The sequence below is a fragment of the Flavobacterium sp. Root901 genome, assembly GCF_001429765.1.
Classification (GTDB): Bacteria; Bacteroidota; Bacteroidia; order Flavobacteriales; family Flavobacteriaceae; genus Flavobacterium.
Map to the genome: position 1 here is coordinate 1 of NZ_LMJB01000010.1, position 57,671 is coordinate 57,671.

The 57,671-nt window shown below is 33.2% G+C and carries 48 protein-coding genes, 2 tRNA genes and 2 pseudogenes (1 of these 52 running past the window's edge); 7 read left to right on the plus strand and 45 right to left on the minus strand.

What is annotated here, in order from left to right; all coding sequences use genetic code 11:
- The 3 genes and pseudogenes from ASE21_RS19500 to ASE21_RS19515 form a co-directional block, all read left to right on the plus strand.
- Window positions 1-235 (plus strand): annotated as a pseudogene (locus ASE21_RS19500) (hypothetical protein); the annotation flags it as partial.
- 3 nt (window positions 236-238) lie between these two features.
- Window positions 239-736 (plus strand): annotated as a pseudogene (locus tag ASE21_RS19505) (hypothetical protein); the annotation flags it as partial.
- 815 nt (window positions 737-1,551) lie between these two features.
- A complete protein-coding gene (locus ASE21_RS19515) occupies window positions 1,552-2,352 on the plus strand; it encodes a tail fiber protein (RefSeq protein WP_057124380.1) in 801 nt (266 codons plus the stop codon).
- Window positions 2,353-2,507: 155 nt separating this feature from the next.
- Here the strand turns inward: ASE21_RS19515 and ASE21_RS19520 are convergent, their stop codons facing one another.
- The 27 genes from ASE21_RS19520 to ASE21_RS21885 form a co-directional block, all read right to left on the minus strand.
- Window positions 2,508-4,853, minus strand: coding sequence for a mechanosensitive ion channel family protein (locus tag ASE21_RS19520; protein ID WP_057124381.1), 2,346 nt, complete (start codon window positions 4,851-4,853; stop codon window positions 2,508-2,510).
- Window positions 4,854-5,014: 161 nt separating this feature from the next.
- Window positions 5,015-6,658, minus strand: coding sequence for a hypothetical protein (locus tag ASE21_RS19525; protein WP_057124382.1), 1,644 nt, complete (start codon window positions 6,656-6,658; stop codon window positions 5,015-5,017).
- A gap of 87 nt (window positions 6,659-6,745) precedes the next feature.
- Entirely contained in the window at window positions 6,746-7,255 is a 510-nt protein-coding gene (locus ASE21_RS19530; protein WP_057124383.1) for a WD40/YVTN/BNR-like repeat-containing protein, read from the minus strand.
- A 33-nt stretch (window positions 7,256-7,288) separates the two neighbouring features.
- Window positions 7,289-7,618, minus strand: a complete 330-nt coding sequence (locus tag ASE21_RS19535; RefSeq protein WP_057124384.1) for a hypothetical protein — start codon at window positions 7,616-7,618, stop codon at window positions 7,289-7,291.
- Window positions 7,619-7,685: 67 nt separating this feature from the next.
- Window positions 7,686-8,435: a LamG-like jellyroll fold domain-containing protein gene (locus ASE21_RS19540; protein WP_057124385.1), complete on the minus strand. Its 750-nt coding sequence runs from the start codon at window positions 8,433-8,435 to the stop codon at window positions 7,686-7,688.
- Window positions 8,436-8,437: 2 nt separating this feature from the next.
- Window positions 8,438-9,718 (minus strand): hypothetical protein, encoded by a 1,281-nt coding sequence (locus tag ASE21_RS19545; protein ID WP_057124386.1) that lies wholly within the window; start codon window positions 9,716-9,718, stop codon window positions 8,438-8,440.
- A 59-nt stretch (window positions 9,719-9,777) separates the two neighbouring features.
- On the minus strand, window positions 9,778-11,577 hold the full coding sequence (locus ASE21_RS19550; protein WP_057124387.1) for a BspA family leucine-rich repeat surface protein: 1,800 nt from the start codon (window positions 11,575-11,577) through the stop codon (window positions 9,778-9,780).
- 180 nt (window positions 11,578-11,757) lie between these two features.
- On the minus strand, window positions 11,758-13,467 hold the full coding sequence (locus ASE21_RS19555; RefSeq protein ID WP_057124388.1) for a hypothetical protein: 1,710 nt from the start codon (window positions 13,465-13,467) through the stop codon (window positions 11,758-11,760).
- 64 nt (window positions 13,468-13,531) lie between these two features.
- Complete coding sequence (locus tag ASE21_RS19560) at window positions 13,532-14,170, minus strand: DUF5977 domain-containing protein (RefSeq protein ID WP_057124389.1); 639 nt, start codon at window positions 14,168-14,170, stop codon at window positions 13,532-13,534.
- A 5-nt stretch (window positions 14,171-14,175) separates the two neighbouring features.
- A complete protein-coding gene (locus tag ASE21_RS19565; protein WP_057124390.1) occupies window positions 14,176-15,042 on the minus strand; it encodes a DUF5977 domain-containing protein in 867 nt (288 codons plus the stop codon).
- 77 nt (window positions 15,043-15,119) lie between these two features.
- Window positions 15,120-15,488 carry a tail fiber assembly protein gene (locus tag ASE21_RS21665; protein ID WP_082603516.1) on the minus strand — a complete coding sequence of 123 codons (369 nt, stop codon included), beginning with the start codon at window positions 15,486-15,488 and terminating at the stop codon, window positions 15,120-15,122.
- Window positions 15,489-15,511: 23 nt separating this feature from the next.
- Entirely contained in the window at window positions 15,512-16,657 is a 1,146-nt protein-coding gene (locus tag ASE21_RS19575) for a hypothetical protein (protein WP_057124391.1), read from the minus strand.
- Between the two features lie 89 nt (window positions 16,658-16,746).
- On the minus strand, window positions 16,747-22,512 hold the full coding sequence (locus ASE21_RS19580; RefSeq protein ID WP_057124392.1) for a hypothetical protein: 5,766 nt from the start codon (window positions 22,510-22,512) through the stop codon (window positions 16,747-16,749).
- Window positions 22,513-22,526: 14 nt separating this feature from the next.
- Complete coding sequence (locus tag ASE21_RS19585) at window positions 22,527-29,903, minus strand: hypothetical protein (RefSeq protein ID WP_057124393.1); 7,377 nt, start codon at window positions 29,901-29,903, stop codon at window positions 22,527-22,529.
- 415 nt (window positions 29,904-30,318) lie between these two features.
- Entirely contained in the window at window positions 30,319-31,467 is a 1,149-nt protein-coding gene (locus ASE21_RS19590; RefSeq protein ID WP_057124394.1) for a hypothetical protein, read from the minus strand.
- A 551-nt stretch (window positions 31,468-32,018) separates the two neighbouring features.
- Entirely contained in the window at window positions 32,019-32,537 is a 519-nt protein-coding gene (locus ASE21_RS19595; RefSeq protein ID WP_057124395.1) for a hypothetical protein, read from the minus strand.
- A gap of 23 nt (window positions 32,538-32,560) precedes the next feature.
- The gene (locus ASE21_RS19600) at window positions 32,561-36,085 is read right to left on the minus strand and encodes a hypothetical protein (protein WP_057124396.1); all 3,525 of its coding nucleotides are present in this window, start codon (window positions 36,083-36,085) and stop codon (window positions 32,561-32,563) included.
- Window positions 36,085-38,247, minus strand: a complete 2,163-nt coding sequence (locus ASE21_RS19605) for a hypothetical protein (RefSeq protein WP_057124397.1) — start codon at window positions 38,245-38,247, stop codon at window positions 36,085-36,087. Before ASE21_RS19605 ends, ASE21_RS19600 begins: the two co-directional genes overlap by 1 nt.
- A gap of 30 nt (window positions 38,248-38,277) precedes the next feature.
- A complete protein-coding gene (locus ASE21_RS19610; protein WP_057124398.1) occupies window positions 38,278-38,775 on the minus strand; it encodes a hypothetical protein in 498 nt (165 codons plus the stop codon).
- A 25-nt stretch (window positions 38,776-38,800) separates the two neighbouring features.
- Entirely contained in the window at window positions 38,801-39,253 is a 453-nt protein-coding gene (locus tag ASE21_RS19615; RefSeq protein ID WP_057124399.1) for a CHAP domain-containing protein, read from the minus strand.
- Complete coding sequence (locus ASE21_RS19620) at window positions 39,250-39,537, minus strand: methyl-accepting chemotaxis protein (RefSeq protein WP_128414731.1); 288 nt, start codon at window positions 39,535-39,537, stop codon at window positions 39,250-39,252. The genes ASE21_RS19615 and ASE21_RS19620 overlap by 4 nt, the downstream gene beginning before the upstream one ends.
- Window positions 39,538-39,844: 307 nt before the next feature.
- Window positions 39,845-40,096, minus strand: a complete 252-nt coding sequence (locus tag ASE21_RS19625) for a hypothetical protein (protein ID WP_057124401.1) — start codon at window positions 40,094-40,096, stop codon at window positions 39,845-39,847.
- Between the two features lie 207 nt (window positions 40,097-40,303).
- Window positions 40,304-40,495, minus strand: a complete 192-nt coding sequence (locus ASE21_RS19630; RefSeq protein ID WP_057124402.1) for a hypothetical protein — start codon at window positions 40,493-40,495, stop codon at window positions 40,304-40,306.
- A 3-nt stretch (window positions 40,496-40,498) separates the two neighbouring features.
- Complete coding sequence (locus ASE21_RS19635; protein ID WP_057124403.1) at window positions 40,499-40,699, minus strand: hypothetical protein; 201 nt, start codon at window positions 40,697-40,699, stop codon at window positions 40,499-40,501.
- A gap of 122 nt (window positions 40,700-40,821) precedes the next feature.
- Window positions 40,822-41,535 carry a DUF3164 family protein gene (locus ASE21_RS19640; RefSeq protein ID WP_057124404.1) on the minus strand — a complete coding sequence of 238 codons (714 nt, stop codon included), beginning with the start codon at window positions 41,533-41,535 and terminating at the stop codon, window positions 40,822-40,824.
- 28 nt (window positions 41,536-41,563) lie between these two features.
- Entirely contained in the window at window positions 41,564-41,842 is a 279-nt protein-coding gene (locus ASE21_RS19645) for a hypothetical protein (RefSeq protein ID WP_057124405.1), read from the minus strand.
- Window positions 41,835-41,972, minus strand: a complete 138-nt coding sequence (locus ASE21_RS21885) for a hypothetical protein (RefSeq protein WP_157848790.1) — start codon at window positions 41,970-41,972, stop codon at window positions 41,835-41,837. Before ASE21_RS21885 ends, ASE21_RS19645 begins: the two co-directional genes overlap by 8 nt.
- A 304-nt stretch (window positions 41,973-42,276) precedes the next feature.
- On the opposite strand from ASE21_RS21885, the gene ASE21_RS19650 reads away from it, so the two are divergent.
- Entirely contained in the window at window positions 42,277-42,960 is a 684-nt protein-coding gene (locus ASE21_RS19650) for a helix-turn-helix transcriptional regulator (RefSeq protein WP_242410308.1), read from the plus strand.
- 133 nt (window positions 42,961-43,093) lie between these two features.
- Here ASE21_RS19650 and ASE21_RS19655 read toward each other — a convergent pair whose 3' ends face one another.
- Window positions 43,094-43,435 (minus strand): winged helix-turn-helix transcriptional regulator, encoded by a 342-nt coding sequence (locus ASE21_RS19655; RefSeq protein WP_242410309.1) that lies wholly within the window; start codon window positions 43,433-43,435, stop codon window positions 43,094-43,096.
- Window positions 43,436-43,554: 119 nt separating this feature from the next.
- Between ASE21_RS19655 and ASE21_RS19660 the strand changes: the two genes are divergently transcribed.
- Window positions 43,555-44,310: an SDR family NAD(P)-dependent oxidoreductase gene (locus ASE21_RS19660; RefSeq protein ID WP_057124408.1), complete on the plus strand. Its 756-nt coding sequence runs from the start codon at window positions 43,555-43,557 to the stop codon at window positions 44,308-44,310.
- Window positions 44,311-44,476: 166 nt separating this feature from the next.
- The gene (locus tag ASE21_RS19665) at window positions 44,477-44,794 is read left to right on the plus strand and encodes a hypothetical protein (RefSeq protein WP_057124409.1); all 318 of its coding nucleotides are present in this window, start codon (window positions 44,477-44,479) and stop codon (window positions 44,792-44,794) included.
- A 271-nt stretch (window positions 44,795-45,065) separates the two neighbouring features.
- On the opposite strand, the gene ASE21_RS19670 is transcribed toward ASE21_RS19665, so the two are convergent.
- Window positions 45,066-45,389 carry a hypothetical protein gene (locus ASE21_RS19670; RefSeq protein WP_057124410.1) on the minus strand — a complete coding sequence of 108 codons (324 nt, stop codon included), beginning with the start codon at window positions 45,387-45,389 and terminating at the stop codon, window positions 45,066-45,068.
- Between the two features lie 19 nt (window positions 45,390-45,408).
- On the minus strand, window positions 45,409-46,191 hold the full coding sequence (locus ASE21_RS19675; RefSeq protein ID WP_057124411.1) for an SDR family oxidoreductase: 783 nt from the start codon (window positions 46,189-46,191) through the stop codon (window positions 45,409-45,411).
- A 133-nt stretch (window positions 46,192-46,324) separates the two neighbouring features.
- Here ASE21_RS19675 and ASE21_RS19680 point away from each other — a divergent pair, with 133 nt between their 5' ends.
- Window positions 46,325-46,678, plus strand: a complete 354-nt coding sequence (locus ASE21_RS19680) for a winged helix-turn-helix transcriptional regulator (RefSeq protein ID WP_057124412.1) — start codon at window positions 46,325-46,327, stop codon at window positions 46,676-46,678.
- A 159-nt stretch (window positions 46,679-46,837) separates the two neighbouring features.
- Here ASE21_RS19680 and ASE21_RS19685 read toward each other — a convergent pair whose 3' ends face one another.
- From ASE21_RS19685 to ASE21_RS19745, 15 genes are all read right to left on the minus strand, one after another.
- The gene (locus ASE21_RS19685) at window positions 46,838-47,674 is read right to left on the minus strand and encodes a restriction endonuclease subunit S (protein ID WP_057124413.1); all 837 of its coding nucleotides are present in this window, start codon (window positions 47,672-47,674) and stop codon (window positions 46,838-46,840) included.
- Window positions 47,671-47,814 carry a hypothetical protein gene (locus tag ASE21_RS22410; RefSeq protein WP_317039168.1) on the minus strand — a complete coding sequence of 48 codons (144 nt, stop codon included), beginning with the start codon at window positions 47,812-47,814 and terminating at the stop codon, window positions 47,671-47,673. The genes ASE21_RS19685 and ASE21_RS22410 overlap by 4 nt, the downstream gene beginning before the upstream one ends.
- Window positions 47,815-47,906: 92 nt before the next feature.
- Entirely contained in the window at window positions 47,907-48,464 is a 558-nt protein-coding gene (locus tag ASE21_RS19690) for a nucleotidyl transferase AbiEii/AbiGii toxin family protein (RefSeq protein ID WP_317039169.1), read from the minus strand.
- Window positions 48,461-49,270, minus strand: coding sequence for a type IV toxin-antitoxin system AbiEi family antitoxin (locus ASE21_RS19695; protein ID WP_057124414.1), 810 nt, complete (start codon window positions 49,268-49,270; stop codon window positions 48,461-48,463). Before ASE21_RS19695 ends, ASE21_RS19690 begins: the two co-directional genes overlap by 4 nt.
- A gap of 256 nt (window positions 49,271-49,526) precedes the next feature.
- Window positions 49,527-50,966 (minus strand): caspase domain-containing protein, encoded by a 1,440-nt coding sequence (locus ASE21_RS19700; protein ID WP_057124415.1) that lies wholly within the window; start codon window positions 50,964-50,966, stop codon window positions 49,527-49,529.
- 106 nt (window positions 50,967-51,072) lie between these two features.
- The gene (locus ASE21_RS19705; RefSeq protein WP_057124416.1) at window positions 51,073-51,396 is read right to left on the minus strand and encodes a hypothetical protein; all 324 of its coding nucleotides are present in this window, start codon (window positions 51,394-51,396) and stop codon (window positions 51,073-51,075) included.
- Window positions 51,397-51,430: 34 nt separating this feature from the next.
- Complete coding sequence (locus ASE21_RS19710) at window positions 51,431-52,723, minus strand: phospholipase D-like domain-containing protein (RefSeq protein ID WP_057124417.1); 1,293 nt, start codon at window positions 52,721-52,723, stop codon at window positions 51,431-51,433.
- A 145-nt stretch (window positions 52,724-52,868) separates the two neighbouring features.
- Window positions 52,869-53,033, minus strand: coding sequence for a hypothetical protein (locus tag ASE21_RS21890; RefSeq protein WP_157848791.1), 165 nt, complete (start codon window positions 53,031-53,033; stop codon window positions 52,869-52,871).
- A 60-nt stretch (window positions 53,034-53,093) separates the two neighbouring features.
- Window positions 53,094-53,369 (minus strand): hypothetical protein, encoded by a 276-nt coding sequence (locus ASE21_RS19715; protein ID WP_128414732.1) that lies wholly within the window; start codon window positions 53,367-53,369, stop codon window positions 53,094-53,096.
- 297 nt (window positions 53,370-53,666) lie between these two features.
- A tRNA-Ser gene (locus ASE21_RS19720) sits at window positions 53,667-53,751 on the minus strand.
- A 145-nt stretch (window positions 53,752-53,896) separates the two neighbouring features.
- Window positions 53,897-53,981, minus strand: a tRNA-Ser gene (locus tag ASE21_RS19725).
- Between the two features lie 140 nt (window positions 53,982-54,121).
- Window positions 54,122-54,520, minus strand: a complete 399-nt coding sequence (locus ASE21_RS19730) for an acyl-CoA thioesterase (RefSeq protein WP_057124419.1) — start codon at window positions 54,518-54,520, stop codon at window positions 54,122-54,124.
- A 5-nt stretch (window positions 54,521-54,525) separates the two neighbouring features.
- Window positions 54,526-55,656, minus strand: a complete 1,131-nt coding sequence (gene ribB / locus ASE21_RS19735; RefSeq protein ID WP_057124420.1) for a 3,4-dihydroxy-2-butanone-4-phosphate synthase — start codon at window positions 55,654-55,656, stop codon at window positions 54,526-54,528.
- Between the two features lie 2 nt (window positions 55,657-55,658).
- The gene (locus ASE21_RS19740) at window positions 55,659-57,116 is read right to left on the minus strand and encodes an LptF/LptG family permease (protein ID WP_057124421.1); all 1,458 of its coding nucleotides are present in this window, start codon (window positions 57,114-57,116) and stop codon (window positions 55,659-55,661) included.
- Between the two features lie 8 nt (window positions 57,117-57,124).
- Window positions 57,125-57,671, minus strand: the 3' portion of a protein-coding gene (locus tag ASE21_RS19745) for a LolA family protein (protein WP_082603525.1). The gene runs 146 nt beyond the window's last position; 547 of the gene's 693 nt are visible here — the last part of the coding sequence; the start codon falls outside the window, past its right edge; its stop codon occupies window positions 57,125-57,127.

Below are 57,671 nucleotides of genomic sequence, written 5' to 3' on the forward strand. Positions count from 1 at the left end.
AAAGCATATTAAAGAAAAAGGGCATTTAGAGAATATCCCAAGTGAGGAAGAAGTCTTGAAAAATGGAATTAATTTAGGAGAAATGAATTCTAAACTTTTGGAGAAAATAGAAGAGTTGACTCTTTACATGATTGAAATGAAAAAAGAGAATGAAAAAGTAAAAGATGAAAATCTTTTGTTAAAAAATAGCCAGAAAGAATTAGAAAAGAGAATTGGTAAACTTGAAAATAAATAAGGAATGAAAAAATATATCGTTTTAATTTTAATTTCTCAAATAAATTTTGCACAAAGTATTTTTCCAACAGATGGTTCTAACGTAGGAATTGGAACAACAAATCCATCTCAAAAATTGGAGGTTAACGGAAATGCTATTTTTAAAGGAGGTATTATTTCTGATGTTTCAGCAGCAATTGGAGGTTATGTGAAAATCATAAATTCTTCTAAAACAACAAATGGTTCTGCTAAAGATTGGACAATTTTTAATATGGGAGGAGTTTATGGAAATAGTTTACAATTTTGGGCATACGATAATTTAGGATGTGGTACTGGGCTATGTAGTAATCGGTTTACGATTATGGATAATGGCAATATTGGAATTGGTACAAATCTTCCTGCTGCTAGTTTAGAAATTAAAACCCCAGCAATAACGGGTTCAGAGACATTATTAAAATTGGGCGTAAGTGATGCTGCACAAGATTATATAAGAATTGCTAATGGCACAAATGCGGATAATCAGNCCAGCAATAACGGGTTCAGAGACATTATTAAAATTGGGCGTAAGTGATGCTGCACAAGATTATATAAGAATTGCTAATGGCACAAATGCGGATAATCAGTTTATTCCAAGTTTGCAAGGATATCGAGTAAGTGATAACAGGGCATCACTTTATATATCAGCTATTACTGAACCTAATATTGATAGCGGAGTAGATCCTCTTATGACATTTGATTCTCGAACCAGTGCTGCTGCTATTATTACAAGACCATTATTTGCATGGGATTCCTATGGTAATAGGAAAATGACTTTAACAGCGAATGGAGGCTTAGGAATTGGGACCCTAACTACAGGAACACACAAATTGGCAGTTGAAGGGTCAATTGGAGCAAGAGAGATAAAAGTTATGGCCACAGGCTGGTCTGATTTTGTGTTTAAAAAAGATTATCAATTACCAACTCTTGAAGAAGTTGAAAAGCATATTAAAGAAAAAGGGCATTTAGAGAATATCCCAAGTGAGGAAGAAGTCTTGAAAAATGGAATTAATTTAGGAGAAATGAATTCTAAACTTTTNAAAGCATATTAAAGAAAAAGGGCATTTAGAGAATATCCCAAGTGAGGAAGAAGTCTTGAAAAATGGAATTAATTTAGGAGAAATGAATTCTAAACTTTTACAAAAGATAGAAGAACTAACACTTTACACTATTGAACAGCAAAAAGAATTGAATAGTGTAAAAGCTAAATTGGAAAGGATTGAAAATCTGCTTAGCGAAAAGTTGGAAAATAAATAAAATAAATAATGAAAAGAAACTTTTTATTTATAGTCGTATTGCTAATTGCACAAAATATTTTTTCACAAACCGGAGGAAGAAGATTTTTTTAATAAAAGCTTCTATGTTAACAATGTTACTCTTTTAGAATTAACAGATGATTTAGGACAATCTTTAAATGCAAATAATATTTATAAAGTACAATTGGTAGTGACAGGAACGGGAACAAAAACAGGTGCCGAATATTTAGTATGGAATGATATAACTACCACTTCATGGAAGATAAGAGGAGTTACTTTGTCTGGAAATTCTTCAAATCATCCATTGCTTATTGTAGAGAATAATGTGGTAAAAGTCTATACAAAACATACTAGCAAATATACAGTTTATGCATTTGTTGAGGAAATAATTTCTAATGAAGATGATGTACAGCCTTCGATCTTTGGAGCAAGCTTTCATTGGCAGAAAGACGGAACAACTTTATATAATGTTGACGGAAATGTTGGTATCGGAACATCAGTTCCAGATGAAAGATTAACTGTAAGAGGAAAAATTCATGCACAGGAAATAAAGGTAGATATGTTAGGGGCATTGGTTCCTGATTATGTTTTTGAAAATAATTATAAATTAAGAAGCCTTAATGAAGTTGAAAATTATATTCAAGAAAATAGCCATTTACCAGAAATCCCTTCTGCAAAAGAATTTGAGAAAAATGGAGTTCATTTAGCCGAAATGAACATGGCACTTTTAAAAAAAGTAGAGGAGTTAACATTATATGCTATTGAACAGCAAAAAAGCACCGAAAAATTAATGAAAATTATTGAAGACCAGAATAAAAGATTAAAGATTTTGGAAGGTAAAAAATAAAATTAGTTAGATAGTATAAAAAGGCATTTTGGTATGTATCTCCTAATAATTTGTTGGTATTACCTAATGCCAATCGCTGTTGCGATTAAGTTTTGTAATTAATATCGGTATTAAAATGATTTGAATAACATTACGTTTTCAAACCATTTTGATATTTAAGTCGAAAAAGTCAATCGTTTAGCTTTAAAATTGCTAAATAAAACTTGTTTTGCAATACTGATTGTTTCTTCGGTTTTATAAATACTGCACCAGAATTTAATTTGTATTTTAAATTTATTGTCGGAAATTGAGTTGTAGTAAATCTGTGGTGTTCTGGTATAGTTTACCAAAGGCATATTTTCGAGCGTTTTCAGAATAGTTGCATTGATATCTTCGGGCGATGCGTCTCCGCTGATTTCTATAGAAATATCTACTAATTTAAAATTATCCGTATAAGTCCAGTTGGTAATATTTTGTGATAATAAGTTACCATTTGGAATAATGATTTCGGCGCCGTTTGGAGCATTGATTTTCGTAGTACGTAATCCCATCGATTTTACACGTCCGGATTCTGAACTGATATCAATTACATCTCCAATTTGAATAGGTTTGTCAAAAATCAAAATAATACCTGAAACGAAATTATTAACCACATTTTGAAGTCCGAGTCCAACACCAACACCTAAAGCTCCTAACAAAATGCTTAGTTTGTCTAAAGGCATTCCCGAAGCTGCAACGGCAAGAAGATATCCCACAATAAGTACAACAAGTCTTGTTATCAGTAATTTAGAATGCTGTCTTTTGTTGACGTTTTCTTCGTTTTCATCTTCGATTTCTCCAAAAAAATACGCCACATATTTTTGCAGTAAATGCGCAATCCAGACAATAATGAAAAACAAAACAATATTACCTAAAGTAAAGGTGATGCTTCCAATTGTATTCGGACGGCTTAACAAAGTCCTAAGAGAAGCACGCAATGATTCCCAAATATTTAAATTGGATGCAATAACAACCAGCCACATGTAACTGATTACGATAATAAAAGGCCTTTTTAGTGTATCTGATAAACTTTCATAATCAAATATTTTTTCGATACCACGTTTTATTCGGGTTGTATATATCTGTAAAAGAATTATTTCTAAAATGATTTTTAGCAAAACACTCAACGCAACAATCTGAGTAAGAGAAATAAAGGCAGTTAAAGTTAGCATATTTGAAAGAGATACTCTTCCAAAAAGATTATATAAAATCGATAAACCATTTAGTCCGATAAAAATAATACTGGCCCATTTAAAGAAAGCTTTGATATACAATTGATCTTTTAAGCTTTTGATCTGAACAAGTCCGTATCGTATTCCGAGAATATTGATGATGATAAAAGAGCAGCGCTGAATTAATCCAACTCCAATAAATAAATCAAGGAAGCAAAGTGCAAAAAATAAACCGCAAAGAAGGAGCCAGTTTCGCATTGAAACCCCAGACCAATCTTTTTTGAATAATATGGTCAGAACACCCAGTAAAGATAATTGCAGCAATTCGAGAAAAAGGGCAGGAGCATATAAATTACTCACAACAGCAATGTTAAATCCTACCGCAGCAACTGGCAGTATTATACCTCTGTTTAAATATTTAAAGTTAAAAAGTGAAAGATTTTCAGCATGTCCATTGCTTTTTAAATATTTGAGATTGCGGAAAATATACCAGCCCAACAATCCCATAAAAAAGCAAAGTGTAATCAATCCGCCTGCTTTGTAACTTAAATAATAAGCTGCAACATTTTCTTCAATTATAATTTTTGATTTGATGGTTTGTGCAACGATTTTTTTAGCTGTAGAATCACTGCTCCATAATGAAGGATATTCTTTTTTAAGAATGCTGATCCCGGATTTTTCCAGTTCGGTTTCAACTGTCGAAAGCGCATTTGATACAGCAATTTTATGTTCAACCGTCAGTCTTTTTTTATCATTTAAGATTCCCTGATTTTTAGTCATCAGACTGTCTGTCTGGAGATATGTTTTTTTAAGATTCGCTAATTCGATTTTAAACTGTTTTCTGCGAATTGTATCCTTTATAAGTGTAAACAGGGTTTTGTCTTTACGGAGATCAATTATCCTGTTTTTGATTTTTTCTAAATTTTGATTTCTGGAATTAATTGCATTATTCTGCTCGTTTAATTCCTGTTCAATTTCCTTTAAAACAATGCGATACATCTGCTGGTTTCGCACATTTGGATTCGCGCCTTTTAAACTTGCTAATATAAGATCGAGTTTGCTTTCGGTTCTTTTAATTTCTCCAAAAAGATGAAAAGTACTTCCTTCAAAGTCAGCATCAGTGGCTGCAGATTTCAGGACTTCTCCGGCTTTTTCAATAGACATTAAGTAATCACTGTCAGTGGCAGTTTCTTCAAATAGTTTTGATTTGTTTTCTGTTCTTGAAGCAGCATTTTGAGAATACGAAACTGATGTAAAAAACAGCATCAGCAATAAGGCGGATAAATAGAACGAATTTCTTTTTGAAAACATAATTAATTTGGTGATTTAAGGTCTCCAAATTTAATTGTTTTTTGGATAGGATTAGCTTCTATAGTTTGTATATTCTTTATTTAATTAAGTATTTTAAATAAAAAATCCCAACTTCTTATTTGAAGTTGGGATTTTGATCTTTTGGAATAAGATGAATTTTATTACCAGGTTTTTCGACCTGCAATAGATTCTGATATATTTATTATTTCATGTAATTTTGTTACTTGAGAATCTGATAAACCATTGTGTATTATCGCCATTTGTAAGCGTTGATTAGAATATGATCTGGGACCATTTCCGTAATTCTCACATCCTATGTAAATATTTCCATTATAAAAGCTGTTGAGAGCATTTGCGACAACATCCGTCCCAATTAAGTTTCCATTCCTAAAAGCGGCAGTTTTATTAGTTGAAGTTTTTGATCCTGTAAGTATTCCCTTTGCATCCAAAAATGTATTACTACAGGTATTACCTGTAATTGAAATATTAGTGTATGCAGGTGATAGGGTAGAATTTCTTAGAGCTAATCGTGTTATATTGATGCTATTATTGGAAACTCCAATTTCTACTGCGTCATTAGAAGTTGGGACATTAGAAGTTCCCGAAACGACGGTAAGCCCAAAATTTATATTACTCACTAATGAAATTGGATTAAAATAAGTATTCGCATAAGCATTGGTTCCGTTTAACTGAAATCCTAAACTCGAATATGATCCTGTACCGCTAAATGTAAGCCTAAATGCATTATTTGTGTCTATTGGTTTTTTTGCATTCCATTTGTGCTGTGTAGAAGATGAACCTTTAAATAAATATAATGCATGAATTTCATTCCAAAGGGAATTATTAATTAATTGGAATATAATATATTTACTCGATTCTAAATCAGATGTAGTATTTAAACCCGAAACATTTATATAGGTTGTGGCCTCATCAGTATTTTCATAATAGCTGTCTGAATAGTCAGCGGTAGTGACATTAATGATATTACTTAAAAATGATTTATTATAAAAAATATCGACAGCGATCAATTGTATTTTATAGTGAGTGTCTTTTGATAATCCACTAATAAGATCACCGCTTTTTTTTAAGTCATGACTATAAATACCATTTACATAAACTTCATAATAATCAATAGAATTTGTACTATTTGGTTGAGTAAGATTTAATTGCAATGCTGTATTGTAAATCTTTCCGATTGATAGATCTGTGATTTCATCCGGTTTTGTGAAATTAGTAACATACATAACTGTATTATTTGTAGCTAAGTAGGCAAGATCTCCCTCAGTATTACCTGAATTTATAGTCTGTAATATTGGATTTGCATATATTTTACCTAAATTCAGGTTTCCTGATCTAAAAATTCCTTCATTTAATGGAGTGCTTCCAATACTAGTAACGGAAGGGATATATAGCTTTTTTAAACGGTTTTTTGGTCTTCCATTTGGATATAAATTTTGATCAAAAGCTTGACCAGAAATATAAGTCGCGTTGGGAAAATAACCTTCTATTAAACCACTATTATAAAATCCCTGATATCCTATTCCAGAAACAATTCCGGTAGGATCTTTGTAGTAGGTGACCTGATTTAAGTCACTTCCATAGAATCCCTTAACTTCATAATTCCCGCCTATTATAGCACATTCAATATCATCGTTAATTACCCGAAAAAGCTTGATTCGATTGACAGCAATTCCTAATTTTGCAGCAAGTAGAGCAGGTGTATTAACAGTTGGACCAATACCACCAATGTATGTGTTTATCTTGTAATTTAATTTTCCAAAAACAGTATTTTGTAATAGGCTCATAATTAATTTTTTTAGTCTGTTAATGAATCAAGCAGAAAGATATGGTTGATCCTATTGTTGATCCTATTGTTATTTATAAATTAAACTTTATCCAGAAATTGCTATGGCCTGATAATTTAAAATATCACCTTTTAGATTCCATGTCGATCCATAATCAGACGATACATAAATATAACCGGTTGATACCGCTGTAACTTGTGTTTTTCCATCTTTACTTATGTCTAAACATGTATAATAAACATTATTTAAAGTATTTGTGTTTACAGTCCATGTAGCTCCATAATCTGAAGAGATGTGAATAAACTTATTTGAACCTATTACAGTCTGATATTTCCCGTCAAAACTCATAGCAGCTTTTGGGGTTGTGAAATTACCCAATGCAGCTTTATTTGTCCATGTTAAACCTCCATCAGCAGATACTTTTATCGTATTTCCAAGTCCAACAGCAGTTATATATTGTCCGTCATCAGAACAGCATACAGCAGAAATAATCCCCAAACCAGTTATCGTACTCCAATTTGCGCCATAATTTGTTGATCTGGTAATATTAGCGGCATCTATATTTGTTGTAAGCTGATATTGTCCGGTTCTGCTCACAAAGCAATCTCGTCTTCCTCCTGTTACAGCTAATTACCAAGTACTACCATAATCAATTGATTTATAAGTGTCACCAGAAGATTGTGTTACTAACTGATACTTTCCATTCTGACTCATTGATGCACAATAATAAACAGCGCTAGGTAATGGTGCGGCAATAAAAGTCTGGCCAAAATCCGAAGATAACATAACGTTCGAATTCGTTGCGATAGTGATGTATTTTGTTGTTTCGGATATTGAAATGCCCCTTGTTGATGTGGAAAGACTTCCATTTGAAAAACTCAAACCATCATTGACGGATCTCTGATAAAAAGATGCATAAGCACCTGCAATTACATTATCTGCCAACCATAAAGTAATCATTTCTGAATATTTTTAATATTCAGAAATGATTACTTTAAGAATTATAAGAAACTTATTGTGCTTTATTTTAAAAAGGAAAAGATATTGCATTTCCTGAATTATACAGTTTATTTACAGCATTTTGAGTTAATTCGCGATTTTTCCAAATCCCAACTTCATCCACATATCCAATATGTCTTAAAGTTGAGGATAAATCCCAGCCAGCAGCACCGATTCTAATTTTACTGCTTCCTATGTTCATTCCTAAGTACTGACCAATACTTGTATCACTTATCGGTTGACTTATTGAATTAATGTATATTTTAGTACCAGAAACTGTTTTTGAACCATTCTCTGTAACTACTATATGATACCAATTATTTAAAGTTATAATTCCATTTGGAGTTAGGGCACTTTGATAAATGGTATTTGATCCAGCTGAAAATTTAGTTAAAGTTGCGGCACCGTAAGGAGTTAAACGGATTTGCCATTCAACATCTGTAGAATCATTTCTTTTATTAATAATCCAATTTCCAGTTGATGAAAAATTAGTTGCGTAAAGCCATAAAGAAATTGAAAAAGGAATGTCAACTCCATTTCCTGATGTAAAGCTAAAGTTTAGATTGTTTGGGATATCAACATAGACAATATTTGAAGATGGAAAATTTATAGCATTCCCTATTTTTCCGCTTACATAATTTGTATTGGTAACGATTCCATTTGGGGATAGACCAGTTGATTCCTTAACATCTCCATTAAATTTGTAATAAGCAACTAAATTATCTTCTAGTTTTAATCTTTTTTTTCCAAAAACAGTATTCTGTAATAAGCTTCCCATAATTATACACCTAATAATAAAATACTATTTGTATTTCCTCTTTTCGTAAAAGTGAAAATTTGTTTTTCCCCAGTAGGCGAAGGCGTTCCGAATAGCCATGTATGTGGTGTAGTAATTGCCCAAGTAACATTTACACCAGGTAATGTAATGCCATTAAAGATAAAGTTTTCTGGTAATGAGGCAGGTACTGTAATGGTACAGCTAGTTGTGAATAATATTGTTTTACCAAGCCATTCAGAAGAAATATTTTGGCTTGAACTAATTTCTAGCTGATCATAATTATTTTTTAATTTATCCAAAAGATATTCTTTCGTAACAATTGCTTTTCCTGAAGTGTTAGCGTCAATTAGAGTATTTGTTTGAGATGGTAAAGATGCCAGGTTATCTGCATTGCTTACAAATTTATTCCCAATATTTACAATACCGCTGGCTGCTGCATCGGCTGCTGATCCTTCAGATCCAATGTATATGTTAAAATTTCCTGTAGTAACGTAATGGCCGGCAAATTTACCCATGGCAACATTACCATATCCTGTTGTTAGAGATATTAAAGAATAATTACCAAATGCATTATTCGAATGTCCAGCCGTATTTGCTGTCAACGAACTGTGTCCTAGTGCGGTATTAGAAAAACCACTAGTGTTATAACGAAGTGAATATGTTCCAACTGCTACATTCTTATCAGTTCCAGTTGCATCATACATGCAATATGCACCAACTGCAACTGATTCTCCCAAACCGCTTATTAATTTGGCTAATGATGAATTACCAACAGCAACATTATAAGGCGAGGTTAAATTTGTTCCTAAAGATTTATAACCCAAAGCTGTATTGTAACTTCCAGTTGTATTATTGGCTAATGAATTTTCGCCAAAGGCATTATTATAAGTCCCTGTAGTATTTGCTCTTAGTGCCCAGTTTCCTAATGCAGTATTATCTTTTCCTGTTGTATTAGAAGCCAGAGCCTCTTCACCAATCGCAGTATTATTGGAACCAGTTGTACTGTTAGATAACGAACCCATACCTAAAACTGTGTTTCCAGTTCCAGTTCCGGACCCAATACCAATTCTAACATTGTTTATAAGTTTATCTTCTCCACCTAATTCCTGTAAAGAAGTATTGTCAACAATCCCTGATTGTGTTGCTGAGACAGGATCTGCAGGAGGAATTAAAGTATTAACATCTTTAAATTCTAATTCACCATCAACATTGGTAACTAAAGTCTTATTTTCGAGATTTTTTTCTAAATCGGCTACTTTTATTCTGTTATATTTCGTGCTCATTTGTTTTTAATTATTGTTGTTTAAATAGATTTTGAAATTTATATGAAGGATATTAGTATTTAACTTCCTCCATCAGTTATTGTCCAGTTATTTGGACTTCCGGTTAAAATCGCTTTACCTGAAACTGCTGATGAAGTATATTTTGCTGTTCCAAAGGCAATTGTCAAAGAAGGTTTTACAGACCTGGAACTCCAGCCATTATAAATTGCATTTAAATTTGATGTTGAAAAAGTAGCTGGATTTTTCCCTGTCATAAATCCGATAAAATTTGAAACATTTGAGACATTCCAACTGCCAATATTTTGATTAAATGCTGTCGCACCAAAAAAAGTATTTTGCATTGTGGTAATATTTGTTGTATTCCAATTACTTAAATCCTGATTAAAAGCTACTGCACCATTAAACATTGAAGCAATGTTGTTGACTGTACTCATATTCCAGTTACCAATGGGTTGATTAAATGCCAATGCAGTAGAAAACATCAAACCAAGATTAACTGTATCAGTACTTTTTAAGGCCCAATTATTAATGTCTGAACTTCCTCCGTTATTAAATGATGTAGCATTTTGAAACATCGAACTTAAATTTCCATTGCTGGACATGTTCCAGTTTCCTAAGTTCTGATTAAATATTGAAGCACCTGAAAACATCCCATCTGTTCTTGTTAGTTTTATTATGTTCCAATTGCCGATTGGCTGATTAAAATTTTTAGCATTTGCAAACATCGAATTCATAACTATGTTTGATGTCGAATTCAATACCCAATTATTAATTTCAGGACTGCCTCCATTGTTAAACAAAGATGCATTTTGAAACATCAGTGAAAAATTAGTCACTTTGCTGACATTCCATGATCCAATATTTTGATTAAAAGAATTTGCAACTAAAAACATATTGGTCATGTTTGTATTATTGCTCATATTCCAATTCCCAACAGGCTGATTAAAAGAAGTGGCATTGGAGAATAAATCATTAGTGGTCGTGACTGCAATTGTGTTCCAATTTCCTATTGGCTGGTTAAAAGATGATGCCGCAGTGAACATTCCTCCTAAATTTAAAGATCCGCTAGTTTTTAGATTCCAGTTATTAATATCTGGACTTCCACCGTTATTAAATGCAGTATTAAAATTGAACATCTGATAAAAAGAACTACAGTTTGAAACATTCCAATTACCAATATTTTGATTAAATTGATTTTGAAACATATTTGCAAATGTCGTAGCCGAAATCGTGTTCCATGTATTTAAAGGCTGATTGAAAGCAGAACTCATAAACATGCCGCTAAAATCTGTAACTTTTGAAACGTCCCAGTTAGAAATATCTGAATTGAATGCTGATAAATTAAAACAACTAGCCATTGTAGTTATGGCTGAAGTATTCCATTCATTAATTCTGGCAATAGATGATAGTGAAGAACAGCCTTTGAATGAATTTAAAAATGTTTTTACATTCGATAAATCTAAAACATCATTGACAGAATCTAGTGTTAAGTTGGCACATCCATAAAAGTGGGCAACTACATTTCCAGGATTAAATTTCCCCCAATGAGAAACAGATAATATTTTTAATCTATCTCCTGTATTATTAAATTGCCATCCTGTGCAAACTCCGGTTATTTTGATTGTATAATCACCAGAAATGGAATAAGTATGTGTTGTTTGGACTTGATTCCAAGCTGTTATCGTATCACTTGTTCCATCACCCCAATCGACCATGAAGTTATAAGTTCCAACTGCTAATAAAGGCAGTTTTACCTGATTTGAAGCACTTGAACCTGCCGACGTATTTGAAGTCCTCCAAATTGAAATGAAAGAATTTTTAGTTCTTCCAAAAATTGTGTTTTGTAATAAAGATCCCATGATGAAATAGTAAGTATAGAATTTATGATGCTGGCTGTGTAGTGAAAATTTGTTTCAATTGTAGAAGAAAGAATTTCTACTAAACAATTGTTTTGTAACGCATGCTGCATTTATAACTGCTATCTCATCATTTTTGATAAGGATGGAAAATTATTTTGCATCAAACGTTAAATTTGCATTTCAGTAAACAATTTTACGATCTCCAGTTGCCGTTTTATATTCGCATCCCACAGGAAGACCAGCAGCAATTGCAGTAGAGTTGTCTGAATAAGTTGGCATGTTTATCCAAACTAAATATCCATTTTCATCAATATAACATCTTAATGTTTCGGTTTGCAAATTGTTTCCTGTTGTTGTTTTTTGTCCGGTTATAAATTGAATTCTTGATTGACCAGCGCCTTTTCCAATTCCTGCTTTTTGTTTTAAAACACCGCCATTTAAATCTGGAAGACCAGCAGAATTGGTATAGAAGCAGTAAATATCTTGTGAGCCTGTTGAGGCATTTATGAACGTAGAAAATAAGATTGTTTTAGAAATTGCTAGAGTTGCAGAAGCAAACCCAAAAGAAACACCTAGGTTTATTGCAGTACCTGAGCCTCCTGTAAATTTATAAACACCAGTTCCAGATGAGCAATATAATTCTCCTGCAATTCTATCCCAAACAATTCCGTTCCAAGACAGAAAATTACTATCCATTTGAGTAAAAGAGCCATTACTATTATTTTGTTTGTATATATATCCATTGCCACCGCCCATAGAGTTATTTCCACCTTCTGCGGTATAAACATTATTATTTAAATCTGAAGTTAATGACATATAATTACGAGTAGGTTCGCCAACATCAACGAAAGAACCAGTACTATTTGTCTGCTTAAAGATTTTACCATTAAAAGTACATGCGTAAATATCTTTATTTGGTGTTATAGTGATTCCGGTTCCATAAAGTCCGGCAGGTATGCCTGCATATAAAACAAATGCACCAGTTCCGTTTGTTTGTTTATAAATATTTCTTATCTGATTTATATAATAAACATCGCCGGTAGGAGATTCACACCCTCCCCATATATTGCCCCCTGTAGTTAAACCACTAGCATAAGTTGAAAATGAACCAGTAACTTTATCAAATTTATACATTACAGTTCCTGCACACGCATAGACGTTATCTGAATAATTTGAAGAAAAAACACAGGTAGGAGTACTTGGAAGTCCAGCTCCCATTTTTCTAATAATTAATTGTGATTGAGAATTGCTTGTGTTTCCTGCTTTTATGGTGAAATCTGTTCCATTAAAACCTGTACTGGATGTTTCAGAACCTATCACATTGGAATTTTTAATTGAATTAAATTGAAGATCAAATTCAGCTATATTATAACTATCGACCACAACTTTTGAACCTGTATCAAGAATTCTACTGTTAGTTAAAGACCCACTAGAATTGAATTTAGGAATAGAATTAGGGTTTCCTACAAATATGTCAGATGTTAGAGCTACTGTACCATTTCTATCCGGAAAAGTATAAGTTCTTGATGCTGTATTAGCATTTGTAAAAAATGATGTAAAAGTATTGGCCGCATTCCTCAAACCTAATTTACCAGCAAGAAATGTTTTGATGCCCGATACATTTTGATCGTTTGATATGCCTAAATATAAAGTATCAAAATAGGTTTTGAGAGTATCTTTAATATTATCAATTAAATCTTTTAAAACTTTACCTTGTCTCGCATCCAATGATTTACCTTCTTGGGTATAATCTAATGCATTATAGCTGTCAGCTTTAATAGTGCTAACATCAGTAAATTCCAATTCACCATTAGAATTTGTGGTTAAAATTTTGTCCCGCTCATTTTTCTCTAAATCGGCTACTTTTATTCTGTTGTGATTTGTACTCATTTTTTTGTGATATTTTAAATTGTTTTTTAGATAAGATTCTTTGGGGCTTTAAGGTTCTACGGGATTATGTAAAATTGCCTGTAACTGTAACAGTATTACTATAGTTAGAAGTGTATCCATTAGAGTTAATTCTAATTTGATATGAATATATTACTCCATTTGATAATTTATCGTAATAAAAGGTATCGGTTGATCTTTGTAAAAGTGTATAACCCCCACCATCTACACTACGATATAATTCATAAGTTATAGGCCCTGCATCGATAAAATTAGGCCATTGAAGCGTCATGTTCTCGCCTCCATAATAAGCGTAATTTAATGTTGGTACTGTTGGATTTGGATTTGGAGTGGTATCAACACACGTTCCTAAATTATTCGCATAAACCTGTGCATTTTCTGCCAGCCAGGCAATGGCTTGGTTATTTGCATCGGTAACACTAATATCAGATACAAACTGGTTTGTATAAGCTGTCAGCGTAACTTCTGTACCTGCTTGTCCGGCAGAACAGTTGTTTTTTGTCACCGTTTTAGTCTGCTGTGTATTATAATATCGTGCACTTGGAGCACAGTTTATTGTGTCTAAAACAGGTGCGATATAATCCGGATCAGTTACCACATTTGGTTTAGTATCTCCGGTAGAAGAGCCGTCATCTTTATAGTATTTCTCTAATAAAGTAAAAGATTTATATCCTGTATTTGCCATGGTGTTTAATAATTTATTACGACTTTTGCGGTCAAAGAGTCTACATTATATGTTATATATCCAATGTTTTTGATCTGATTTACATCATTTACCCAGGAAGGCGGATAAGGAATGTTTTTAGAAAAATTGAGCTGCTGTACTTGAGACCCGTCTACATTTATAAAATCATATCCTGATTTCTCCATAGTTCCTCCGGAAAAAGTTGTTATCTCAATATCAATATTTCCTGTTCCAATCTGGCCATACCATGCACCAGCCATTCTAACCGGAATCGATTTTAAAGAAATATTATCAGAATATAATTTGCTGAAATTAACTAAACAGGCTTCAACGCCGTTATTTTGTTGATTATCTCCGGCAAACATAATGTATGACGTATCTGCTGTACTATTATTTGGCAATTCAGTTCCATAACCATGACCATATCCCATATACTTATTATCCCAAGTTGTTCCCGTACTGATAAATCCGGTAAAGGTGTCAAAGTCATGACCGGCGCCTAAAGCCCATTTATATCTTATAACCATGTAATCAAAAGGCTGTAATGTAAGCGGCGGCTCGATAACACATGAAGGATTTGCTCCGCGCCATGCCGTTTCTCTAATAGTGCAAATTCCAGTATTATTAGCATAAGCCTGAGCATTTGCAGTAAGCCATGATTCAGCTTGCTCATTAGCATCAGCTGCACTTTCTGTTGATACAAATTTATTGGCAGGTGCAGTTAAAGTGACGAGATTTCCCGTTGTTGCTTTAGAACAATCATTCTTTTTAACCGCTAATGTTTTTTCTGTATTATAATAAACCTGTACACCATCTTCAGGAGTATAATTTTCTAAATAATTAAAAGGTTTATATGTTGTATTTTCTTCCATACATTATGTTTTAATAAATAATAATGTTGTCTTTTGTTTTCTAAAAACCATTAGAAAGTCATTGAACAATTGTTTTATTAAGATGGCTGTGTTGGCCAAAAAATAGAGGTTAAGTCATCCAGATTAGTTAAATCCCTTAGTTTCTGTCTGTAATTTTTCCATTCGGTTTTTTTCTCTTCAGAAAGAGGCGAATCTTCCAATTGGGTCCAGTCACTATCAGTCAGCAATGTATTTCTCGTTGTCCTTAGATTTTCTAAAATAGTATCCTGAGTTTCAACAAAAGCAGAGTAGGCGTGTTTACCGTTTATTACTTTATAATTTTTGGATAATGCCTGCTGCCATTCTGCTTCAGTTAAGTCAATATTTGGCTGTGGAATATTTTCGTGAATTCCTTCCACATAAAAGCCTGTGTATTCTCCGTTTTCGTTGTATGTTCCTTTGTACATGATTATTTATTTTAAATTTTAGATTAACGCCCAATTGCAAACATGAAACCGTAGGTGCCGTCGATAATAGCCAGATAGGAAGTTTTCGAAAGGTTAGCGACATGATTGAAACCTTTATTTCCGGAAGAATCTCTTATAGTTGATAAAACCACACTGAAAGCTCCTGTTGGCCAAGTAAGAGGGAAACTATAAGTTGTGCTGCCGGATGACAGATAGGCCCATTGTAATATCAATCCGTTGCTGAGTTTTTGAAATCCGCTTGTTGCTAACATATCAAAACTGGAATGTCCTGAGTCATAATCAGATGCTGTTGAGGTAGATACAGAGCCATCTGCCATAAGATACTGATTAGAAGTTCCGCCAGTTTTTACGAAGCTTTGCCCTTTAGTTATTCCGGTAAAAGTTTTATTTCCGTCAATGATTTGATCTGTTTTTAAATCAACATATTTTGAAGTTAATTGACGATCAACTAATGAAATTGAGCTTGCAAACCAATAATCAACTTCAATATTACGATTGCTGACAGGTTCAGAAAATGTAATGGTGCCCGTTTCATAATTAATGATATAATCTTTATCTTCTCGAAGCAACTGTCCGTTTTTATATATTTTGGCACTATATTTTAAAGGCACTTTTTCTAAAGTAATCGTGTCATCATTAAAAGTGTCTGCACTAAAATTTTCTTTAAACGGAACAGACGATTTTCCGAAATCTGAATCAGAATCTCCAGTTTCCGGATTCAAATTCTGATACCAATAATTTATTTCTATATTTCTGTTTGTAATTTCTCCATCAAAAGTGATTAGACCATTATTGTAATTTATGGTATAATCTTCCTCTTCTTCTAAGAGCTGACCGTTTTTAAATATTTTAACGCTGTTTTCAATTGGCAAAAATTCTAGTTGTATCTCTGAGTCATTAAAATCATCTTCAAAGTGTTTATATGGAGCGTAACAGTTTCCTGAAATTATTCCTGAATTTTGAAAAACACTTCTTAAAAGAGCCGGAGTAATATAATGTTCATTAGATGTACCCGTTTCAACCATTTGAAAATCGGCTTTGTCATCTTCTTTATGAACGAAATTGTCAAAAATTTCGACGAAGTCAGTGTGTGACGGAATATCTCCATTGTTGAACTTGCCGTGAAAGTCATTTCTGCTTGTTGCCATGTTATTTAATTTTATTTTTTGCTTTAAATTTTTGTTTAATAAGACCTGATTTTAATACCAATGAGGTTTAATCATTGGTATTAAAAGGATTAAAGTGTTAAGATTTTTTCTTCACTGCTGAACATACCCGAAGAGTTTTCAGAAATTACTTTGAAGTGATGGTAAATTCTTTCGCCATCTTGATTTTTAATAACTAATTCGTCTGTTGCCAGTTTAGTTTCCTGCAGAGGTAAATTCACAATAATTGCATTAGATGCTTTCTCCTGAATTTTTTCCCAGTTACCCTGATTGTTCATTTTGTACAAATGATATTTACCATTGTGAACTGTTTTTTCCCAGCTAAAAATTACCGGTTTTAAAATCTCTCCGTTTGTTCCGGTTTCAGTTCCCGAAGCTTCAAGTACTGGAGATTCTGGCGAAACATTATCCGGAATGATAACTGCCGTAATTTTGGATGGCTGCGAAGGCACATAATCAATATTAACGATTGGGTTTAATGTAGTCGAACTAGGATCTGCATATTCTATTTCTCTCGAAACCGTAATTCGGTAAAAAAGGCCATCTCCAAAAGGAACAGATTCAAGATCTTCAAATTCATCATAAACCGTCCAGGCATTATCAAATTCATTAGACAAAGTTTCTTCATCAATTAAAATTTCTTTAACCGGAGTCATTGTTCTCACTGATTGTGCTTCTTGCATTGATGCAGCACGATAGATGTTAATTTTTTTGATTTTATTTTCCAGATAAGCATTTAATTCAAATTGAATAGCAGGCTTAATTCCTAAAACCCTGTTTTCCAGAATTGGCATAATTCGTTTAATTTCCGGCATTTTAGGCGGAGTTGAAGAAACTAATTTCACCGGCCCCAAAAGAGCACTAAATTCACTAAAATTCATTTTAATGTCCATTTCGCGAACAGCATAGAAATAAATACTCTGAGAATTTCCGTCAAGATTAAAATCTGTAAACTGTGTAATGTTTAAATCTTCATCAACAATTTTCATCATTGGCGCAATGTCAAAATCGGCGTCAGATGGTTTTAAAGCGTGTCCATTTTTATCTTTAATGGTTTGCTTTTTATTAGTTGGAGTATATGCTCCACCTTTAATATATTCGTAAATAACTGGCACTTCGGTTAAAGGAACAAAGGCAGACTGAATAGCTTGTTCAATAAAATAAACAGCTTTCATATCATTTGCCAGCTCATCACCTTTATAAATTAGGATTTGATTTAAAGAGATTAATTCTTGAATTTTTAAAGCTTTAACCAAAGGCTTTTGCGTTTCATTATGCCAATCAATAAAATCATTAATTAATGCTATAAATTGCTCATTATCCGGTAACGGAAAACCAAAACCTGTTTCAGGATCATTTTCAGGAAAAACTTTATAATGACCATCAGCTTCAAGCTGATTAAAATCTAAAAAGTTCTGCCATCTTTGTTTAAAATTAACTTCATCGTTTCCGCCCAGTTTTTTAAGTTCTTCACGAATTCTATTTATTGTTTCTCTTTCATATAAAACATTTAAGAAACCTTCTTCATTAGCTCTGTAATGCAATGCCCCATAAGGTTTACGTTCTTCTTCGTATTGTGTATTAAAAGTGAATGTCGAACGATTGTAAAAATCCGGTCTTGTCGCATAATAACTGTCACATTTTATTTCCTTAGGTTTTATTGGTTTTTCAATTTTAACAGCATACATCGGACTTGGAACACTAATCTTTGATTTGTATTTGAAAGTTGGACGAACAGCACATGTACTGATTCCGAAAATGGAGTAGTGCGTACTTTCATCCGCTCTTGGCTGAATGTTTTGTGCTGTAATTCCAGAAGCCGAATCTGCATACAAATAGACTCTGTAACTCGGATAATAATTTACCTTTTTAGTTCCAACAAGAATTTCATCATGTGCAGGATCCATAGTTTGATTAATGAAATTACCAAGTTTAAAATCAGTATCATTAATAGTTAAAACCAAATCTCCCGTTAAATCCTGTTTTTCGACACGAACAACTTTAAATTCTTTTCTTGATTTTACCGGAATTGTGCTTCCTGCTTTTTCTGAGCTTTTTGTAAACAATCGAACAATTCCGTTAAACCACTCAACAGAATTTTCATTTCCATTTTTAAACTGAGGATGTTGAGGTAAATTAAAGCCAGGAAAAGTAATTGTATATAATCCGAGATATTTTTTACCTGTTGTCAGTGGAATTAAATCTTCGTTTTCATCAAGTTTATATGAACCATCTGCATTCATTTCATAACTGTCTTCCAAAACTCTTTCAATTACCGCATCTTCCCAGATTCCTCTTGTTTTTTCTAATTGTAAATCGTTTGTATTATTGCTTTCAGGTTGAATAACTTCACGATTAATATTATTTAAGAAAGCCGGATATTCAATTTTAAAATCAATTCCCGGTGTATGCCAGTTATCGCGAGTCTGCATGTTTTGCACCAGTGTACACAAATTGTTTTCCGGAGCTTTTATTCGTTTAAGCTGATCAGAATCTATTGTGGCATCTCCATCTGCGTGAATGCTGTCGCTAACTTCTTTTTTCAGAACCTCAATTAATGCGTAATCAAATACTTGAGTACCACCTTCTGTTTTTGTAGAAACTTCAATATTTTTAACAACATAATTTTGATCTCCAATAGTCAGGATTCCGCCTTCATATCTTTTTTTGTTATCTTCTGTTAATGATATTTTGATTTGTTCGCCACTGCTGAGAACTTTATATTCTTTTATTTTAATAAAAGAAGTCAGATTGTCCGGTGTTTCATTTTCAATATCATCAATGGCAGCATATTCAACATCAGGAAGTCCGTCTTTGTAATACAGTTTAAAATGATCCGCAAAAATTTCTTCGCTATCAGGAAAAATACTGGTTTTTAGTTTCGCTTCTTCAATCGACATATCGGCAGGAATTGTATAATTTACTAATTCCTGTGCAGAGTAATAATCAAATAAAATTCTAACCAGTGTTTTATCATTTCCTGTAATTTGGTTAAGAAGCTGCTGCTCAGAAGCCGAAGTAAACATTAAAGGACTTTCTTCGGTAATTAAAAGTGAATTGATATTACTTGGAGGCATTAAATTATTTGCCGGTTTAATATCTGATTCAATACTTATTTGTCTTCCCGCGGTTGCTCTCGAAAAAATATTAATTCCGTATCCCTGATAGACATAAGTCTTTTTACCAACTTCTTCCTGACGGACATTTAAAATTGATTTTCCAGATTCAGGAATTATAATTGGTACAGTTTCATAACTTGGTTCTTCTGGATTTTTAGTAATGTTGTGATATTCTGAATCATGCGACAATTCTGGTTTTACCCAATTGTTATGCAGTTCCTGAATTTTGTAATCGACTCCTAAATAAACAGGAAATGTAAATGTGCTTCCGTCATATTCTTCAGAAGATTTAAAGAAATCCCTGTAGTTTTCACTAGTAGCATAATCCATCACATCATCCATAAAAAGACTGATGTATCTTTTCTTTCCATCAAAACTATATCCGTCAGGATCTGTAATTTTTGCAGTCTGACTTTCATCAGAATCCATATTTAAACCCGGGACAATTTTGTTCAATTGGACAGGAAGAGACTGGCGTTCTGTGTTTAAAGATGTTGGAATACTCATCGAAAGATGCTGCTTTTCTACAGCTCCGGCACCATCTCCTAAATCGCCCAAAGTGGTGTATTCTGTTAAATAAACAAATTCTCCGGACAGCACTTCATCATCCATATCAATGCATCCTAAACCTAACATACGTGCAATATGATAATCGTTTGCAGCAATGTTTAAGAGTTCCAGATAAGATATTTTTGTGAATTTTTCATCATCCAATAATTCTTCTTCTGTTGGCGTTTTTCCTTCATCAAGATCTCCAAAATTGATTATTTCAGATGCCGTTGGATTATTAGCTAAACTGCTTAAGTCAAGATATTTATTGACAATCTGCTTAATGTTTTGGTCTCCTTCATTTGTTTCCGTCGGCCTGTTCCATTTGTTTTTATAATTGGCAATGTTTACATAATCGTCATCATTATAGCGAAGCCATTTTCCGTGAACTGCATTTAGTTTAGGTTCTAATTGTTCAAAAACTTTAGTATCGCTGTCGCTTAACGCATATTTTCCTTTTAAAGTCCAGTCTCCGTTTGTATTGGCCTGCTTGATAAAATCAGCATAGAACTCAAAATTTATTGAATTTAAAAGACATTTATTAGCTTTAAACCTGATGCTTCTTCCGTTTTCAGAAACTAAACGAATATTGTTGATTTGAGAAGAAGAATAGGTTTTACGATTAGAAACTCTTTTAGGAGAAATAAAACTATTTTCAGCAACAGATAAAGTTTCTAATTTTACATTAGCTGAATTATCTGAAGATGAAAAGTTTAATTCAGCAGCAAAAAACAACTCACTTTTGTTTTCAATTTCGATTAGATTATTTCCGTAAGCTTGTAAAAATGCAACAGGATTTACTAATGGATCTATAGTAAGTTTGACTGCTTTATATTTTGTTTTATTGTGAAAAGTAACATAAATAGCTCTTGTTGAATTTGCTTTATAAATCCATAATCCTTTTTGATTATCAACAACATTTGGTTTTTGGCTTAAATCTAACTGATGGCTTTTTTTGATATAAGGTGCTCTGTAAACTTTTACGAAATCATCTGGTTTATTAAGATTTGAAATCGCGCCAGTATATAAATCCCCTTTTGGAAGATGTTTTTCGCCTAATTTCCCGGCAAGCATCCAGCGAAGATGAATTCCTTTTGTACTGTCAACTCCTCTTGAACCTGCAGCCGCAATTTGTAAGTAAGCAGACTGAAGGTTTTTTTTTGATGAACTAATATCAATTACAGAAGATGCTTTTCCGACATTCAATTGAATATTAAATCCTAATGTGTTTTTGACATTTTTTAAGGCAATAAGACCAGAAAAATTTCCAGGATTTACAGGTCTGCCTTCAATGCGGACAGCGGCTTCAATTTGTTGAGAACCCGGAATTATAACTGTATTTTGAAGCCTGAAAATCAAACCATTCAAACTACTTTGACTATGAATTCTTGTTCCCGCGGCTAAGATAAGCGGAATGCGGCTTTTGTTTTTTAAAACCAAACTTCCTGCGGCTTCTTTTACTTTTACACCTTTCTTTAAAACCGGATAAACAATTTTATTTTCAACTATACTTACATTCGAAATACAGCCAGTCTGGGCATCAGATAAATCACGGATTACATTATTCAATTCGTTTCCTAAAGTACTGAAATCAGAAACTCTGATATAATCTGATTCTAAGGCCGAAGTTCTGCTGTCTTTTAATCTTGGCGTTCTGCCTAAAAAAGTATTTAAAGGTGTCTTTAATTCGCTGGAATTGTCTGCTTCATTTGTAACTCCATATACAAAGACTTGTGATTTCAGATTCAAATCGGTAAACAAATCTTTTAATAATTGGGAATTATTGACCTGAAGACCATCTGTTACAACAAAAACAAAATCAGGAGTAACAGTCAGATTCTTAACCGCATTTAAACCAGAAGCCCAATAATCACATTGAATACAAACGTTACCAGTACCATATAAAGTAATCCAGTCTTCAAAATCATGTTTATAATCTGAGATTTTTTTCTGGATCACATTATCGGTTCTAACAGCGGTATCGCTGCTAGACATTCCGATTAATGAAAGTGTAATGTTGTTTTGAGCCTGAGCATTGATAAACGAAGTCAGCCCATCTCTAATTTGCTGTGCTTCATTGGTGTCAATCGAACCCGATTCGTCAACAACGATTGCTATATATTTTTCGCAGCCAGAGAGTTGGCTTTCCTGAAGATTTATAGAACTCATTTTTTTCTTATTTTTTAAAGATTTGTATTTTCTAATTGTGATAGTTGAACTTCTATGTTTTGCTTGTCAACTGAATCTGTTATTGCTGTTTCGCTATTGGCCCACATTCTGTAATCAAACTGGATTTTTAATTTTTCAGCAGTAATTATTTTACTGTCATGCATTATTAAAGCCTGTGAATAATCTTTGGAATGCAGTATTTTATAGTCAGTTATAGTATGCAGAGAGTCATCAACTACTACAATTGAATTTTTGATTTCCTCTAAAGGCATTTTCGGAATATTAAATGGCTCCGGGTTGCGAACTAAAAGCGCAATGACATGGCCGGTATTGGTGTCAATAATTTTATTAACCTCGGTATTTTGTGGCGGATCAAGAGGAGACATTTTTAAAATTCCTTCAATGGCTCGGTCAAATGAATGCTGGTATTTAGTTATTAATGCATCTGCCAGTGTGTTAGGCTGCTTGTTAAGAACATCATATAAAGCATCAACCTGATTTTGGGCTAAATTCAGTTTGAGGTCATAAACAGCTCTTTGTGATTGATCTTCATTCAGATAATAACTTTGAATTTGTTCTTCAAAATCTTTGTAACGAGATGTTTGGAAACCAAATTGATGTACCAGTATATTTTTGCTTTCGCTGATAGTTCCATGCTGCGCATCATCAAAAAAGTTATTTACTAAAACCGTATAAAGTTTAGACGGTTTTAAATTGGTTAATTCTACTTCATAACCGTATGATTTAGGTTTTATCAGTTCTCCCCAATCGAAAGTACATCTCATCGCTGATTTATCACTAAGAATGTTGTTTATCAATTGAATACCTAATGGAATTCTTGGGTCATTATCATCAATTGGTTTAGCCGCTCCTGCTGTTGGATAAGTTATAGTCGTTGTTACTTCCGGCAGCGGATATGGAATTAAAACATCTGTTAAAGGATCTTTTATGGTAAGGTTTAATGCTCCTTTTATTTCCGGTCTGGTTTCTTCATATTCTGCCCAGTCCTTAACCATGTGATACGCATACGGATTGGTAAAAAACAAATTCACTTTACATTGTTGATGTCCATAAAAAGAAGGTTTTGACTGCAGTAAACTTCCATCAGCATTAGGATAAGAACGGTTATAATCTAAATATTGTCTTAATGAAGCCAGCGGCGATAGTGACAAATCTGTTAATTCATTTTTAACTTCGGGTTTTTGATCTTTTGAAGGTTCAGGAATCGGATAATGTCCGATTGGCCCTAAAGTTTTAAATCCGTAGAAATAATTAAAAGGCGTTGTGTCTTTATCATCAACTTTATCTGTTAAAGTAAACTTCAGACAATACGTTGTATTCGGTCTCCAAATTGGCTGAACCGTATTTTGTACTGCTGCTTTCATTGCTTCGCGATCATCCTCAACAGCTTCAATAGTTGGAATAGTTGTATTGTGGAAATAACTTTCTTTGCTTAACCATTCAATACTTTGAATAGAAGTTGAATACTCTAATTCCGGATCTTCTTCAGCATTTCCGTTAGAACAAATGGTATCTGTCACCGAAATTAATTTTGAATTTTTAGGCGCTCTTGTATACTTTACATTTTCAACCGATGCAGCTGTTGTCAAACTTGTCGTTCCAGCAGCTAAAGCCGATGTTGAAGAAGTTATCGTGACAGTTTGTTCAGGATATAAAGAACAATTATCAAACTGATCTGTAAACAATGAGAAATAAATTCCTTTTTCTTTTGGTTTAGAAGAAAGCATCACTATTTCATTTTCAGAAGGTTCATTTTGGATATGAAGAATTGATGCGTTTTCTGTGAGACTTGTCCTTTTTATTAATCTTGTAAGTGCTAATTCTGAGCTAAATACAAACAAATACTTTGTGTTATAAGCTATAATTGAATTATCAGCCAGCGTCTTGTTTGATAAATAAATTGCAGAATCAAAAACGGTATCTTGTTTTACAATAGTTAATGAATTGGCTGTAATCTGCGCTAAACCAAATTTTTCATCTGAGAATTTAACTGTCACTAAAATTTTTCCGTTTGTGATAACAGCATCGATAATTTCAGTTATTGAACTATCAGAAAGTATTTTTGTCTCTACTACAGAAATTGCATTTGTACTGGTATTCAGATTGAAACGGATAATTTTTTTGTCTTTCGTCACCAGACTAAATTCAGTATCAGAATGTTGTAAAACGTTAAGAGCAGTTCCATTGATTTCTGCACGCTTAATAAGAGCACGATTGGTTCCGTTAACCCAGTTAATCTGTGTTTTGGTTTCTAATGCATTTACCCAAAGCAATTCGTTATTTGCAAGAGGTATTACTTTGTTAAATCCTAAAGAATAACTGTTTAAATATTGCACTCCGGAATTTAAATTCAGTTCATCATCCATTTCCGTAATTGTCATTGCATCAATAGCAGATTCACAGCCAATAATAAGATCAGAATCAATAATGGCATCTCCAATTCCTTTGCATTGTTTAGCATTCAAAGCTTGTGTTACCAATAAATTATTATGGACAACCTGCATTGAAGTAACAACTCCTTTTAACAAACGTTCTTTTAAAATAGCTCCTTTTGAGTCGACTTGAAGCAGAACCGTTGTATCAGCTTTTGGATGGAAAGCAATGATATACGTGTCATTGAATTTAATTACTTTATCAAATACATAAATGTCTTTTCCCTTATATCCATAATAATTTGTAAAAGTCAATTTGCCTGGTAATTCAGCAGATGGATTATTATTTCCGGCAGCAATTTTTAAATTTTCTAATTCTGCAACTAATGAATTGTATTCAGAGATTGAACCTGGAACAGAAATAGACACTTCGCCCGTTTCGCTTGTATAGGTTTCTGTAAATAAAGCCGCGATTTCATTTCTAATTTCGTAAATGCGTTTTGCATTTGGAGACAAAGGAATGATTACAATCTTGCTGATTTTAGTTTTTGAAATTGGATCAGTTTCTTCACTAAACAATTTTATCGTGCTTAACAATTCGGCTTTAGTGTATGTTAAATCAAATTCGGCTGTATCAATTTCTGTTTTTCGTATTTTAATTGGCTTGTATGAAACTTCTTTTTTGCCATCTTCAGTAACTGCTGTAAAAGCTTTTATTAGTACTTCTTTAGCCTGCGTTGTGATTTGTAAAGCAGGTTCAATTGCAGAATCTGGGAAAATAATTTCTATCTGATTATCATTTCTGAAAGACAAAGATCTGGCGTAACCATGAGGATTTGTTTCTCCTGTAATGGTCATAAAGTCCTTCTCCTGAATTGCATTGTTTTCGATAATTTCTGAAGTTTCTCCAATTAGTTTAAAAAACAAACCGTTGATTTTATCGGCTTCATGCTGAGTTGGAATATAATAGCTTAAACCAATTTGTTTATTAAGGAAATCGGTATGTTCTTCTTCAATTCCGAGAGATTCACAGAATAACTTAGAAGATGTGATCCCATATTGTTCCGGAACATGCCATCCCGGTTCACCCGCACTTAAAAATGAAAACGGATTGGTTGCTAATACACGAATACTGTCGTATTGATCAATTGCTTTCTGCCATTGTGCCCAAGGAAGTTCTTTTAAGTCTTTGGTTCTTTCATTATCTTTTACCACAGCTTCAAATGGATGGTAATCTTCCCATGATGAACCATTCCATGATTTAATTTCAATAGATTCAATAGCATATTGATGTTTAACCTGACGTAGTTTTCTTCCAGCCTGAGTACTTACTGGCGGCATCATATCGGTGTAGTTTTTAGCATCGCCGGTATAACCTCCAATTTTTTGAAACAATTGAGGATTTGGCAATAAACCTTTCGCCATTTTAATATCAATGTAGGTATCTAAAGGAATTACTTGTGTAATAAGGTTTGCTTTAGGCATTCCAAACTGATCAAATTCTGCGATGTTATAATTTGGTTCATCTGACGATTTGAAGTAATCAAGTGCAAAAGCCTGATTAGTAAGCATGTGAACACCTTTTACATTTTCTAAAGTTCTGTTGTCTAATCCGTCTCCAACTGTTCCTTTAGGCAGCGGACTATAGGGCGTACGATCAACAATTCGGTTAATATCCCATTGAAGTTCTACGACAAAGTTTTTACGGACTCTTACAAAAGCAATTTTTACACGAACACTTAGTTCCAGTTTAGCATAAATCAAGAATGGTTTGAATGATTCTACAGAGAAAATAGTATCTAAAACAATCTCGACATTAATAATCCAAAGTTTAATTTGAATACCTCCGCCGGCTGTAATATATCCGCCCATTTGCGGACGTTTGAATGAAATTTTACCTCCAAGTTCCAGATAAGCCCATAATTTTACTTTAGCAGGACCAAAACTTTTTTCCAGATTAAAATCTAATCGGGCACCGGCTTCAATTCCCTGAGCCGAAAGCATAATAAAGGCCTTAGCCGTAAATAAGGTCAAAATCTCTGCAGTAATTGGATCTTTTCTGGATCCGATATTTACATACCATGGTTTTTGATTCTTAAAGAAAAACCCGGCTTCCAGTAAAGCATGAAGTTTAAAAATTTGACCACTGTCTTTTGGAATACTAAAATCTGCTCCGGCTGCCAGTTCTAATGAATCGTCGCCAAAAGCAACAAAGGCAAAGAATGGAGGATTACTCGGATCATCTTCAATAAGTCCTAATCGTCCGGCAATAACATTTAATCCTGCTTCAATATAAAACAGAGTAGGCAGAGATAATAAAAGCATCGCTCTTAAAGACAATACATGTCCGCCATCTGCAACGGTTCCAAAAGTAGCTCCGGCTCCAATCGAGAACGGAGAATTGTATTGCATAGAATCTGGTGGTCCGCTGAATTTTCTAATATTAATACCCGGTTTTGGAGTTTTGTAAAACTCATACCAGGAATTGTCTTTTTTCAATCCTGCAGCTTCTTTGGTTGCAACATATCTAAAACCTATCAATCCCCTAAATGCCGAAATAGCAAGGAACCCAAGTGGAATAGGAGTAGGCAGTTCGATATGAGCATCCATTAAGAATGCCGGATATTTTGGCATAAATCTCATTTCAACTCCACCGGAAATTTTGGCACTTGGAATTTTTAAAGAAACTTCTCCCATAAACTCCTGAGATTTTCCAGGTTCAGGAAGAGAAAGCATTCCGTTAATAATTGCCAATACACTTTCATCTGAAGTTGATGCTGGAATAACTAAGTCAACTTCAATAGTTTGAATTCTTAGAAAAGAATCTAAATGACCATTTTCGGTACAGTAATAAAATTTCACACCTTCTCCACGAGCATCAACTCCAAGTGGATTAATACTAATAGCTCCATCAAAGCCCCAGAAATTATATTTACGTCCATTAATTTGGGTTGATCCAAAACTGATGTTGGTAACCGCCATTTGAACCGGACCAAGATTTATACCAAGACTGATAGGAATAGGAATTGAACCTCCTTCAACTTCAATATTTCCATCGCTGTAAATACGAAGTTTTTCAACATCAAAGCCCTGACCTTTCATTAGGTTTCCAATTAAAGAACCTTTTGGAAATGAAATGTGACATGAAGTGCCGATATAAAAATCATCGTCTTGTTTTCCTAATTCGAAACTGTTGAAATCAAAATCTACTAAATCGAATAAATTTGCTTTTGGTTTATTTTCTGTCGGGAAAGATGCAGTTAGGTTGAAGTCGCCGTTATCTTGCAAGTGACCTTCGACTATTGCAGTAAATGGTAAATCCGGCTGATTTTCTCGCTTAATTTTGAATTTTTCAATTTCTAATTGTCCCTTAATGTTAGAACCAATTACTTTGTTTTGTTTGAAAGAAATATCAAATTTATTGAAGCCAATTTTGAAACCTTTATTAGAAGATCCAATTTTCTTCCAAAGTGTATTATCGTATAACTCTAACAAAAAGTTTTGATAATCTTTAGCTTCCGTAAAAATATAAGTTGTTGAAGGTTCGATACTTGAAGAACTGACAGAAGAAAGCGTTGTTAACGATAAAGGATAATCAAAAGCATGAGGAATTCCTTTGCTGTTTAATTCCTGTAGAAAGATAAGTAAAGAAGCATAATCAGCGATTTCTTTTTTATTCACCACACCACTTTCGTCTTTTTCGAACATTGTGATTGGATAATTAAAATTGAACTTTTCACTGAAATAGTTAAAAGCACCATTTACACTGGGAACAGTTTCTAAATAAATATTTCCCGATAGACCTCCGGAACCGACTAATAAATCTGAAGCACCAAATTTTAATGTTGGAGTTGTGCTTCCTGGAACTTCTGGAATATCATTAAACCAATTCGAAGGCATTGTAACCGAAACGGCACGTGCATAGACACCAACAAAATCATTTGGACGCCCATCGGCATCAGCTTCCGGAATATTGGTTTTCTTGCTTAAATCTACTTTTAAAGTATCCAGCTGAAGGATTAAACCAGTATTTCCAATCATGGCAAATTCAGGCTTTAATGAGCCGCCAAGTTCTAACTGATAACCAATACCTTCTTCAGTATCGGCATACATTTGCGCTTTGCCAAATAAAAATATTGATTTTTCTGTTCCATTACCATAATTAGAACCATCACAATTAATTGGTTTTAGGATATTTCGGGGGAACTCAATTCCGGCACTTAATTCTAAAGTTGCTTTGGCCTTTGGAGTAATAATTCTTTTAATATGTGCTTCGATACCATCAGGAACCATAATGTTATAAAATTCCTGTAGTTTTTGTTTTGTATCGCTTAAATCTCCTTTTAAGATATAAGTGGCAAATAACAATAATGAAATAGATTCTGCAATTGCCTGATTGTTTTTAATAAGCGTAATTACAGTATCAATTGATGCTTCAACTCCTTGAGGAAGTTCTAATTTTTCTTCATCAGTTAGTCCTTTAAGGTCATTAATATCTTCTAAAAGCTGCTCGTATTTTGTTTTTCCTTCTTCGGCTTCCACAAAAATGTTCATCATGTGGGCTATAACCTGCTCTTCGCTAATGCGGAAAACCTGTAAGCCGACAGAATAAAAATCTTCTATCGAAAAAGAGAAATTACTAGAACTGAAAGTTTTTAAGAAAGCTAAAATTTCCCATTGGTATTCTAAAGTAATAGGGAATGATGAAATAGAAGAATCTCCGTCAAGATCTGGATTAAGGACAAGTCCCAGACCAAAAGGCAGAGGAATGGCGAGTTTTTCGCTCGTTACAATATCAAGACTGTAAAAAGCCGAATCGCCGCGATATCCTTTTGAATATTGTAAGTTTTTATAATGAATTTTTTCAAAAATGGAATTCAGGCCATCTTCGACGAAAGATAGGAATTCGGGTAAATCATCTACAGTAATTACCTCCGATAAACGAGGATAATATCTTGCCATAGGAATTGGAGTCGCTGGAATTGGATTAGTTGGCATATTCTAATTTGTTTTTGACTTTAATTAAGGGTGGTCGTATTCTAAATGGTTAAGTTGCAGCAGCATTAACCATGTGTTGGTTTAATGCATAGTTTTTTGATTTAATAAGGAATTATAAAAAAGGCTTTATAGGTAATAATTTCCTTTTGACAGTGTAAAGATGCGTCTAAAAAAGAGATTTAAAAAACAGATGCTTAGCGGTTTAACACTGATGTTCTGAGACTTTACAGGGTTGTAAGGAGAGTGTTTATTTTAAATTGAATTTTAAGAAATTCAAATAAAATTGATGATAAATCAATAGCTGATTTATCATCAAAAGGAAGTAAAAGCTTGTCAGAAATTATTTTAAAAAAAAATACTTCCTGTCAGCTTTTATCATGTTGTTGTGAGATACATGAATAAAAATTAGAGAACTTTACTTTTTTGTCATTTGAAACAAAGGTATTGAACCGTAAAAATCTTGGTATTGTGTAGTGTTCGAAAAAGATAAAGATGATTTTATTCTCAAAGAAACTAACATATCAGTTTTTAAAGGTGTTTGATTATCTATTGACAAATTATTTGTTCTGCCGCTTAGGGTATCTGATTTGACAAAATTCAAATTGCTGCCAGAAAAAAAGACATATTTATCATTAATAGCCTGAACATTTAAGTCTGATGATAACACTATATTTAAGGGTAAACCTGCAGTCAGATCAGATCTGTTTGCTTCAAACTGCGAGATTGTAAACCAGGAATTGGGAGAAACACTATTGCTAATATTAATCTGTAATTCCATTTTTGCTGAAGTGACATTAGAATTCCATTTCGATAATATAATATTAGAAAAAATAGAATAGCTGTCAAATTGCTTTGCTCCATTGTTGAACAATCTGGAGTTTGTGACAACCGGAGTAATAAATTCCTGAAGCCCTATAAAACCTTGTCCAAAATTATTAATAGATAAAGTTGTATTACTAAAAATTGCTTTATCAGACAAGTTTTTCCTCGTACCATCATATGATGTATAATAGATACTTGTAGTATCTGTTTCAATGGCTCCAACGACAGGAGTTGTTGTTAAAACTCCAGTAGGTATAATAAGAGGCGGATTTGTAGAGTTACCCTGGTTTATCGTAATTGTATTGCTCCATTTTAATGGCTGCTTTTTGATCCAGTTCCACCAGTTAAAAAGTTTTAATCGGCTAATTACTTTTTTGTCTTCTTCAACTGCAGTTATTATTTGAGTTTCTGGATCAGTTGCAATTGAGGCTGTAAGTTTAGTATTTTCTAAAGTTTTTCCCATTTCAGCTGTTAGAGCTTTTGCAGTTCCTCCGGTTGTCAGATCATTAACTAAAGAAGGCGGCGATGTACTGATATTATTAATCATATCTTTTAATACTTTTCCTTGTCTGGCATCTAATGCTTTTCCTTCAGTTGTGCAGTCAAGTGCATTGTATTTTTCGGTTTGAAGCTCGCTGACATCGTTAAATTCTAACTCTCCTTTTTCGTTAGTTATTAAAATTTTATTAGGTTCATTTGTTTCTAAATCTGCCACTCTGATTCTGTTGTGATTTGTACTCATTTTTAATTATTTATTACGGGTTTATAAAATTTACAGGCTTTTAATCAGGCTTATGGGGGTTACCGTAATTCATTCAGATTTGAAAATAATCTGAATGTTTAAAATTGTGTTAGTGGCGTCACAATTGTTTTTTTATTGGCTTAGGTATAGCCAATAGTAGAGTAGGGAAGCTTATAGTTTTAAGTTTCCGGATTGGGTTTTAAAATGTAATTTTTTGGGTCTTGTAGGATGATTTCTCTTTTGAGAAATTTTAAGGTTTTAAAACAACTCAAAGATTTTTACTCTTTGAGTTGTTTTTTTTATTTGCTAAAGCTTATAAAAATAAGTTTTCTTTTTTTCCAAAGCTTTATTTTTCAGGTGTTGACGGAATTTCTTTGCGGGCACAGATTACAAATCTGCGCTATCGTTGTGGAGATAGATCTGCGCGATCGGGTTCCCCTTGTGTAGGGGTGGTCAGGAAAATGATTTTTTTTTAAGAGAGCTCAAAGACTTTTTTGTCTTTGAGCTTTTATGCTTTGAGTTTACAAGCGAAATGCTGGAATTGATCTAATTTAAAAATTAGTTTTTAACTGATTTAGATATTCATTTTTAGGTAAGTTCAAATCATCAGACGTTAATACTAATGATACATATACGTTATCGATTGTTGTAGAGAAATCTGTGTCCGAGGTTGGCCATCTTTTATAATTATGTGGGTTAGATTTTATGGTTTCAAACGCTTGTCCAATGATATTTTTTAAATTTGAAGGGATTTGATATTGTTCTTTAAAGTTTTTAATTTCAACCATTAAATTTAATAATGATATAGTGCTTGTATTTGATAGAGTTACTCCATTAATTTCATCAGTAATTTTTGAGTTTATAGAATCAGAATCAATTACGATTTGTTCGCTCCCCCAGATGAACGCTCCGTTAGGATTACTTATTACTTCAGTTAAAGTGCCTATTATTTGATTTATTGAACCCAAATCTAGATCAGATAAAGAATGTGAATTAGATATTGTTGTGTCAACAACTCCTATGTTAATATTTCTTCGATATTGCACAACTATAGCTTTTGAATATGACATAATATTTTATTTTTAATAATTATTTAAAGTTTAGGAAATGCAGATCCATAATTTATGTTTGGATTAGGTATAATAGTAGGACGAATATTTGTTTTATTGTCTAAATACATAGCTATATTAATATTATCACTGCTAATACCTATCCATTCATTTGATAGGCCATTGGGGTGTGATGGTCTAACCCAGTCAAGAGGAGTTAAATTGAATCTTGCAAATGCAATTTCATTCATTATTTTTTGTTCAGTTAACCCAATGAAAACGGTTGTTTTTCCTTGATTATTAATTTTTGGCACCCACGCTTTTATAGGTTGTCCATTAGTATCAAGTACAAATTGCCAATTGCCAGCAACTTTTTCTCTAGCATAGCCCCAAACATATACTTCACACTGTTTTACTCCAACGCCTTGGACTACACTGCCATTTTTTATTGCAGTTTGTACTTGTGAATTTACAGTTGGTAATGGACCATCAAAAATCGGTATATTATTTGCGTTCATTCGTGAACTTGTAAAGATTAATTCATTAGGTTCAGTAATAGCAAAATCAAAATGAAAACCTGAATAACCAGTAATTAATTCTTGCCCATTGTGGAGATGCTTTTTTAATGATATTCTCAAATGTTCAACTAATAATTCTCCATGTTGTGAAGATGTATTAGCTACTTTTACTGCTTCTAAATATTTAGCATTTTTTATGAAGTTTTCTTGATATAATAAATTTAAAGGATGTTCATCCACAATTTTAAAAAATTTAATTAATCCTCCATTTTTTATCCTATCTACAGTTAATTGCGTACTATTTTCATAACTTTTTAAAAATTTAAATTTTTGTTCTGTTGAAAGTATAGACAAATCATTACCAGTATTTACAAACGAAAATTTTTCCCATTCTTTTATCAAATTAGGATTCTCAACAAAGTTAGCGAAATGTGTGTCACTTATATTGGAAAAAATATCTAAGAATTTTTCTTCTTTAGTAATTTCAAGTGATTCTAAGATATCACCCAATTTCTCTTCTCTATAAAAACGCACTAAACCATTTACATATTTATCATTTCTTAGAATATCAACATATTTCCTCTCCTTAGTTATATTATTTGCATAGCATAATCTCCAGTTATCGATAGCTTTAGCATTATTCGCATTAAAAATTTTCCTTATTGCAGGATCTTCAAAAAAACCTAGATCAACATAAAATGCGTATTTTTCTGCCGTACTTGTAATCTGCCCGTATTTTTGTAAAATTTTATCTGATTCTGCACCATGTTCAGTAAGTTTTTGTATGACTGTACTTATTACTAATTCTTTATTACCAGCTATGTCTTTAACAATATCTAGAGCCTGATCTAGCTTTTGAATTTGAGTAGGTGTCATATCTCTATAGATAGAAATATTTTGCTGATTAAACTTCGCAACCGTATTATCTAATTCAAAAGCAGATTCAATAACTTTTGATTTTGTATATGGTCTAACAAATACGCTTGTGATAGTTGTCCACATTAGAAAGCTATTCATTTTTTCGGCAACTTCTTTTGTTTCAGAATCCGTAGTAGTATTAGCAACATAATTGTTGATAGATAAAGCATTAAAGGCAGAAAATTCTACAGCATTTGTAACTCCATTGACAGCACTCCAAGCTAAAACTGCATCACTAGACCCTGCAGCAGTTTCCGCTGCCCAAATTGGTCTCATTTTAGATAGATAACCAATATATTTTAGATCAGACAATGCCCCCGCACCCGTTAGATTCATTGCAATTTCGGCAGTAAGCATTATTCCAAAATCAATTTTCTTTAAATCGCTATAATCTTGCATATAGTATAATAAAAAAACAGGAATAATTGGGGTGTAATCTTGTGATTCACTATTAATTTTTAAACCATTTAGGCTTTCTACTAAATTTAGATCTGGTTTAAAACCTATAATTGAAATAGGTTGATATATATCGTAGGTGCCATATAATGATTTAAAGTTGGAAATAGTCTGACTGTTTTCTTTTGTAGATTTAAAATTCGTTACCGTTGTTGTTATTTCTTTATGAATTTTTATTTTTTTTCCTTCAATATCTCCTAAGGTATATTCAACTGTATTTGAGATTAAAGCGGTATCTGTTTGTCTACTTGTATTTTCTCTTGAATCATAATATATAAATGCAGGTGAAGTTTCTGAATCATAATAAGCAGTTAAGGCTATTGAACTTCCATCGGCTGTTATTAATTTCATATAATATGATTCGGGATAAATTCCAAAAGCATTTTTAGGTTGTGTATATGATGGATCTCCGTACTTGGGATTATATTTTGATAATTCCCAGACTTTATATAATAGAAAAATAAAATTTTTTCTATTATCATAACTATTTAGCAGACCATAAGTGTATCTACCAATCCTATTATCATCAATTTTTAAGTATAATATTTCGAAAAGGGTTTGTTTTGTGTCCGCAGTATATTCTCGGGTGTGAGTTCCTAAAACCTGATATACTTGAATTTCCATTAGTATAAAAAGAAAATCATTTCTTTCAGCAGCCGAAACAGAGTTAAAAGTAAAAGATTCAACAATTTTTAACACCAATGATTCTCCACCATTTTTTTCTGTCAACTTTTTTTCATAATAACTTATATTTTTTAATAACTCGATTTTATCATTCGTTGGTACAGTTGCCAAAGCTTCGGCAGACAGACATCTTGCTAACCAGTAAAATTGCTCTTTTTTGGGAGCTTTTTTTATCGAAATTTGATTTGAATAAAACCCTTCATAGAAACTAGTCAAATTTCTCATATAGTCTTCCAGTATTTCAATAGTCGGATTTACAAATATTGGCTGAGTACTCCATTCAGACTTTTGACTATTTATATATTGACCAAAATCACTAGTTGTGCCTAATTCAATGAGATTGAAAATATTTTCAATTGAGTTGATTAGAATCGCCATTTTTGCAAATAAAAAAGCTTTTGCCTGTTTCTCATTTACATCAGTAAGTGGTGTAACAAATAATCCAATTTTATGATTATAGAATTGCATTGAGGTACTGCTCAATTGAATATTTACTCCTGTCACGGGATCTGGAACAACTCCGGTTGGAATTTTAATTTGCCATGTTCCATAATCTATAATCTGCGTGTTAGGTTCATATTTCCATTTATATGTTTCAATTTTGCAAAAGTCAGTATATGGGGAGGCAACCTTTAATTTTTTAACAATTATTTCGTCTTTAGCAGATGCTGCTTTAAAATCATACCTATGATCTTTTAATTGATAAAGTTTATTTTTATCTATAAGATATTCTAGAAAAAAATCTTCTTCATAAAAACCACCAACTACATCTTGATTTATTTGTCCAACGAGATCAATATCTCTGAAATTCTCCTTTACAGTTTCTCTGAATTTTTTCGTAACTTCCGTAACTTCTGTAACTCCGTTAACTTTTTTAACTTCTTTGACTACTGCTTCAAACGAAGTCAAAAAGCCATATATAGTATATTTTGGATTTAATAATCCTGTAAGTTTAACAACTCTTCCGGATTTTAATATTGCTGCTTGTTCCATTATAAAGATAAATCTAGGTCTAACATTAATTCTTCTCTTGAATCTTCTTTTATATACTCACTATACCCCTTACTAAAATGATACTTCCTATCCAGTGAATATATATAAACAGCATCAGTTGGTTCAATCAATGCATTTACACCTAAAGAATTTTCAACCACAATCGCAACTTTATATTTTTGATAAGTAATATTTTCAGGAGAAATAAATTCATTCCCATCCTCGAAAAGATCAATCAAAAACAAACGAGGGTTTTTTGTGTCATCAGTAATTAAGGCTTTTACAGCATCGTTTTCGGTTTTTGTTAATCCGAGAATGATTTTAGCGGGAGTAGAATCATCAAGAGTTTTTAATTCCAGTCCGCTAATAGTTTCGGTACTGTCTGTAAACAGTTTCAAACTATAGTAGTAAGGATCTGGCAATTGATAAGTTTTACTTTTGCCAACCGCACCACTTGCAGATGCTGTCGTTTTAGTGTCAGACGTAGTGCTTCCTGTTGCAGAAACGGCATTGTTCATAATATCTACAGCTTCTGTTAAATAAGTAACACGTTCAACAATTGGTTTTTCTTCAACTCCAGTTTCGATAATGTCGTTGACTGTCAGAGTTTGTACAATCGAAATTCCCTGTTGCTTTTTATCATAAAACTCATTGATAAGATTTAGCTTTTCAGAAGTCATTCTGGAGTAACTTTGATCGCTGTTTAATTGTAATAAAGGTTCAGCTTTAATTAAATTAAATACATCATCAAAAAAGTTGGCGACACCATTTACAATTACAGTATTTCCGTCTTCATCTAATACCTCTTTAGCTTTATAAGTATTAATTTTCCCCTGATAAATTAAAAGACTCAGCGAAGCAATATTTGCACCAGAAACTGCCGGAGTACTCAATTGAATGGCTGCCGTAAAATCACTATAATTCCCTTCTTCGTCTGGAGGTAATCTTAAACCGTCGGCATTGATGAAAGTGTCTTTTTGGGCATTGGCAACATTGGCGATTTTTCCGTAAAAGGCAGTATTGTTATTGTTGTCTGTTGGAAATTGCAGGTATAAATTGTTTGTAGCTGCAGTATTGTTATTCGCTTGTTTATCAATTAAAACCGGCCAGCTGTTAGTACCATAAGTTACGGCTGTCATAGGAACAATTCCTGTTGCTGAATCTGCTAATAATCCTTTTTTTAGGTTTTCAGTTCCTTCACCAATTTTATAGTTTCCATAAAAATCATAACTGCGGGTACGGTCACTTTGAATATAAACGTACCAATTGTTTTTAGTGAAAAAATTATTGATAATACTATTAAAAATGTCTGCACCTTTTTTAGTTGTTTTAGTTCCTGCACTGACAACATCTACAGAATCTTGCGAAACAAACAGACCATAAAAAGCTGCGATATCAATGAACTGCGTACTTTGTTCACGTTCTAATTTTTGCTTAAAAGGAGTATCTCCCAAAACAGAAATAGATGCAACAGCCTTACGGGCATATTCTAAATTAAAATTGAATTCGTGATTATCAAAATTATGTTTGTAGTCACCATAGTTTAAAACGACATCAATTCCGCATTCGCCCTGCGCAAATTTCCCTAACGATTTCCCCATATCAATCATAGGCAGTTCGAAATCGTCTTTTTCGTCGAAAGTATTATCTGCAGCAACAAACTCGGACTCTTTAAAAAAGAAACTGGAAAGTTGAATTGTAAGATCTGTTACATCTTCATTATAACCAATGTATTTAGAAACAAAATCAGGTTTTTGGATAGGATTGTTTTGAGCATCTTTACGATTATCGTGAAAAGCATCAAAATCTGCATTAATTTTAATAATAAAGTCAGAAGACTGAGGTGTACCTGGAATTATTTTTGGCTTACTTTCCGCTGTAAAAAAATCACTTCTCTGCAGGCCTCGGTAAACAAAATATTTAATATTTAATCCCGGAAATGGCTGTTTATAAGGACGAAGGATAAGATTTACTTTGCCAGTATTGCCTGTTTGAGGCTGCACTAAAACGACTCCTTTGCAGATTGCATAAGCCATTTTAGGAGAACCTAATGAAAATTTGGAGGTCAGGTTAAACTCGGTACTCGATTGAGGCCCAAAAGCTTGCTGCTGGCTTTGCGTAAAGCCTCCTGACTCCACGAAAAAATGACACTGTGAAGACATATTTAGATAAATTATTTTAAAAGTTATTTTTTAAACCATTAATGGCTTATAGATTTTGTAGACCAATCTTAGGAGTAAGAAGATCAGAATGATAAGAAGAATTTTTCCCAGCCAAATCTGCACCTTTTGCCAAAAAGTTAAGTGATTGACAAATTTGGTAATGGTAATCGTTTTTTCCTGAATATCTTTAATTTGTTTCGATTTCCAGGCAGCGTAGAGTTCCTGTTCTTTCAGGTCGCAGTCTACCTGAAGTTTATTGTTATCAAGTCGAACCCTTGGGCTTTTTAAGGTACGCCCTGGTTCGGCCTGAATAACATTTTTTAGGATAACTTTTCCGTTAAGGCATTCTAATAATGCATTGTAGGAACTGCTGTCTTTTGCAATTTTGAAAACCGTATCATGCAGTGTTTCGGTAATTGTAATGGTTTGTATTTTGTTTTCGTTTTCAACTGGTTTCGGACTTCGGCATGAAAACACGACGACAATAAAAAGAAATAAAACAGCAGAATAGTTTAGTTTTTTGATCATAGTTATTTTGGTTTAAATTGTGGTTTTAAAGGCGCAAAAAGCCTTTAATGCTTTTAATATTGCGTTTTCTTCTGGCTACTTTATAGCCTTCACGCCCTCCGGAATCATTTGTGTTTCCTTCAATGGTATAAATTATATTTCCCGTTATTTTTTCGATAAAACCGGCGTGGCCCGTACCGTTGTTAAAATCCATAATGAAAATATCTCCGGGCTGAGGTGCTTTTTTAACCAAAAGCGGTCTCGAATTGTATTGGTCCAGAACACCTCCGGTTTTCTTCAAAGGATTTTTTGCATTCATTTGCAGTGAAGCTTTCTGCGTACACCAGTAAACAAAAGCCATGCACCAGGAATACCCTTTGTTGAGACCAACGCTTCTTAAATAAATTTCGACTTCAGGGCCTGCGTTACTGTTTTTGGGAATTTCCTCGACGCCAATCTGGGCGGTGGCGATTTCTAAAGTTTTTTGTGCAAGTGTCATGATGCTTTTCCGTTTAACTGTTTAAATTTTTGAAGTTCATCAACCAATTGCTGATTGATCAGCATGAGTTCTTTATGCTGTATTTCCATCTTTTTGATTGTTTCTGTAGCTGCTGTAAGTCGGGCAGTAATATCATCCAGAAGATCACGGTAATATTTTACGGCACTTACTGCATTGTCTAGTTCGGCTGCCCGGTCTTCTGCAAGTGATTTTCTCATAGAGAAAAACCAGGTTATGAAGGCGGCAAAAAATGCCGTCAGCGAGGGGTATAGAAATTGTTCCATTTTGATTTTTTTTGAGATTTGAGTATTGAATAAAATATTCTGTAAACAGCCTGACAACTGTTTTAGGGGAATGAAACCAGAATAAATTTCTGGTTTTTGAGGCACGGTTATTTCCTTTTGAGAATGCAAAGATTAGGCAAAAAAACAGGGTAGAAAAACAAATGCAAGGAGCGTGAACATTTGTATTCTAGGGCTTTACAGAGTTGTAAAGAAAGCGAACAGGACGTACTTTAAATAAAGGAAACGCTTCATCTTTGCATCTCAGAAAAGGATTTTTTTTGAAGATTAAAAAGAATCTTTTTTATGTTTAATTACGAGCAGATCTTTCAGGATTGCTCATAAGTTCTTCTATTTTTTTTAATTCAGAAGTGATAGGTGTACAGAGAATTTCATACAGCGTAGTTCTGGAAATTGGGTAAACCGGATACACATATTTACGCCACACAACAGTTGTGGGAATATCTTCTGTTTTGTGTTTTTGGTACAGTTCTTTAATGAGTTTGTAACGCATTAATTTATTTTTTTGAATTCCGAGGCTTCTGTTTGAGGATATAGGCATGAGAGAAAATATTTAGAGTGATAGAAAAAGAAAAGTTTTAGGAAGAACGAAGTTTGAAAAAGAGTATTTGCTTGAATTCAAGCAATGATATTTATTTAAGACAGCCAGACCATTTGATCATTTAATGAATGGTTTCACTTCTAATGCCATTTTTATATTAAACCTCGTTCTGAGGTAGTATTTGTTAAGATTTTTTTATTTAACAATTCAGGTCAGCAATCCCGCATGACAATCCCTTTTCCATGACCTTAAAGGTTTGGATTCTAATAGAAAGAATGCGTTTGGCTGTTTAGTATAAGGGCAGAAATCGCCCGTTTTTCCGGTTCCTGTTTCTTTATTAACAAGTAAAACAGGAACCATTTTTTTTAACTGCATTTTAGGCTGCAGGTTAGAGGTCATTGATCAGCCTTTATAAGTGGCTGTCGTGTGTTTTTTAAATCTGGGATTTTGAATCACAATATTTTCATACTGATTAAACGCCTGACGTTCTTTAGCAGACAAATCATTGCTGCAGTTCCAGTTCCCGAGGTCGTCTTTAAGAATCGTATGATCGTTTACTTTATAGCTTTTGTGGTCCGTAATTGGTTTTATTTTTACGCTCATTTACATATTGTTTAAAAATTATTTTTATTCTGAAATAAAACCATTCCCGAAACATTAGTATTGGTTTTAAGTTAGTTGCGATAAGAAGAAGGGCCAAAAGAGCCGACGCATATATATCATTATTAGGCTGCATGATTTTGTTCGTTTTGCTGGTTAAAGAAATTAAAAGCATATCCTTGTAAAAAATCTACAGAAGACATTGATAACGGAATATTGGTTTTTACACCATTTTCATCAATTCTGTTCGCCTCAATAAACCAGCTCGAGCGGATAGGCTTAAAAGAAGAAGCAATAATTTCAACACCATCTGTAAATTCTTCATTATTAAACTCTTTTGTCAGTTTTTGAAGCTCTAAAACTCTCGAACCTTTTAAGTTTCCTTTAGCATCTTTTTTTAATAAATTGAAAACAATTTTTACCAGTGAAGCGGTTTCCTTGCTGGTAGAAAGTGATGAAATATAGTTTTGGACTTTTTCAATACCAATTGTCACCGTATCGTCCCATCCTTCATTAATACGATATCCAATGGTAATTTCTTCCTTATCATTAGAAAAAGTATGCGACATTTGTTTTTCTTTAAATCCATAAACCTGATTTTTTAAATCAAGAATGGTTTCAAACAGCTGAAATGTTTCTGTTTTGGCATTTCGCATCATTTCAGAGGTTTCGTGTAATCTTGAAAGTGCCTTCGGAATAGTTTCGGCTACCAGTTTTTTATAAGCATCTCTTTCTTCATTTTTTTTGTTTTCGATCCTGTTTAAAGCCTCTTTTAATTCTTGTGCTGAAAATTGAGATAAGTCCATTGTGTTAATTCTGTTTGTTAATGCAGTGCTCATAATATTTAGTTTTAGGTGGATATAATTCTTAGTTGTATAACAAAATTTCGTCTTTAAAAGGATCTCCATAATAAGGTTTAAAATTGTGGAGAAGCGCAAGTTTAGAAACCTCTTTTAGTTTGTATTCAATATTTTGCGAAACGGGACGGGGAGAAGCCGCCTCATCGTCTAGAATATGCATCCACTGAAAACGCTCCTGATTGATACAGATTCTTTCTCCGGCTGTAAAAGTTTTATTTCGTTCTGAACAATATTGCAATGCCAGATACAATTCTGCAATTCTTGCTTCTATTTGATTTCTATCCATGATTTTGTTTTAAAAAGGTTCTTAATTTTTTTATGTCCGATTCAATTAATGTTCTTTCAGGACTATTTGGGTTTTCAATCAGCCAGTTTTCCAGCTCCTGAATTTTTTCCTGGATTTGAGGTGTTTCCATTTTTTTTAATTTAAATAATGATGAATTTTATTTTATAATTTTAATGATTAATATTACCTGTTTCGTAGTTTTTCTCCATTTTAAGCGTAGTGTGTTGTTTTTAATGTGTTTTTTAATTTATGTATGGCTTAATTATTTTGTAATCAATATTTTATTTGAGTGTTAGGATTTTTGTTTTATTTGAATGTTAAATAAATTTGTTAACATTTCTGTTGTTTTTCATTTTTATTTTTCTTTACTTTGCAAATATAATGTAAAATAATACATCAAAACAAATTTTTAACGTAAAAAAATACACTTTTTTATGGGTTCAACTGATAGGATGAGAGAATACCTTGACTACAAAGGGATTACTAAGTATAAGTTCTGTAATGATTTAGGTTTTTCTAATAAGTTTTTAGACAATAGCAGTAATATGGGGACAGATAAGGCGTGTAAAATTTTACACTACTATCCGGAAATCAATTCTGAATGGCTTTTAACTGGAAATGGTCCAATGGTAAAAGAAGAAAATACAAATATTGTAATTATGAATAATGACCGAAAAACAATCGATTCGCTGCATGTGAGTCAGGAAATTCCTTTATATGATTTGGAAGCTGTGGCAGGTTTGCGAGAATTGTTTAACAGCGGAAAACCGCAAAGAGTTCTGGATACTATAAAAATTCCAAATCTGCCTAAATGTGACGGCGCTATTTCGGTAACGGGAGATAGTATGTATCCGCTTTTGAAATCCGGCGATATCGTTTTGTATAAAGAAACTGAATTTGAGAATATTTTTTTTGGAGAAATGTATCTTTTGAGTGTGAAGTTAAATGATTGGGAAGAATATATAACGGTAAAGTATGTTCAGAAATCAGAACAAGGACCACAATTTGTGAAGTTAGTAAGTCAAAATTCACACCATCAGCCTAAGGATATTCATATTTCAAAAATATCTGCATTAGCGCTTATCAAAGCGAGTATTCGAATCAATACGATGATGTAAATTGAAGCCGCGGTTTTTTTAGAAATAAGATTTATTTTTATCTGGTCCACGGTATCTAAATTAAAAAACCTTCAAAATCAGTTTTTGATTTTGAAGGTTTTTATTTTTTGAAGAAATAAGATTATAAAACCTGTTAACCTTCAATAATCTTTTTACGATGCTGAATTCCCCATTCGGTTAAGTTTTGAATTAGCGTTTTGAGGCTCAAACCATGTTCGGTCAGCTCATATTGAACCGTAATAGGCTGTGTGTTTAAAACGGTGCGAATGATTAATTTATTTGTTTCCAGTTCTTTTAGCTCCTTGCTCAGCATTTTGTTCGAAATACCTTCAACATCAGCAAGAATATCCGAAAAACGTCTTTTGTTATAATAACAGATGGAAGACAAAATAGAAATTTTCCATTTTCCGTTTAATACATCCATTGAATCCTGAACAGCCATCATTTCCTTTTTATGCTGCTGTTTGATAAGCATACTGCATTCCATATTATGTTACTTTGTTACCTCGTAGTTACTATTACTTTTAGTAACAAAGTTACCAAAATAAATCAATTGTATATAGCTTTGTCATTCATATTTAAACAAATAATACAATGAGCAGATTAAAAAATAAAACAGCTGTAGTAACAGGTGCATCAAAAGGAATAGGAGCTTCAATTGCAAAATACTTTGCAGCAGAAGGCGCTAAAGTGGTTGTAAATTATGCATCAAGCAGAGAAGGGGCGGAAAAAGTAGTAAACGAAATAACCGGCCAGGGCGGAACAGCAATTGCCGTACAAGCTGATGTTGCGAATCAGATCGATGTGACTAGATTGTTTGAAGAAACCAAAAACGCCTTTGGAACAATCGATATCTTGGTAAACAACGCTGGAGTTTATATTTACGAACCTGTTGAACTGGTGTCGCCAGAAACCTTTCACAAATCTTTTAATACGAATGTTTTGGGATCGATATTTACCATTCAGGAAGCATTAAAACATTTTGGAGATAAAGGCGGAAATATCATTAATATCAGCTCGGGAGCAAGTAATTCGCCGCTGCCGACAGGTTCTGTTTATTCGGCTACCAAAACAGCATTAGATGCTCTTACTGTAGCTTTGTCAAAAGAATTTTCGGGAAGAAATATCCGTATTAATTCGCTTCTTCCCGGAATTGTAGAAACCGAAGGCGCTCATACAGCAGGTTTTATAGGAAGTGAAGCAGAAGCTGGTTTTGTAGCCAAAACACCGCTGGGACGTACCGGACAGCCAGATGATATTGCAAAAGTGGCTGTTTTTCTTGCTTCTGATGAATCGGCATGGATTACAGGTGAAAAAATCACCGTCTCAGGTGGGGTTTATGGTTTTTAAGTTTTTTAGAGAAAAAATTATATACGAAAGAGGTGGTGGAAACTGCCTCTTTTTTTATTCTGATGTTATTTGTAATTGTTGATTTTTTATAGTGTTATCATGTATGATAACCATTTTTTTAAAATAAAATTTCAAATTTGATTTTAAAAAAAAAGCAACCAAAATAATGGAAACACCGCAAAAAGAAGCAGTAACAGAATTGTTAGAAATAATGAACAGAGTCAATTATTTTAAACAGCTAAAACCGAATAATGATTCATTTTTAGCAACACTAAATGTCTCTTGCTATAGTGAATTAAATATTATGATTGCAGCATTATTAAAAGCAAGTATCACAATGCTCCAAAGTGAAAATTCTGCAAAACCTTTTTCTGATGCTATGATTTTGGTAGAAATGGCTTTGCAATTATTGCCAAATGTTGAAATGGAGTTGTTGGATGAGTTGTATAGAATTTGGGTTGAAGATAAAAAAAACTCAAAATAAAAGTTGAAGATTTTTAAAAATTCAGCGGAGGAAGAGGTGCTGCAACTAATATTTGGAGCCCAGTATTTACTGGTGTTTTCAGCTTTTTAAAATTTAGGCATACTTCAAAATTGAACTCTAAATTGTTATTTGTAAAGAGATAAAATTCATGGAATTAAGGCCTTGCACATAGTGGCTTTGACTTCTCTAAAGTATAATTTGCGAAAATTTTACAGAATATCGGGACTATATTTAATATATAAAAAGAAATGGCTAAAATAGCCATTTCAAATTATCCCGTAAATTTTAAAGATTGTATTAATCCATCAGATAGCACCATATGGTAAGCCAATATAATTGGGCTTCCGGGAAAATTCCCTGAAGTTTCGGCTTTAAGAACGCACTCTGTTTCATTTTCTTCAAAACTTTCAGGCCTAATCGTTGCCTTATATCGTTCATTGGAATCGGCAATCCAATGTTCTATTTCCTTCCTGCCGTTGTAGATTTTGCCCTCATCATGCGCTACGGCTGTTTCAGAGAAACACATTACATAGGCAGCACTGTCAAAGTTATTTTGTGCTGCGACTAATTCTGATACTACTTTTGGTAAGTTCATGCTAATTATTGTTTAGTTGTTATACAGTTCTCACGGTTCCACCGTCAATTACAAATTCAGTCCCTGTTAAATATCCAGCTCTGGGTGAAACGAGGAAACCGACCAATTCAGCCACTTCTTCCGGCTGGGCAGGCCTGCCGTATGGGATTCCGCCCAATGCATCCATAACACTTTGCTGGGCTTCTTCTACAGTACTGTTGGCATTTCTGGCAATTTCACCCAGCCATGCTTCGGATGCTGTTGTATTGATCCATCCCGGCGATACCGTCAGTACCCGAACCCCCTTTGGCGTCACTTCATTTGATAAACTTTTGCTGTAGTTTCGCAATGCTGCTTTTGCGGCTGCATAAGGCAAAGTTGACTCATACAACGGCAGTTTCCCCTGTATAGAGGCGATGTGAATAATTACCCCATCTTTTCTGTCTATCATTTGCGGTAAAAAACCGCGATCAAGTCGGATAGGGGCTAGTAAATTTGCCTGAAGGGTTGATTCCCAGTCTTCGTCACTCAAGACGCTAAAGCCGCCGGCAGGTGTTGATGACGAACCGAGGTTATTTACTAGGATGTCCAGTCTTCCGTATGTTGACAACACTTCATTAATCACTATTTTAGATCCTTCTCCCGTACTTAGATCCGAAGCGATAAAATGTAAATTGTTATCTTCTTTTTCAGGGGCATTTCTGGCGGTTATTATTACCGTTGCTCCCGCTTGCAGCAGTCTTTCTGCAATCGCTTTTCCTGCACCTTTGGTACCTCCCGTAACCAAGGCAATTCTGCCTGATAATTCATTTTGATAATCCATGTTGTAAATTTTTAAAGTTCCTTGTGCAAATCTCGGCAGTACGTTAGTTCCTCACAAGTACGGAGTTACGATTCAGATAGGGATAAATTATTCCCCTATTGCACACGTTGGTGTATAGACTTAAATTTGTAATATGTATGAGAGAAAAACAATACCGAACCTGAATTGTGGACTTGACCTAATAGGAGAAGTGCTCTACGGCAAATGGAAAATACGCCTGCTTTGGTTTATTGACCAGGGACATAAACGGCCAAGTGAGTTGCAGCGAAAAATACCTGATGCGTCGCGCAGGGTTTTAAATATACAGCTGAAGGAATTAGAAGAACATGAACTAGTATCTAAGGTTATATATCCTGTTGTTCCTCCTAAGGTGGAATACAGTCTTACAGATTTTGGTAAAACACTGATCCCTGTGATTTCAGCTATTGGAAGTTGGGGAGATATGCATGAGGAGCGACTGCGTACTCTAATTTTGCGACGTTTTTAAAATGCTACGTTAAGAATTTTTTAGCTATCTGATAATTAAATTCGGGCTTCAATTCTTATAACTGATCTCGGTATTCAGGTATACTGCATAATTTCTTTGCTGAAACTTTTTTTGTTTTCTGCCTTTGTTTTCTTTGTTACCATGATTTCTGATTTTAAGTTATTTTACTGTGAATGATAATTTTTTCTTTTTAGGTTCATTGACTACCTTTTTGAAATACATCGAAAGTGAGATTATTTCCTCTGTTTTTCTCCAGAGTGGCAAATCTTTGTTTTGGGTCTTGATGCGAGGACAATGAATAAATGCAGTTGGATTGTGAGCCATTTTGTTACCGCCATACATTGCCCCGTTTTCTTTTACATGGGAAATAACGTTTGAATTTTTAGCATTCAAGAGTGTATTAGATAGAATTGATTCTTTATATATTTTTATCTTCTTCTGAATTTTTTGAAGATTCGCTTCTAAAGAGTCAAGTTCACTAAATAATTCTTCAATTTTGCTTACAATGCGAGTTTGTTCATTAATAGGAGCGAGTAATAGGTTTAAATTAGATAAGGATATGCCATTTACGTTTGGTTGGCCTGTACCAATAGATTTATTATTTATTTGTTTCCAATAGTCTGCAGATTGAAAAAAATAGTATAAATATTTTGCATTTATATAGCTTGATAAATTAATACGAATTAAATAAGAGGCAAATACAGCTTCTGGAATTTTACCATAAATTAAAAAACTTTTACCAACGGTAGCACCTGTTCTAGCGAAAAGTATATCACCTTCTTTTAATATGTATTTATTAATATCTTGAGGTTCAATTTTACAAAATGGCACACTATTCCAATCAACTTTATAATTTTGTATATCTGTAATTCGTAATAATTTCGTTCCTGTATTTTTCTTAATTGAACTTGCCGTAAAACCATAATGAATTCTTAGAGAAATATTCTCTAAAATTATTTCTTCCCAATTATTTGGTATTTCTTCGTAATAATTCATTTCAATTTCTCAATCAATTCAGTTTTTATGAACTCATAAGCTTTGACATTATCATATTCAACACCAGGGCGAAGAATTGTAAATATATCTTCCATAAACTCTGCATCCTGCATTTTTTCTTCCATATTAGCAATGTACATTTTTTGTGTTGGTGGTATTGCCACTGAAAAAGCCATATATTCCTTGTAACAATTTACCAATTTTACTGTGTCGACTTTTGTATTTGTTAAAGCTATTCTATATCAAATAGATCTCGTCCTTTTCTACGTTGGTATAATGCTCTCATCTTTGTGCCTAATAATTCTTCTATGTGGTAAGTGTTAATTTCGCATTTTCCAGTAAACCAACCATTTTTTACTTCGAACGGTACTTTTTGTAATCCCATCACTGTAAAATGTTCTTTGCAATTGATTTCTATTTTCAATTTCATTGTTATTACTGGAGCTGTTTCTGTTTCAAACTTATAGACTACAGTATTATTATGTGCTTTTTGATTAACGGTTCTTTTTGTTCCCAAAAAAGATAATTTTTTTCGGAGCTGTTCTAATATTGGTTTTATTGGCCCCGGTTTTATTTGCACTAAATCAATATCCTCTGAATATCTTACTTGGGGTTTTAAAAATAATTTGTGTAATGCTGTACCGCCACGAAAAGCCAAATGTTCACTTAGGAATTCATCTGAAAATATCTCGACTAATGCTCTTTCAATTACTAAATCTTGTTCAACCTGAGCATCATCCGGCCATGGAGCAAATGCTTTCCATTCAAGTATATATCTTCTAGGTATCATAAATCACTTTCAATTTGAACATTGTGAATAATTTTCCAACGGGAATTTGTCTCACCTATCTTATTTTTTCCGGGCATTAATGGAATATTTACGCCGATTTTGTTAGCGATTGTTTTATATAGTGTTTCACCTAATTTTTCATTGTCTAATTGTACTTCCAATAAATACCCCAACCGCTGAACTGCTGCTATTTGGGAATAGCATTTGGCTGCCTTTTTCAGATTGGAAGGCTTTATTACTTCGATTAGTTCTTCGAGAATTGTAATAATCCTATTTATCCCAATACTTTCAGCATAATAGAGTAAATCCAAAGCCGTGAGTTCCGGTGATGAAACATTCATGTAGCCTGCTTCTGTCTTAATCTCATTTACATCTTCTGTATTCCAATCGTTTTTAATAAAGAAATTCAGTTTTAGTTTTTTGTTCTTAATATCCCGGAGTGCCGGTCTTTCGGTAATGATAAATGTTTCCATGGGCTGTTGATGTCCGGCACCATGAAGTGCAGCAGCTGAAATAAGGCCTACATAATATTTTTTGCCTAATGCTTTCATCATATCATCAATAAACATGTTAACTGGAATTATTCCTTGGAGTGAATATTCTGCGGGAAGCAATGTGTAAAACTCTTTCCGAACCTGTACAATCTTCTTCTTCTTCTTTAAGCGATATAGGTTCTGATTAAGTGCTTTATCAGATACAGGAAACTTTTCTTTAACTTCATCTAATGTAAACGCATATCTTCCTTTAGATCTTAATTCATCTAAATATTCATCAAGATAATTATATGTTACAGCAGTATCAGACATCTATATATTATATTTGCGTAATACTACACAATGTGTAGTATTACGCAAATATAATATTTCTCTATTAACTTCAGCATTTTGTGTTCATAAATAATCATATTGGTTAATATCATTAGTTACAACAACAGTACTTCATAGTTTTACATGAGTTTGGTCATTACCAGATTCATCAATTCTATCTATTACTTGTCCTTAAGGGTTAGTGCATAAATTCTATTTCATTGTTCCTTCTGTGAGAACCAGATATTTGGGTTCACTACCAAGTTGAAGTCTCTTCTGGAATTTTAAAAGTCATTTTTTTTAACTCAACCCCTGAATTTATCTGAATCAGTTCTTCGGGAGCTGAAAGGTAATGGCTAATAACTTGTTTAAGGTTAGATTCATTTGTACCCCAAACATCATATTTACTTATTGGTAAGGTAATATCCTTACCCTGCACAGTAATTGTATCAACCGCCTGATAAGGGAATTCTTCACCTGTCTTGCTTCTCTTCACTTCGTTAGTTGCTAAAACAGCTACATCAATATGACTAACATTATCACCAGGAATATAGAATAACTGATCACGATAAGGCTCTAATACTTTAGTAATAAACTCAAACGATTTTTTAAATTCGGGTACATTTCTAAGCTTTAATACCTTAGGGAGGTTATGTTTTTTAAGGTTTTCAGACCTAAAATCTCCGTTACTGTTAAAATAGATTTCATATAAAATCCCATTTAAAAGATGATTTTCGCCTTCAACAGTATATAAACGTAAATTTTCACGCAGGTTATCCAAAAATGCTGTGGCATTAAAAGCATAATCTGCTGCCTGCAAAATGTTTCTTCCAATAATAAACTGCTGATCTTTGTCAATCTTCGAGGGAGGAATACTTAAAAATCTGTCGATAGCAGGATTTTGTATGTTCCAATCATAAGATTTCAAATTCATCACTATGCCAAATTGGTCGTTAGCTTCAGAAAACATCTTATCCTTGACAACTACTTCGCTATAGGGAATAGTAATCGAATGAACTAATTGACCTGTGTTGAAGTAAAAGTCTCCGACAAGCGAAGTATGTTCCCATGTTGTTTGTGCACCTCCAGTCAATGCAAAAACCGTTTTTCTCACCCTTTTGAAAAGCTCTTCTACCGATAAACGCTCAACACCAATAAATTTAAGTAACGAGCCTGTGTAAATACTGTGGTTTTTATAACCGTAATCTTTAGCTCCTGAATTTTCAGAAGTTGAAAATGCAATCAAGGCTCCTTTCGGTGCATGGATTGGAGAGAACTCAGATGAACCTCCACGTTCAAATCCTTTCCTACATGCATCAATAATTGCAATATTCACCATAGTGGAAGCTTTTCGGAATATATCCATAATTTCAGTAAGTCTAATACAAGTTCTTTGACAGTGTGCCTTTGTGGGATTAGCAATTTGACAATCTACAGACGCCAAGTAATTTTCTCCGTCAACCTGAAAGCCGTGTCCAGCGAAATAGAAAATGGAAGCATCAAATTCATTGATCCGTTTTTCATATTGTTCCAATATCTCAATTATACCATCAGTATTTATATCATTCCAAAACAGTACTTCATAACCAAGACGACTAAAAATGTCGGCAATGCCCTGTGCATCATTAATGGCATTGTCAAGTTCGCATCCTTCGAAATATTTATTATTCCCTACTACAATAGCTAGTACTTTCATTTCAAATTTATTTAGCCTCCAAAGATATTAAATTAATTATCCATTAGTATTATTTCCTAATATTCCAAATCACTAACATTCTGACTATTATATTGGTTCATATTCTTTAGCTAATATCAATTACCTTATATTCATAATCGCTACATTCAGCTGGAACAAAGTATTCTGTTAATAAATAATGCTGTCCTACAAAGGCGTTGCAATGAGGACATGTATTGGCATCATAAGTTTGTTCCATTGTATAGGAATGCTGTTCCCTGATGATTACACCATTATTTTCGGCTATCCTTTTTTCTTCAGTAGAAAATGCTTCAGGACCGCAGAAACCATTTCTTTTTTCACTTTTAATAATAGCAATATTCATTGGTGCATCACATTTATAACATTCAGCTTTTATAATATACATTTGTGTTTGAATAGACTCTTTCATAATTTCTTAATTTGTGGTTAACAGAATCATATTTTTATGGGTTTAATTTATTCAATACTTTCCAACCATTAGATATGTATTTCTTTTTCCAAATCTGTTTGTAATCTGAGAGTATATTTTCATAACTTTCTCCCTTATCTAGTCTGTTGTGTAATTCCACCGTATAAAGAACCTTATATGCAATATTTGATTTGATATTGTTATCATAAGGTAGATGTTTCATTCTGTTGGTAATATGTGATGTATATGCATACAATCTTTCTCCTTTTGATTTTGCGTTTGTTTCGATGTCTAACGCATTGCTTATTTTTCTTAAATGATCTAATTTAAATATAGGAAGGAAATATTCCGAATAAAAGTATGATGCGAGTCTGATCGGCAACGCTTCTGTATATTGGGGGATCTTAAAGTCAAAAATCCCACAGCAAAACTCAAAAAGTTCATCCTTGTATTCAAAGTTCCAAGGTTTCATACCTACCATTTCCGGATAAATATACTCTACAACATTTTGAAATTCGGTATTTTCAAATGCTGTTTTAAACTGTAGCTCCCTTAGTCCAGTGCTAGCGATATGTGATTCATGTCCATAAGTGAAATCATAAAATAAACTTCCTCTGCGATTTGAATGAAATTCATTTGCGTAGAATATATCTTTATTATACCCGCCTTTCAATTTATTCTTAAATTTTTCTTTTACTTGATTCGCTTCAAATGTCAAACTTGAAATCCGGGAGTAATCATCTTTTAGATTAAATATTTCACTGATAACTTTTTGTATATCAATTTTACCAATGCCAGTGTTTACAATTAGATCCGATCTTTTTTTATTATTTACAGAATCATTCCTTTTCTGCAGTATTTTATATTTTGACCAATTGGCTTCAAGTAATTCATATGTTATTTTATTTTCTTTGGCATTCTGCCACATTTCATTAAATATCTCATTACACTCATTTAAATTTTCCGAATCAACTTTAATGGTTAGTTCAATATTACTTTCAAAACCTCCTTTCGTGAAGTTAGATGAGGTAACAAATGTTTCTTTATCAGTGATGTATAATTTTAAATGAATAGTATTGTCATACAAAATCACAAAGCCTAACTCTAAAAGTGTTTTTAGCGTTGGTGTATCAAATGAAACAAGGCAGGAATCATCAAATCTTGTTAGTAAGCGTTTGTCGACTATACTCTTTGTATTATGTTCATTCAGGACTGAAGTAGCAAATGAGCTTAAAAATGGAACGGCAAAATTTAATTTATGCTTGCTAATATTAATAGAATTTCTGATTCTATCAGTGATTGGATTTTTTAAAATAACTTCATTCATTACAACGTATTTAAAAGAGACATAACTAGTAAATATACTTCATTTTTTTATAATACGAATTGTTGCTATATACTCTATTTTGAAACATAAAAAAAACCGCATTACATTTCTGCAACACGGCTTCTCCAATCGACCAAATCAAAAACTATTTCTTTGCTTTTGCTTTCACAACTTTTCCACCTTTAACATAGCGGTATCCTTTCTTTAAAGTGCCGTTTTTTTTAACGCCTTTCTTTGTGATCACACTACTGCATAATTTCTTAGCAGATACTCTTTTCGTTTTTTTTGACTTTGTTTTCTTTGCTACCATGATTTCTGATTTTAAGTTATTTTACTGTGAATGATAATTTTTTCTTTTTCGGTTCATTGACTACTTTTTGAAACACATTGAGTATTTTAAAGTGAGGTCGTTTCCTCTGTTTTTCTCCAATGTGGCAAACCTTTGTTTTGGATCTTGATGTGATGAACAATGAATAAATGCAGTTGGATTATGCGCCATCTTGTTACCGCCGTACATTGCACCGTTTTCTTTTACCTGGGAAATAAAACACCAAATGATTTTCGGATATTTGGTTCGCAGATAATTAATCTGATCGGCTGTGATTTTTAAATCTGTGACAGAATCGGCAATGATCACCTTAACCACTTTCAGAAATCCTGTAGTTCTTTAAAATGTTTTTCTAAATACCCTTTTATGGCTATGTATTTTCTGCTCTGGTATTGTTCCGATAATGCTACGAAGGGTGTCCTTCAATCGTAAATCCTGTATTTGCAAGAGTTAAGGGATTTTAGCGAGACCCTCTATTTCTAGTTTTTTCTGAGGTCTCGATTTATTCCTTTTAACAATAAGATTCGATGAATAATTTGGTATATGAACAAAAGCAAAAAAACCCGTAAATCATAGGATTTACGGGTTTTTGACACCATTTAGGATTTTTTTGAGCGGAGAAAGAGGGATTCGAACCCCCGGACCTGTTACAGTCAACAGTTTTCAAGACTGCCGCATTCGACCGCTCTGCCATTTCTCCAGTATGTTGCTATCATTTTCTGATTGCGAGTGCAAATATAAGATGCTTTTTGGTTTCTCAAAACTTTTTTAAGATTATTTGCAAAGAAATAAATAGGTATATAAAAAAGAAAACCCTTAACTTTTGTTAAGGGTTTAGAGTTCTGCGGAGAAAGAGGGATTCGAACCCCCGGACCTGTTACAGTCAACAGTTTTCAAGACTGCCGCATTCGACCGCTCTGCCATTTCTCCAGTATGTTGCTGTCATTTTCTGATTGCGAGTGCAAATATAAGATGCTTTTTCGGTTCTCAAAACTTTTTAAGCGACTTTTTTTAAATAATTTTCAAGTGTCTAATTATCAGTATTTCTGAAAATGAGTTTTTTGAAAAAGTTAATCTAAATCGTCCAAAATCGGCATTGGTTTTTTGTTTTCATCTACTGCAACAAACGAAAAAGTACCCGAAACTACCGTTTCGCGAAGTTCAGAATACATTTGTTCCATGAAAATATCAACATGAATTTTACAGCTTGTTCTTCCAACGCTTACAACTTTAGCTACTAATTCAATTAAAGTTCCCGCCGGTATCGCTTTTTTAAAGTCAATTTGGCCTGTAGATATTGTAACTACTTTTTTTCGGCTAAAACGAGTAGCGCAAATAAAAGCCACTTCATCCATCAGGTGAAGCGCAGTTCCGCCAAATAAAGTATCATAATGGTTGGTTGTACTCGGGAAAACCGCTTTAAAAATATGTGTTTCAGATTTTAAAATTCTTTCTTCTAATGTGCCCATAAAAATTAGTAAGTTACGTATTCAGTAATTTCAAGTCCATATCCAATCATTCCGACACGTTTCGTTTGTTCTGTATTCGAAACTAATCTAATTTTAGAAATATCGATATCATGAAGGATTTGAGCTCCAATTCCGTAATCTTTACTGTCAATGATAACTTTTGGTGCTTTTAAAGTTCCTTGTGCCTGCAGATTTTTAAGTTCAGAAATTCTGTTCAATAAATTTACGGCTGTCATATCCTGATTGATAAAAATTACGGCACCTTTTCCATTTTCATTGATTACTTTGAACATATCGTCTAATTGCTGTTCTGCATTATTAGTCAATGTTCCCAATAAATCATTATTAACCTGAGAAGAGTGGATTCTTGTCAAAATTGGTTCTCCAAGATTCCATGTTCCTTTCGTTAAAGCAATATGAATTTGTTTATTAGTAGTCTGTTCGTAAGCTCTTAATCTAAAAGTTCCAAAACGGGTTTCAATATCAAAATCTTCTTTTTTAACGATAAGACTGTCATGCTGCATTCTGTAAGCTACCAAATCTTCAATCGAAACTAATTTCAAATTGAATTTTTTAGCAACTTCAATTAGTTGAGGTAAACGGGACATTGTTCCATCTTCGTTTAAAATTTCGCAGATAACTCCGGCAGGTTTAAATCCGGCCAGTCTTGCAAAATCAATGGCTGCTTCTGTATGTCCGGTTCTTCTTAAAACACCGCCTTGTTTGGCAATTAAAGGAAAAATATGTCCCGGACGGGCTAAATCGTGCGGTTTTGTGTTGGGATCAACTAATGATTGTACTGTTTTAGCTCTGTCTGCTGCAGAAATTCCAGTTGTTACACCATTTCCTTTTAAATCAACAGAAACGGTAAAAGCAGTTTCCATATGATCTGTATTATTGGTAACCATTGCGCGTAAATCAAGTTCCTTGCAGCGGCTTTCCGTAAGTGGCGTACAGATTAATCCGCGGCCGTGTGTCGCCATAAAATTGATCATTTCCGGAGTTACTTTTTCGGCAGCAGCCAAAAAATCACCTTCATTTTCGCGATCTTCATCATCGACTACAATGATTACTTTACCTTGACGAATATCTTCTATAGCTTCCTCAATGGTATTCAGTTGAATTTGTGTTGACATAATTATTCTTTGTTTTGAACAGGAAAGAACCGTTCAGAAATTTTTTGAAATAGTTGTGAGATTGGAGTAGTTATCGCATCAAAATTAATTAATCCATTATCGTTTGTGGCACGATAGGTTAATAATATTGCTAATGGCGAAAGTATAAAGGATGACATCCATGAACCCATAAAAGGAGTCATTCCGCCTTCCTGAGATAATCTTTTTCCAAAAGTATTGATGAAATGAAAAGTAATGAAAATTAAAACTGCAAAAACAATAGGTAATCCAAGTCCGCCTTTTCGGATAATAGCTCCTAGTGGTGCTCCAATAAAGAACATTAAAAAACAGGCAAAAGCTATAACGAATTTCTCGTATAATGCCGTCAAATGTTTATTGATTTCGCGTTGTTTATCCTTTAAATCTTTTTGAGTCGATTCTATGGAATATTCATTACTGGTAACATTGCTTGATGCCATTTTTATGACATCAATTTTCTGTTTATTTGTGTATAAAGACAAAAGATCGTTTGGTAATGTCTTTTTGTTTTTCTTCTTATCGGTAATCAGAGTGCTTGATTTTCTGATTCCTACACGCTGGTTTATATTTTCTGAAAATGAGATAATTTCGTTATCCAGATTTTTATTTAAAGAATCTAAAGTATATCGTAATTCATTAACATTCAGCATGGCATTTGTTCCGGCAATACTTTCTTTGCTGTCATCAACTTTGTTTAATTCAGATAAATCAATATTGATAATATGCTTTTTGAATGCTCCTTTTATAAAAGGAAGTTTAGTGCGGTCTTCGTATTTTTTTGGCGTAACATCCTGATAATAATAACCGTCATTTAGAACCAGTTTTAAAATACTCGATTTTTCATTACTGATTAATTCGCCATTTTTTGCTTTAATAACAGTTTTATTCTCACCAATATTATTTGCTTTTTCGTGAATGGTAACACCCGTTAAAATATTTCCATTTTCTCCGGATTTTTTATTCACTTTAATATTGTAAGTCCCAACATCATTAAACTGGCCTTCGGTAATGGCCATTGCTGGTTTTGCCTGAGCAATATTTTTTCTGAAATTAACAAATTTATATTCGGCATAAGGAATAACGTTATTGGCAAACCAAAACGCTACAATACTCAAAACGAATATAAAAATGATTAAAACCCGCATCGCTCTCTGAAGTGAAATTCCGGAAGATTTCATAGCGGCAAATTCATAATTCTCGGCCAAATTTCCGAAAGTCATAATAGAAGCCAAAAGCACCGAAAGCGGTAAAACCAGCGGGATGATACGCGGCATAGAAAAAAGCAGGAATTTCACGACCAGTATTAAGTCGAGATCTTTACCTGCTAGTTCTGATATAAACAGCCATACTGTCTGAAGTATGAATATGAAAAATAGAATTACAAATACCGTAGTAAATGTAAATAAGAATGTTTTTAATAAGTATTTGTCTAAAATTTTCAACCTTCTGATTAATCTAATTTATTGATGTAGTATTTCGGGTATTTACTCGCTACAAAGGTAAATTGATTTTTTGATAATGGCTGATTGGTTTTAAAAGAATTAACGGTCAAAGTTGTTTTTGTTCCGTTTTTTCCGGTTTCAATCAAATTATAAATGTGTTTTGTCTGAATATCAATACCTAAAAGAATTTCTTTTCTTTGATCTTTTCCGGTTGTTGGTACTAATTTAATGTATTGGATTTTTCTTCCTTTTACATTTTGTACAATATCCATATTGTATTTGTAACCAGAATTAAAGAAAGTAAGCATTTTTGAAGGCGTAATAGCATTATCATCCTTTTCATTTACTTTTGAAACGGTAACTTCTTCATCTTCCGGAACAATTGTATATGTTTTTTGTCCGTCAAAAATTTTGGTAACGCCCATAAAATTCAATACATATTGATTTCCTTTCATGGTTACATTTCCTTTGCTGTCCTGATTAATATTCTCTTTTGCATTATTCAGAGAGTATTTAAAATCTATAACAATATTATCGTAGCTTTTTATTTTAGCA

Bases quoted from the DNA above. Each gene is read 5' to 3' on its own strand.
- ASE21_RS19520 (WP_057124381.1), bottom strand. From the start codon at position 4,853: ATGTTTTCAAAAAGAAATTCGTTCTATTTATCCGCCTTATTGCTGATG.
- ASE21_RS19525 (WP_057124382.1), bottom strand. From the start codon at position 6,658: ATGAGCCTATTACAAAATACTGTTTTTGGAAAATTAAATTACAAGATA.
- ASE21_RS19535 (WP_057124384.1), bottom strand. From the start codon at position 7,618: ATGATTACTTTATGGTTGGCAGATAATGTAATTGCAGGTGCTTATGCA.
- ASE21_RS19540 (WP_057124385.1), bottom strand. From the start codon at position 8,435: ATGGGAAGCTTATTACAGAATACTGTTTTTGGAAAAAAAAGATTAAAA.
- ASE21_RS19545 (WP_057124386.1), bottom strand. From the start codon at position 9,718: ATGAGCACGAAATATAACAGAATAAAAGTAGCCGATTTAGAAAAAAAT.
- ASE21_RS19550 (WP_057124387.1), bottom strand. From the start codon at position 11,577: ATGGGATCTTTATTACAAAACACAATTTTTGGAAGAACTAAAAATTCT.
- ASE21_RS19555 (WP_057124388.1), bottom strand. From the start codon at position 13,467: ATGAGTACAAATCACAACAGAATAAAAGTAGCCGATTTAGAGAAAAAT.
- ASE21_RS19560 (WP_057124389.1), bottom strand. From the start codon at position 14,170: ATGGCAAATACAGGATATAAATCTTTTACTTTATTAGAGAAATACTAT.
- ASE21_RS19565 (WP_057124390.1), bottom strand. From the start codon at position 15,042: ATGGAAGAAAATACAACATATAAACCTTTTAATTATTTAGAAAATTAT.
- ASE21_RS21665 (WP_082603516.1), bottom strand. From the start codon at position 15,488: ATGTACAAAGGAACATACAACGAAAACGGAGAATACACAGGCTTTTAT.
- ASE21_RS19575 (WP_057124391.1), bottom strand. From the start codon at position 16,657: ATGGCAACAAGCAGAAATGACTTTCACGGCAAGTTCAACAATGGAGAT.
- ASE21_RS19580 (WP_057124392.1), bottom strand. From the start codon at position 22,512: ATGAGTTCTATAAATCTTCAGGAAAGCCAACTCTCTGGCTGCGAAAAA.
- ASE21_RS19585 (WP_057124393.1), bottom strand. From the start codon at position 29,903: ATGCCAACTAATCCAATTCCAGCGACTCCAATTCCTATGGCAAGATAT.
- ASE21_RS19590 (WP_057124394.1), bottom strand. From the start codon at position 31,467: ATGAGTACAAATCACAACAGAATCAGAGTGGCAGATTTAGAAACAAAT.
- ASE21_RS19595 (WP_057124395.1), bottom strand. From the start codon at position 32,537: ATGTCATATTCAAAAGCTATAGTTGTGCAATATCGAAGAAATATTAAC.
- ASE21_RS19600 (WP_057124396.1), bottom strand. From the start codon at position 36,085: ATGGAACAAGCAGCAATATTAAAATCCGGAAGAGTTGTTAAACTTACA.
- ASE21_RS19605 (WP_057124397.1), bottom strand. From the start codon at position 38,247: ATGTCTTCACAGTGTCATTTTTTCGTGGAGTCAGGAGGCTTTACGCAA.
- ASE21_RS19610 (WP_057124398.1), bottom strand. From the start codon at position 38,775: ATGATCAAAAAACTAAACTATTCTGCTGTTTTATTTCTTTTTATTGTC.
- ASE21_RS19615 (WP_057124399.1), bottom strand. From the start codon at position 39,253: ATGACACTTGCACAAAAAACTTTAGAAATCGCCACCGCCCAGATTGGC.
- ASE21_RS19620 (WP_128414731.1), bottom strand. From the start codon at position 39,537: ATGGAACAATTTCTATACCCCTCGCTGACGGCATTTTTTGCCGCCTTC.
- ASE21_RS19625 (WP_057124401.1), bottom strand. From the start codon at position 40,096: ATGCCTATATCCTCAAACAGAAGCCTCGGAATTCAAAAAAATAAATTA.
- ASE21_RS19630 (WP_057124402.1), bottom strand. From the start codon at position 40,495: ATGACCTCTAACCTGCAGCCTAAAATGCAGTTAAAAAAAATGGTTCCT.
- ASE21_RS19635 (WP_057124403.1), bottom strand. From the start codon at position 40,699: ATGAGCGTAAAAATAAAACCAATTACGGACCACAAAAGCTATAAAGTA.
- ASE21_RS19640 (WP_057124404.1), bottom strand. From the start codon at position 41,535: ATGAGCACTGCATTAACAAACAGAATTAACACAATGGACTTATCTCAA.
- ASE21_RS19645 (WP_057124405.1), bottom strand. From the start codon at position 41,842: ATGGATAGAAATCAAATAGAAGCAAGAATTGCAGAATTGTATCTGGCA.
- ASE21_RS21885 (WP_157848790.1), bottom strand. From the start codon at position 41,972: ATGGAAACACCTCAAATCCAGGAAAAAATTCAGGAGCTGGAAAACTGG.
- ASE21_RS19650 (WP_242410308.1), top strand. From the start codon at position 42,277: ATGGGTTCAACTGATAGGATGAGAGAATACCTTGACTACAAAGGGATT.
- ASE21_RS19655 (WP_242410309.1), bottom strand. From the start codon at position 43,435: ATGCTTATCAAACAGCAGCATAAAAAGGAAATGATGGCTGTTCAGGAT.
- ASE21_RS19660 (WP_057124408.1), top strand. From the start codon at position 43,555: ATGAGCAGATTAAAAAATAAAACAGCTGTAGTAACAGGTGCATCAAAA.
- ASE21_RS19665 (WP_057124409.1), top strand. From the start codon at position 44,477: ATGGAAACACCGCAAAAAGAAGCAGTAACAGAATTGTTAGAAATAATG.
- ASE21_RS19670 (WP_057124410.1), bottom strand. From the start codon at position 45,389: ATGAACTTACCAAAAGTAGTATCAGAATTAGTCGCAGCACAAAATAAC.
- ASE21_RS19675 (WP_057124411.1), bottom strand. From the start codon at position 46,191: ATGGATTATCAAAATGAATTATCAGGCAGAATTGCCTTGGTTACGGGA.
- ASE21_RS19680 (WP_057124412.1), top strand. From the start codon at position 46,325: ATGTATGAGAGAAAAACAATACCGAACCTGAATTGTGGACTTGACCTA.
- ASE21_RS19685 (WP_057124413.1), bottom strand. From the start codon at position 47,674: ATGAATTATTACGAAGAAATACCAAATAATTGGGAAGAAATAATTTTA.
- ASE21_RS22410 (WP_317039168.1), bottom strand. From the start codon at position 47,814: ATGTACATTGCTAATATGGAAGAAAAAATGCAGGATGCAGAGTTTATG.
- ASE21_RS19690 (WP_317039169.1), bottom strand. From the start codon at position 48,464: ATGATACCTAGAAGATATATACTTGAATGGAAAGCATTTGCTCCATGG.
- ASE21_RS19695 (WP_057124414.1), bottom strand. From the start codon at position 49,270: ATGTCTGATACTGCTGTAACATATAATTATCTTGATGAATATTTAGAT.
- ASE21_RS19700 (WP_057124415.1), bottom strand. From the start codon at position 50,966: ATGAAAGTACTAGCTATTGTAGTAGGGAATAATAAATATTTCGAAGGA.
- ASE21_RS19705 (WP_057124416.1), bottom strand. From the start codon at position 51,396: ATGAAAGAGTCTATTCAAACACAAATGTATATTATAAAAGCTGAATGT.
- ASE21_RS19710 (WP_057124417.1), bottom strand. From the start codon at position 52,723: ATGAATGAAGTTATTTTAAAAAATCCAATCACTGATAGAATCAGAAAT.
- ASE21_RS21890 (WP_157848791.1), bottom strand. From the start codon at position 53,033: ATGGTAGCAAAGAAAACAAAGTCAAAAAAAACGAAAAGAGTATCTGCT.
- ASE21_RS19730 (WP_057124419.1), bottom strand. From the start codon at position 54,520: ATGGGCACATTAGAAGAAAGAATTTTAAAATCTGAAACACATATTTTT.
- ribB (WP_057124420.1), bottom strand. From the start codon at position 55,656: ATGTCAACACAAATTCAACTGAATACCATTGAGGAAGCTATAGAAGAT.